This is a genomic window from Pseudomonas sp. Pse1, assembly GCF_024519635.1.
Lineage (GTDB): Bacteria > Pseudomonadota > Gammaproteobacteria > Pseudomonadales > Pseudomonadaceae > Aquipseudomonas.
Genome location: NZ_JALJRO010000025.1, coordinates 1 through 57,671, shown reverse-complemented (window position 1 = coordinate 57,671; position 57,671 = coordinate 1). Strand labels below are relative to the sequence as shown.

General features: G+C 57.5%; 43 protein-coding genes, 1 tRNA gene and 2 pseudogenes (1 of these 46 running past the window's edge). 21 read left to right on the top strand and 25 right to left on the bottom strand.

Annotated features, from left to right (window positions below):
* Both NR126_RS25670 and NR126_RS25665 read right to left on the bottom strand, forming a co-directional pair.
* Positions 1–739: the beginning of a capsular polysaccharide biosynthesis protein gene (locus tag NR126_RS25670; RefSeq protein ID WP_256832226.1), read on the bottom strand. 1,283 nt of this gene lie to the left of the window's left edge; only the first 739 of its 2,022 coding nucleotides appear in the window; its start codon is at positions 737–739; its stop codon lies beyond the left edge, outside the window.
* A 185-nt stretch (positions 740–924) separates the two neighbouring features.
* Positions 925–1,965, bottom strand: coding sequence for a phosphotransferase (locus NR126_RS25665; protein WP_256832225.1), 1,041 nt, complete (start codon positions 1,963–1,965; stop codon positions 925–927).
* Positions 1,966–2,200: 235 nt separating this feature from the next.
* On the opposite strand from NR126_RS25665, the gene NR126_RS25660 reads away from it, so the two are divergent.
* Positions 2,201–3,133: an SIS domain-containing protein gene (locus NR126_RS25660; RefSeq protein ID WP_027619425.1), complete on the top strand. Its 933-nt coding sequence runs from the start codon at positions 2,201–2,203 to the stop codon at positions 3,131–3,133.
* A gap of 86 nt (positions 3,134–3,219) precedes the next feature.
* On the opposite strand, the gene kdsB is transcribed toward NR126_RS25660, so the two are convergent.
* The 3 genes from kdsB to NR126_RS25645 form a co-directional block, all read right to left on the bottom strand.
* Positions 3,220–4,506 carry a 3-deoxy-manno-octulosonate cytidylyltransferase gene (kdsB, locus tag NR126_RS25655; RefSeq protein WP_081786374.1) on the bottom strand — a complete coding sequence of 429 codons (1,287 nt, stop codon included), beginning with the start codon at positions 4,504–4,506 and terminating at the stop codon, positions 3,220–3,222.
* A gap of 31 nt (positions 4,507–4,537) precedes the next feature.
* Positions 4,538–5,380: a 3-deoxy-8-phosphooctulonate synthase gene (gene kdsA / locus NR126_RS25650; RefSeq protein ID WP_027619424.1), complete on the bottom strand. Its 843-nt coding sequence runs from the start codon at positions 5,378–5,380 to the stop codon at positions 4,538–4,540.
* Positions 5,381–5,523: 143 nt separating this feature from the next.
* Positions 5,524–6,327 (bottom strand): S1/P1 nuclease, encoded by an 804-nt coding sequence (locus tag NR126_RS25645; protein WP_027619423.1) that lies wholly within the window; start codon positions 6,325–6,327, stop codon positions 5,524–5,526.
* A 253-nt stretch (positions 6,328–6,580) separates the two neighbouring features.
* Here NR126_RS25645 and NR126_RS25640 point away from each other — a divergent pair, with 253 nt between their 5' ends.
* Positions 6,581–7,990 (top strand): glycosyltransferase family 2 protein, encoded by a 1,410-nt coding sequence (locus NR126_RS25640; RefSeq protein WP_027619422.1) that lies wholly within the window; start codon positions 6,581–6,583, stop codon positions 7,988–7,990.
* A 74-nt stretch (positions 7,991–8,064) separates the two neighbouring features.
* On the opposite strand, the gene NR126_RS25635 is transcribed toward NR126_RS25640, so the two are convergent.
* The 7 genes from NR126_RS25635 to NR126_RS25605 form a co-directional block, all read right to left on the bottom strand.
* Complete coding sequence (locus NR126_RS25635) at positions 8,065–9,597, bottom strand: stealth conserved region 3 domain-containing protein (RefSeq protein ID WP_027619421.1); 1,533 nt, start codon at positions 9,595–9,597, stop codon at positions 8,065–8,067.
* A complete protein-coding gene (locus NR126_RS25630; RefSeq protein WP_027619420.1) occupies positions 9,590–10,591 on the bottom strand; it encodes a capsular biosynthesis protein in 1,002 nt (333 codons plus the stop codon). Before NR126_RS25630 ends, NR126_RS25635 begins: the two co-directional genes overlap by 8 nt.
* Positions 10,592–11,380: 789 nt before the next feature.
* Positions 11,381–15,100, bottom strand: a complete 3,720-nt coding sequence (locus NR126_RS25625) for a CDP-glycerol glycerophosphotransferase family protein (protein WP_256832223.1) — start codon at positions 15,098–15,100, stop codon at positions 11,381–11,383.
* Between the two features lie 70 nt (positions 15,101–15,170).
* Positions 15,171–16,262: a polysaccharide biosynthesis/export family protein gene (locus tag NR126_RS25620; protein ID WP_256832222.1), complete on the bottom strand. Its 1,092-nt coding sequence runs from the start codon at positions 16,260–16,262 to the stop codon at positions 15,171–15,173.
* Positions 16,255–17,361, bottom strand: a complete 1,107-nt coding sequence (locus tag NR126_RS25615) for an ABC transporter permease (protein WP_027619418.1) — start codon at positions 17,359–17,361, stop codon at positions 16,255–16,257. The genes NR126_RS25620 and NR126_RS25615 overlap by 8 nt, the downstream gene beginning before the upstream one ends.
* A 49-nt stretch (positions 17,362–17,410) precedes the next feature.
* A complete protein-coding gene (locus tag NR126_RS25610) occupies positions 17,411–18,064 on the bottom strand; it encodes an ABC transporter ATP-binding protein (protein WP_256832220.1) in 654 nt (217 codons plus the stop codon).
* 12 nt (positions 18,065–18,076) lie between these two features.
* Positions 18,077–18,868, bottom strand: coding sequence for an ABC transporter permease (locus NR126_RS25605; RefSeq protein ID WP_081786371.1), 792 nt, complete (start codon positions 18,866–18,868; stop codon positions 18,077–18,079).
* A gap of 852 nt (positions 18,869–19,720) precedes the next feature.
* On the opposite strand from NR126_RS25605, the gene NR126_RS25600 reads away from it, so the two are divergent.
* Positions 19,721–20,383, top strand: a complete 663-nt coding sequence (locus tag NR126_RS25600) for a ribonuclease T2 (RefSeq protein WP_256832218.1) — start codon at positions 19,721–19,723, stop codon at positions 20,381–20,383.
* A gap of 4 nt (positions 20,384–20,387) precedes the next feature.
* Here NR126_RS25600 and NR126_RS25595 read toward each other — a convergent pair whose 3' ends face one another.
* The gene (locus NR126_RS25595) at positions 20,388–21,020 is read right to left on the bottom strand and encodes an HAD family hydrolase (RefSeq protein ID WP_256832217.1); all 633 of its coding nucleotides are present in this window, start codon (positions 21,018–21,020) and stop codon (positions 20,388–20,390) included.
* A 146-nt stretch (positions 21,021–21,166) separates the two neighbouring features.
* On the opposite strand from NR126_RS25595, the gene NR126_RS25590 reads away from it, so the two are divergent.
* Both NR126_RS25590 and NR126_RS25585 read left to right on the top strand, forming a co-directional pair.
* Positions 21,167–22,744 carry a diguanylate cyclase gene (locus NR126_RS25590; RefSeq protein WP_105755554.1) on the top strand — a complete coding sequence of 526 codons (1,578 nt, stop codon included), beginning with the start codon at positions 21,167–21,169 and terminating at the stop codon, positions 22,742–22,744.
* 117 nt (positions 22,745–22,861) lie between these two features.
* Complete coding sequence (locus NR126_RS25585) at positions 22,862–24,268, top strand: DUF1254 domain-containing protein (protein WP_256832216.1); 1,407 nt, start codon at positions 22,862–22,864, stop codon at positions 24,266–24,268.
* Here the strand turns inward: NR126_RS25585 and NR126_RS25580 are convergent.
* Positions 24,269–24,508: pseudogene (locus NR126_RS25580) on the bottom strand (GNAT family N-acetyltransferase); the annotation flags it as partial.
* A gap of 164 nt (positions 24,509–24,672) precedes the next feature.
* On the opposite strand from NR126_RS25580, the gene NR126_RS25575 reads away from it, so the two are divergent.
* The 5 genes and pseudogenes from NR126_RS25575 to NR126_RS25555 form a co-directional block, all read left to right on the top strand.
* Positions 24,673–25,503 (top strand): arylamine N-acetyltransferase, encoded by an 831-nt coding sequence (locus NR126_RS25575; RefSeq protein WP_027615971.1) that lies wholly within the window; start codon positions 24,673–24,675, stop codon positions 25,501–25,503.
* Positions 25,504–25,826: 323 nt separating this feature from the next.
* On the top strand, positions 25,827–27,353 hold the full coding sequence (locus tag NR126_RS25570) for a nucleobase:cation symporter-2 family protein (RefSeq protein WP_256832215.1): 1,527 nt from the start codon (positions 25,827–25,829) through the stop codon (positions 27,351–27,353).
* Between the two features lie 240 nt (positions 27,354–27,593).
* Positions 27,594–28,793, top strand: coding sequence for an alpha-xenorhabdolysin family binary toxin subunit A (locus NR126_RS25565; protein ID WP_146118241.1), 1,200 nt, complete (start codon positions 27,594–27,596; stop codon positions 28,791–28,793).
* 14 nt (positions 28,794–28,807) lie between these two features.
* A complete protein-coding gene (locus NR126_RS25560; protein ID WP_027615974.1) occupies positions 28,808–29,827 on the top strand; it encodes an alpha-xenorhabdolysin family binary toxin subunit B in 1,020 nt (339 codons plus the stop codon).
* 350 nt (positions 29,828–30,177) lie between these two features.
* Positions 30,178–30,832: pseudogene (locus NR126_RS25555) on the top strand (IS66 family transposase); the annotation flags it as partial.
* A 45-nt stretch (positions 30,833–30,877) separates the two neighbouring features.
* Here NR126_RS25555 and NR126_RS25550 read toward each other — a convergent pair.
* Together NR126_RS25550 and NR126_RS25545 are read right to left on the bottom strand one after the other, a co-directional pair.
* Positions 30,878–32,179 carry an OprD family porin gene (locus NR126_RS25550; RefSeq protein ID WP_081786266.1) on the bottom strand — a complete coding sequence of 434 codons (1,302 nt, stop codon included), beginning with the start codon at positions 32,177–32,179 and terminating at the stop codon, positions 30,878–30,880.
* A 190-nt stretch (positions 32,180–32,369) separates the two neighbouring features.
* A complete protein-coding gene (locus tag NR126_RS25545; protein ID WP_027615978.1) occupies positions 32,370–33,092 on the bottom strand; it encodes a pirin family protein in 723 nt (240 codons plus the stop codon).
* 233 nt (positions 33,093–33,325) lie between these two features.
* On the opposite strand from NR126_RS25545, the gene NR126_RS25540 reads away from it, so the two are divergent.
* Both NR126_RS25540 and NR126_RS25535 read left to right on the top strand, forming a co-directional pair.
* Positions 33,326–34,276 (top strand): GlxA family transcriptional regulator, encoded by a 951-nt coding sequence (locus NR126_RS25540; RefSeq protein ID WP_027615979.1) that lies wholly within the window; start codon positions 33,326–33,328, stop codon positions 34,274–34,276.
* Positions 34,277–34,437: 161 nt separating this feature from the next.
* The gene (locus tag NR126_RS25535; RefSeq protein WP_027615980.1) at positions 34,438–35,919 is read left to right on the top strand and encodes a winged helix-turn-helix domain-containing protein; all 1,482 of its coding nucleotides are present in this window, start codon (positions 34,438–34,440) and stop codon (positions 35,917–35,919) included.
* On the opposite strand, the gene NR126_RS25530 is transcribed toward NR126_RS25535, so the two are convergent.
* On the bottom strand, positions 35,884–38,688 hold the full coding sequence (locus NR126_RS25530) for a winged helix-turn-helix domain-containing protein (protein ID WP_027615981.1): 2,805 nt from the start codon (positions 38,686–38,688) through the stop codon (positions 35,884–35,886). The genes NR126_RS25535 and NR126_RS25530 overlap by 36 nt on opposite strands.
* Before the next feature lie 379 nt (positions 38,689–39,067).
* Here NR126_RS25530 and NR126_RS25525 point away from each other — a divergent pair, with 379 nt between their 5' ends.
* Positions 39,068–39,643 carry a flavodoxin family protein gene (locus NR126_RS25525; RefSeq protein ID WP_027615982.1) on the top strand — a complete coding sequence of 192 codons (576 nt, stop codon included), beginning with the start codon at positions 39,068–39,070 and terminating at the stop codon, positions 39,641–39,643.
* Positions 39,644–39,705: 62 nt separating this feature from the next.
* On the opposite strand, the gene NR126_RS25520 is transcribed toward NR126_RS25525, so the two are convergent.
* Positions 39,706–40,146 (bottom strand): helix-turn-helix domain-containing protein, encoded by a 441-nt coding sequence (locus tag NR126_RS25520; protein ID WP_105755548.1) that lies wholly within the window; start codon positions 40,144–40,146, stop codon positions 39,706–39,708.
* A gap of 249 nt (positions 40,147–40,395) precedes the next feature.
* Between NR126_RS25520 and NR126_RS25515 the strand changes: the two genes are divergently transcribed.
* The 5 genes from NR126_RS25515 to ycaC all read left to right on the top strand — a co-directional run bounded on the left by NR126_RS25515 (position 40,396) and on the right by ycaC (position 45,063).
* Complete coding sequence (locus NR126_RS25515) at positions 40,396–41,331, top strand: LysR family transcriptional regulator (RefSeq protein WP_027615985.1); 936 nt, start codon at positions 40,396–40,398, stop codon at positions 41,329–41,331.
* A 197-nt stretch (positions 41,332–41,528) separates the two neighbouring features.
* Positions 41,529–41,945, top strand: a complete 417-nt coding sequence (locus tag NR126_RS25510; protein ID WP_027615986.1) for a DoxX family protein — start codon at positions 41,529–41,531, stop codon at positions 41,943–41,945.
* Positions 41,938–42,531, top strand: coding sequence for an antibiotic biosynthesis monooxygenase (locus NR126_RS25505; RefSeq protein ID WP_027615987.1), 594 nt, complete (start codon positions 41,938–41,940; stop codon positions 42,529–42,531). Before NR126_RS25510 ends, NR126_RS25505 begins: the two co-directional genes overlap by 8 nt.
* A complete protein-coding gene (locus NR126_RS25500; protein ID WP_027615988.1) occupies positions 42,528–44,366 on the top strand; it encodes an amidohydrolase in 1,839 nt (612 codons plus the stop codon). The genes NR126_RS25505 and NR126_RS25500 overlap by 4 nt, the downstream gene beginning before the upstream one ends.
* A gap of 70 nt (positions 44,367–44,436) precedes the next feature.
* Entirely contained in the window at positions 44,437–45,063 is a 627-nt protein-coding gene (gene ycaC / locus NR126_RS25495) for an isochorismate family cysteine hydrolase YcaC (RefSeq protein WP_027615989.1), read from the top strand.
* Positions 45,064–45,119: 56 nt separating this feature from the next.
* On the opposite strand, the gene NR126_RS25490 is transcribed toward ycaC, so the two are convergent.
* Positions 45,120–46,547 (bottom strand): mechanosensitive ion channel family protein, encoded by a 1,428-nt coding sequence (locus tag NR126_RS25490; RefSeq protein ID WP_027615990.1) that lies wholly within the window; start codon positions 46,545–46,547, stop codon positions 45,120–45,122.
* A gap of 63 nt (positions 46,548–46,610) precedes the next feature.
* Positions 46,611–47,627 (bottom strand): alpha/beta hydrolase, encoded by a 1,017-nt coding sequence (locus NR126_RS25485; RefSeq protein WP_027615991.1) that lies wholly within the window; start codon positions 47,625–47,627, stop codon positions 46,611–46,613.
* A gap of 162 nt (positions 47,628–47,789) precedes the next feature.
* Here NR126_RS25485 and NR126_RS25480 point away from each other — a divergent pair, with 162 nt between their 5' ends.
* Complete coding sequence (locus NR126_RS25480; protein WP_027615992.1) at positions 47,790–48,680, top strand: LysR family transcriptional regulator; 891 nt, start codon at positions 47,790–47,792, stop codon at positions 48,678–48,680.
* 262 nt (positions 48,681–48,942) lie between these two features.
* Here NR126_RS25480 and NR126_RS25475 read toward each other — a convergent pair.
* The 3 genes from NR126_RS25475 to NR126_RS25465 all read right to left on the bottom strand — a co-directional run bounded on the left by NR126_RS25475 (position 48,943) and on the right by NR126_RS25465 (position 50,697).
* Positions 48,943–49,018, bottom strand: a tRNA-Asn gene (locus NR126_RS25475).
* Between the two features lie 75 nt (positions 49,019–49,093).
* Positions 49,094–49,294: a hypothetical protein gene (locus NR126_RS25470; RefSeq protein WP_027615993.1), complete on the bottom strand. Its 201-nt coding sequence runs from the start codon at positions 49,292–49,294 to the stop codon at positions 49,094–49,096.
* Positions 49,295–49,500: 206 nt separating this feature from the next.
* A complete protein-coding gene (locus tag NR126_RS25465) occupies positions 49,501–50,697 on the bottom strand; it encodes an amino acid aminotransferase (RefSeq protein ID WP_027615994.1) in 1,197 nt (398 codons plus the stop codon).
* Positions 50,698–51,023: 326 nt separating this feature from the next.
* Here NR126_RS25465 and uvrB point away from each other — a divergent pair, with 326 nt between their 5' ends.
* Positions 51,024–53,039: an excinuclease ABC subunit UvrB gene (gene uvrB / locus NR126_RS25460; protein WP_027615995.1), complete on the top strand. Its 2,016-nt coding sequence runs from the start codon at positions 51,024–51,026 to the stop codon at positions 53,037–53,039.
* A gap of 47 nt (positions 53,040–53,086) precedes the next feature.
* On the opposite strand, the gene NR126_RS25455 is transcribed toward uvrB, so the two are convergent.
* A complete protein-coding gene (locus NR126_RS25455; RefSeq protein WP_027615996.1) occupies positions 53,087–54,637 on the bottom strand; it encodes an MDR family MFS transporter in 1,551 nt (516 codons plus the stop codon).
* Positions 54,627–55,673, bottom strand: a complete 1,047-nt coding sequence (locus tag NR126_RS25450; RefSeq protein WP_105755551.1) for an HlyD family secretion protein — start codon at positions 55,671–55,673, stop codon at positions 54,627–54,629. Before NR126_RS25450 ends, NR126_RS25455 begins: the two co-directional genes overlap by 11 nt.
* Positions 55,674–55,904: 231 nt before the next feature.
* Between NR126_RS25450 and gltX the strand changes: the two genes are divergently transcribed.
* On the top strand, positions 55,905–57,386 hold the full coding sequence (gene gltX / locus NR126_RS25445; protein ID WP_027615998.1) for a glutamate--tRNA ligase: 1,482 nt from the start codon (positions 55,905–55,907) through the stop codon (positions 57,384–57,386).
* The last annotated feature ends 285 nt before the right edge of the window (positions 57,387–57,671 follow it).

Genomic DNA, 57,671 nt, shown 5'->3' with positions numbered 1-57,671 from the left:
CGAAACCTAGCTGCGACGTCATCACGTACACGGCGCGCATGCGCGGCAGCAGTTCGGCAGGATGGGTGTTTTGCGCCAACACCTGCACACGCGGGTGATCTTTCAGAGCGGCCAGATCGAAATGCCCGCGCTTGCGGCCTGCGACGACATCCGGGTGCACCTTGAGCAGCACGGTACAGTCCGGATAGCTCGCCAGGGCCGCCCCGAGCATCGCCATGAAGTCGGCGGGGCCGGCGCCTTGCAGTGACGCGTCGGCAAACGTCTGGTCGGCAACCAGCACGCAGTCGGCGGGCAGTTCGAGACATTCGATGCGTGCGTCGTTGTACTTGGACACCTTCTGCTGCTGCCACAGTTGCTGCAAGCCGTTGGCCCGTTCGCACTGGGCGCCGCTCAAGGGTCGGGTGATCAACTGCTCAAGGCGTGAAGGTGCACTGGCGTCGTAGTACACACCCAGGTCATCGACGATCAGCGACAGCGGCGGATCATCGGCACCCAGGCCTACCGAGCGCAGGAAACCGTCCTCGAGGGTGAGAATCGGCAACCCGGCTGTTGCTGCCTGGGCCATGGCCTTGATCGCGCTGGGTTTGCGGCCCCAGGCCATCACCCAGTCTGTCTGCTCCAGGTCGCCCACAGTTCCGTTGTGCAGCGCGTAATCGGGCAACAGGGCGGGCAGTGTGGCTATGCGTTGAGCACCCTTGGAGAGGATCAGCAAGCGCGGGCGAGGAGAAGCGTCATCCATAAACGTGAAGCGAAATTCCGTTTGAGTGGGTGGGTGCAAAGCGCCGTTTCGATAAACCGATCACGACCTGAAATAACGCGTGAATGTTAATACAAATTAACAATGTAAGAACGGTCTTTCAGACGAATACGTAGGACGTGTGACAAAAAAGCCCATCGTGCTGTAAGAAACGCGGGGCGATGGGCTCAGAGCAAGCTCAGCAGGTAGTCGTATTTTTGCCTCAGTAGCGGCATCCGCTGTTTTTCCTGGTACTCGGCGATCGTCTCGGGGCGCAGGCAGTGGAACAGGGCGTTGAGTAAAAACATGTAGTGCAGGTTGCGTAGCGCTTCGTCGGCATCAAATATGCGCGGCAACGCAGCCCGATAACTGTTCAGGAAATCGTGCTGGGCGTTGAGAAAAAGCTTCATGTCCTTGCGTCGAAACAGGCTGCCCAGATAGGCGCCGCCATCAAAACCTACACGTCCAACCTTGACTTCGCTCCAGTCGATCAACTGCAACTTACCGTCGTCGACGAACAGGTTTTTGCGCAGGTAATCCATGTGGCTGATGCAGCGGGGGCTGCGGCGCGCCGCCTGGGCGAGACCTGTCAATAGCGGCTCGAAGGCCTTGAAAGCTTCGGCCAGGCCGCTGAAGCGATCATCGGTTGCGCCCAGCTTTTCAAGTTCCGGCAGGCAGCGCGCGAAGTTGAAGCGCGGGCGTAGAAGGAACCAGGGTCTGTAGAAGTCCATGCTCCAGTAAAGCGGTGCTTGATGGAGAGGGCGGCGTTGCAGGTATTGATGGCTGAGGTGCTCCATCTCGGCAATCCCCCGCGCCAGTTGCCTGGCAATGGCGTGCATGCGAGGCGGTTTGCCGCTGACGTAGGAGGTGAAGATCAGGCTTTCCCGCGGTGTTTCAATGACCCCCAGGCACGTCGGATAGTGAAAGTGAGCGCTGCCCGCGAGCATGTCCTGGGCACGATAGAAGCGTGCTTCCTGGCTGCCGATGAGCGCCACTTTGCGAATCGACTTTTCGACCAACTCCAGCGTCTGTCCTGTTAGCGGATTGTTCAGCCGATGGTGGCGCACGTAGTTGACGAATGAGGCGTTAGCCGCAAGATCCTCACTACTGACAGTTATTGGTTGATCGCCGATATCGGGAAGCAGGGCGCGCAGGTGTTGCTCGAGGCTACCCCGCTGCCAGCGGTACTGTGTTCGGCTGGCTTGCAGGGGGGGGAGATCCAGGTTCATGACTTCGACTCAAGCACGTGCCGTATTCCGATTTGTAGCGATTTGGTAATAATATGCTGCGGGATACAGATCACTGATACAACGAAAAGTTTGCCAGAAGCACAGTTGCAGTTACTCTGCGACCCTATTCAACGGCTTGAAATCCGCTCTCGGCGGTAGTGGGACTTTGCTAAATGTTGCAAAGACCTTAAAGTTCGTCGCCCCCACCACGTCGTTTTCAGGGACGAAAGTCATCATGAATCACCTTTCTATTGCCAAAGAAGCGCTCGCTGCGCAGGCGCAAGCCATCGCCGAGTTGGCCAGTCGCCTCGATGGCGAGTTTCAGAGCGCTGTCGAGCTTATCCTCGGATGCAAGGGCAGGGCGGTGGTGTGTGGCATCGGTAAATCAGGTCTGATCGGACAAAAGATGGTTGCGACCTTCGCGTCCACCGGTACACCGAGTTTCTTCCTGCACCCGGCAGAAGCCTTTCACGGCGATCTGGGTATGCTCAAACCGGTCGACGTCCTGATCCTCATCAGTTACAGCGGCGAGACCGAGGAGGTGATCAAGCTGATTCCGAGCTTGAAGTCCTTTGGCAACAAAATTATTGCCATGACGGGAAGTGGTAAATCGACGTTGGCCAAGCATGCGGATATCTGGCTGGATATATCCGTAGAGCGCGAAGTGTGCCCAAACAACCTTGCGCCCACCACCTCGACATTGGCGACAATGGCGATGGGTGATGCCCTGGCGGTGGCCCTGATCGATGCCATGCAATTCAAGCCCATGGACTTTGCCCGTTACCATCCCGGAGGCAGTCTTGGTCGCAAACTGCTGACGCGAGTCAGTGACGTCATGCACACACCGGCGCCAATTGTCACTCCCGCTACCAGCTTTCATGACTGCCTGCTGGTCATGACTCAAAGCCGTATGGGCCTGACGATTGTCGTGGATGAGGGGGCGCTGGTAGGGATTGTCACCGACGGCGACTTGCGTCGCGCGCTACTTGAAGACCAAAGCGTGACGCGTGCCACTGTTGCTCAATTCATGACGGCGGATCCCCATACCATCATGGAAGATTCTCAGCTGTCGGAAGCTGAAACCTACATGCTCGAAAACAAGATTCGCGCCTTGGTCGTCACCAACCGCCAAAATGCAGTCGTGGGAATTGTCGAAATCTTCGACTGATCTTGATGACTGCGTTGGAGTATCGGGCCGCGCCTGGCGTGGCCCGATTCGTTGCTGGCATGGGGGCCACCCTCCCAGCATCACACTTACTGCGCCATCCTCGCCATCACCTGCGCATAACCCGCCGCAGTCCCCAGCACCGCATCCTTGCCCTGGGCAAACAGAATCGCGTCAGCCACCTCGCGGAACGCACCGGTACCGCCGGCCGCCGTCAGCGTGTGGGTCGCAGCGGCCTTCACGTACACCGGCGCATCTGCCACTGCAAACGACAGGGCGCAAGCAGCAAAGGCCGGCAGGTCGATGCAGTCGTCGCCAATGCAAGCGGTTTGCGCCGCACTGACCCCAGCTTCGGCCATCAGTTGGTTGCAGGCTGCCTGCTTATCCTTGACGCCGAACTGGCACAGGGTGATCCCCAGGTCCGCCACGCGCTTGCGCAGCGTCGCCGAATCACGCCCGGACAACACCGCTACCCGCACGCCATTCTCTTCCAGCAGGCGCATGCCCATGCCATCACGCACATGGAAGCGCTTCAGGCATTCGCCGCTGGCGTCGTAGTAAATACCGCCATCGGTCAGCACGCCATCGACATCGGTAATCACCAGGCGCACGTCGTTCAGCGTCGGCTGCGGGGCAGGGGCCTGGCCACTCATGATCGCCCGCACTTGCTCCAGGCATTCCGGCGTGTCGACGCCCGGGCCGGTCGGCTCCACCAGATAGGCACGAATGCAATAGCCGGCGGCCATCAGGCGCAGTTGTTCGAGCTTCTCCGCATGCTCCAGCATCGGCTGCGGCAGACCGCTGTAGTCGGCCAGCACATCGCGACGATAACCGTACACACCGACGTGCTTCAGGTAGTGCGCGACTTCGCCATCCCGTGGGTAGGGAATCGGCGAACGGCTGAAATACAGGGCATTGCCGTTATTGGCCAGCACCACTTTCACGGTGTTGGGGTTGCCGGCTTCGTGAGCTTCGATCGGGTGGCACAGGGTGCCGACCTTGACCTGCTCGTCGGCGAGCATGCCGGCGGCGAGGGCTTCGATGTCCGCCGGGCGTACCAGTGGCTCGTCGCCCTGCAGATTGATGTAGATGTCTGCCTCGACCTGAGCCATGACTTCCGCCAGTCGATCGGTGCCGGACGGATGGTCCGGCGAGGTCATCACATACTGGCCACCAAAGGCCTGCACGGCTTGCGCCACGCGCTCGTCGTCAGTGGCAATCACCACCACCTGCGCATTGCTCACTTGCAGAGCGCGTTCGTAAACGTGCTGCACCATCGGCTTACCGGCGATATCCGCCAGCGGCTTGCCCGGCAGGCGCGTCGAACCGTAGCGGGCCGGAATGACAATCGCGACCCGTTGTTCTGTACTTGCCATGTTCAGAGTCCTTGTTTCAACTAACGTTGCTTCAGGCAATGTTCAGTGGTGCGAAGGATTTGATCAGGTCATCCAGGGCTTTGATCTGCGCCAGGAACGGCTCCAGTTGGTCCAGCGGCAGGGCGCTCGGGCCGTCGCACTTGGCCTGATCCGGGTTTGGGTGAGCTTCCAGGAACAGACCCGCCAGGCCAACACCCATGCCGGCGCGCGCCAGATCGACCACCTGGTCACGACGACCACCGGACGCAGCGCCCGACGGATCGCGTTGTTGCAGGGCGTGAGTTACGTCGAAAATGATCGGCAGGTTGTCGCAGGTTTTCTTCATCACGCCGAAGCCGAGCATGTCCACCACCAGGTTGTCGTAACCCAGGCAGGTGCCGCGATCGCACAGGATCAGCTGGTCGTTACCGGCTTCCTTGAACTTGTGCACGATGTTCTGCATTTGCGACGGGCTGAGGAACTGCGGCTTCTTGATGTTGACCGGCTTGCCGGTCTTGGCCAGGGCAGTCACCAGGTCTGTCTGGCGCGCAAGGAACGCAGGCAACTGCAGCACGTCAGCCACTTCGGCAACGGGGGCGCACTGATAGATCTCGTGCACGTCGGTGATCACCGGCACGCCGAATTCGGCTTTCACCTTTTCGAAAATGCGCAGGCCTTCTTCCATGCCCGGACCACGGTACGAGTGGATCGAGGAGCGGTTAGCCTTGTCGAAACTGGCCTTGAACACATAAGGAATGCCCAGCTTTTCGGTCACGCGCACGTATTCAGCGCAAGCGGTCAGGGCCAGGTCCAGGGACTCGAGTACGTTGATGCCGCCGAAGAGGACGAAGGGGGCGGTGTTGGAGCATTCGATGGTTGGGGTGATTTTGATCATGGCGAAAAATCTGCTTTGAAAGGTGTGAAAAGAGGAGGGTGCGGTTTTTTCGCAACTGCCAATGGGTAGCTGGCGGCGGTTGGTGCACCACCATTAAAGCGAAATGATAATTTCAGCACCGGGTGGTAGTCAGCTTTATTTTATCAGGCGTGGGGTGTCGAGGCCGAAAGTAACTGATTGAGCAGCCTGCCAAGGCGAATACCTGCATGGGCAAGTTGCTGCTTCACAAGAGGGGCTGCGTCTTGCTGGTAATTATCAGGCAAGGTCAGGCTGTCCTTGGATTTAGCCATTGATTTGTCATTGTGATAAATGAAGTTGCGCGCAATGTCATGGCTTTCCATCGCCCATTGTTCGGGCGTTCCCTGCTGCACGTGGGCGTAGGCCGGATCGCTCAAGAGGTCGCGGGCCAACTCCGCTGGGCTTCTTTTCAGCGAGCGCACCAGAATGGTGTCCCAGATCTTGTGCAAGGTCCAGGTGTGGTTGCCCCATTGCGCCTGCATCTGCCCGGTTTGCTTGATCGCATGCAGGGGTTGATGGATATCGCCGACGAAGTGGACAAGGAATTTGAGGGCGCGCAGACGCTCATTGGCAGGAGCGTTGACGTCGGCCAGCGTTGTACTCGAATTTTCGATACCCAAGACTACGCATCGGCCCTTGCGACTGCAGTCGCGATCAGGGTCGTACTGGGTCGCATTGAAAGGAATGCGCACCGCGTGGCTGACCAGTCCGGGTTCGCTGCCGCGTATCTGATCGGCCCAGGAGGCGATATCTGCCAGGCTCTGCGGGCCTTCAAGTGCCAGTAGCTGTTGCACTTCAGCACGAGCGGCGGGATTCAGCTCGGCTTGCGCAATCAGCGCTATCGTCCGATGCCCTTCATCCCCCCAGGCCAGAACGAGGGTGGAAAATGCCGCACCAGCCAAAAAAATGAGCGCCTTTGCCAAATGCATGGGGGCTTCCTATCGCTATTTGAGGAAAATACGACCCTGTTCCACGTAAAGGCCGCCGTCTGGCCTGATAGTCTATCAATATGCGCGATTAAAGTGATATTATCGAAAAGTTTATAAAATTTCTGAAAGGGGGTCGTGAGATGATAGATCGATCTCACTTGCTAATAATCAAACTGGTCAGCGTTTCGCCTTTGTGCGGTTATGTTAATCCGTGAAAAGGTGGCAATAAATTAAATGGATGTGTGGAAAACATATGCAGAATAAGTCGTTGAAGATCGCAGTGTGTGCAATCTGTCGTAATGAAGTTGATTATATTGAAGAGTGGGTGTCTTTCTATAAAGTCGCTGGCTTCGACTCGATCTATATCTACGATAATGTCAGTGATGATGGCAGCTCAGAGTTGTTGAGTTCGCTTGACGCAGCGGGACAGATCAAGCGAGTTCACTGGCCGCGCAAAGAGGGTGTACCACCACAGCGTGATGCCTATGGTGACTTCCTGCATAACTTCGCTCAGAACTATGATTACGTACTGGTCTGCGACCTGGATGAGTTCCTTGTTGTAAGCGACGGTAATATCAAATCGCTGATCTCCGAAGCAGAGGCGAAACATGGCAACGTCGGCGCTATTGGCTTCCCTTGGCTTATGTTTGGTTCGGGTGGAGCAGAGCAGCAGCAGGAAGGTTTGGTGATTGAGCGTTTTACAAATTGTGAATCGAAAGTAGTCCGGACAGTGAAGACGCTGTACTGCAGTCGTAATACCTACAACATGCGAACGCATGTATGTGATTTGATTAACGGGGTGTATCTGGATAATAGGCTTGAGTTGGCCAGGTTTGATGCGAAAATGCCGATTAAGCTCAAGTCAACGAGTGCTGGCAAGGCGGTGATGCATCACTACTATACCAAGTCAAAGTCTGAGTGGATGAGAAGAAGGGCTCAGCCCAAGGCAGATCGCGCCAAAATCGAGTTGAAAAACGTGACTGAGTTCGAGCGTTTCAATTCACTCGACAGCAATGTTTTTTCCGCCAAAGAAAAAGCACCAGAAGTAAGAAGTGTTATGGCCAGTTTGAAGGATGCGCGGTCTCAATTGGAGAGTGCTTGCGCGTCAGCAGAGGTACAACTGGTGGCGGTAAATAATGATTGGTTGTTCGGTATTGTCACGGGCCTGGATTGTGCGGCTCCGCTGGCGGTCCGTCTAGGTGGTGATGAAGGGCAGGAAACGTTTTTCTACACTAAGCCAATTTCCAGCAAGGTGCATGGCTTCACCGTCAAGAGTAAGTGGCGGAAGTATTATAGTGCAGAGTTTACAATGTCGGTCATTGGCTCTCGTAAGACACAAGTATTCCGTCGAGAAGACTTTCCTTCGATTGTGTCGTCGATAAAGTTAATGAATAAGTATATGCCGGTTGCTGAGCAGCACCTGTTCTCAACGTTTCTTAACTCATTGGCGGAGCGACCATCTGCTGAGTTGATGGCGGAAATTAAGGAAGTTGAGTTCAACGTTAATCAGGACTATTTTGAGTTTTGCCTGTCTCTCGACAAGTATCTGAAAGATTTGAATAAGTCGGATTTTGTTGAAAGCTACAGCGCGTTGAATGATTCCTCGAAATCTTTCATCATGGACGCCAAAGGCGCAGTATTTATCAAAAATTTACTTGCCTGAGTGGTCAGCGATGGCGAGCGAGTAAGACGTTCCGTTGAGTCGCTCGCCATTTGCTGCCGTTGTTTAAGATCTATTTAGTCGATTACCTGCATCCGCTCCCATGGAGCACGTTGAGGCAGGCGGGTGTTGAAAAACTGCTGTGTTTTCAACTTATAATCATTGTCTTCTGCGCTGCCATTACCATCGTTGAAGCAGAGTAGTTTGTACTTGAAGATGTCTTTTGATGTCACCGCGTTTACGTTGTTTGGGCGAACGATGAGGCCGGGTGCATCGGCCTTTACCGCTTGTCCAGAGGCGAATGCGAAGTGGTGATAAAGGAATGAGGTCAGATTGATATCTGTTTCGCTGCGACGCTTGGCGTGGCGCGTCCTGGCAAATGCCCAAGGGTATTTGCTTTCGATGCTGTTCAGTACCGATTTTTTCAGGCAATAGGGAACATGGCGATGCAGGTTCCGGGGTTGGTAGTGAGGAAAATCTCGAGCCAACAATTCGCGTGAATTTTGCGCTGCAATCAAGTAATCAGGTGCTTCTGGCTGAGCATTGTCGCTAACCATGCCGTACGGTTCAAAATAAGCCATGGATCGACCTGTTTCATCAAAGAAGTCGGAAGGCAGGCAGGGTTGACTTAAGATAAAGTCGTCGTTCAGATAAATGAAGTGCTCGCTGAGTTCTTCGATGCGATGCAGGCATGCTTCGATAGCGTGTGAATTGAACGTTGGAAGGGCATCTTTATCAGGGAAAATACTATCGTGATCGACCCAGTTGATTCGCTCATCATCATCTAACCAGTTTGGCCGGCTGCAATTAGAAACAATGTGAATTTTGCCTAGCCAAGGCGCGTATTTGTTCAGCGAACGCAGGGAGTAGCGAAGTTCGTCGTTACTTGTGTAGCGATCCGGGTCAAAGTCTTCGTCCGGGAAGCTCTCCACCCAAAGTTTTTGCCAAGCCTCATCGGCATGGTTGACCCATGTATACACTGCGTCAATACGGCTGTTCGCCACGCTCGCACTGGGACGATTAAAGATTATATCGAAGTCACTGATGGGGAAGCGACGAACCCAGGCTCTATTAGACCTCACGGTGGCTTCACCTGTGGGTGCCAGGTCATACAGATAAAAGTGTAGAACGTACAGTTCGTTCAGCGGGTTGCATAGTTCAATAACAAAGTCTGGACGCGAGTTTAATGCTCGGCAGATGGCCTTGGTGTCAAACTTTTCTCCCGCTGGACTGGTTACGCTAACACCTCCACCCAATGTGTAGATCGTAACGTTAGTGGGGGTTGTCTCACGCAGGCCAGCGATAAAGCCAATCAAGCCATTGAGATAGCCGCTCCAGATTACCAGGCTATTGGGGTCTTGGCCGTCTTCGGCGCCGATGCCTGCATTCAGATTCTTCCGAATATAGTTAACCAGTCCCATGCGGTTAATTTCAAGTAGATCAACTGTGGGCGCGGAGCTGACCGAGGATACTGCAGTGCTGGCGGTTTTATCCAAAGCAACTGATGGGGCATCTTTGAATACGCGCTTACGAAACATGTCATAGAAAAACATATTAGGGTCGGAGATGAACTTCTTGAACTTCTTGAATTTGACGGATTTTCTATTCATTTAGGAGAAACCTCAGGCGTCGCTTGAAGGTGTCGTATCGGTCTACATGGCCAGGTTTGTTTTCAAACAATGCAGAGTAATCATGAAAGTTATTGTTACTTTCCCTGCATAGGTTCAGAAAATCTTCCAATAATGTAGATGATTCGGACACGGCGCTTTCGCGTGGTTGATGCAGCTTGGAAAAGCGAGCGTAATTATCTGTCCTTGCAAGATAATATTTGCTTGCTTTGGGCTTAGCGTGGTGAAGGTGGTAGACGAAGTCTTTGTCCAATAGTGCTTGCAAGCACAGTCTTCCCAGTGCGCGTCTGAATCCTGTAGTAAACAACGGTGATCTAGCTGTGCTGTTGTCGAGGATTTTGGCGCAGGGTGTCAAGCAGTGATAGTGGTTGGCAAGACGCATCATGAAGTCGAAATCTTCGTAACCATGCCCGGTATAAAGCTCATCGAAGCAACCGACTGCCAAATAATCGGTTGAGCGCATGACAGTGATCGATGAAGGGCTGGCGAGGTGTAGAAACTCTTTGCGCGAGAAGCCAAAGAAACTGATGGCGAGTTCCTTCGGACTGGTTTTACCTCCAGCCAGGTTTTTACTGCCTCGTGGTGTCAGATATAAGCAGGGTAAAAAATAAAATGGTCGAGAGCCCTCAAATACTTTCTGCTGGTATTTGAAGAACATCTGAATATCCGGCCAAATGTCTACATCAAGCAGCAGCAAGTAATCGGTGCTGACACGATCGAATGCTTTGTTTCTGAGGAGGGAGGTGTTTACTTCTCCGTTGTAGAATTTGTCGCTCACCAACGTGGCGCAGGCATATCGCCTAACTACTGTTTTGAGAATCGAGTCCGCCAGAGTGCCTCGGTCATTATGGCCGAAAATAAGCTTGAGTCCTGTATGCTCGGCTGCTTTGCATAGCCGCTGAGCCTTGCGGATAAGGTCATAAGGACGTTGAGACAGGTCCATCGGTATGATGGCCGTCAAGTCACTTTTGAGCATTTTTTTATCCGTAGTAGTGCTTGAGTGGATTTTGCCTGGTTCGACGGGTGCGAGACGCTGCGCAAAAAAGGATCGAAGTGGGTTGAGTGATTCAAATGGCATAAGGGTGGTCGAATGATATTGCCATCTGCTCGGGGGAAGGCGCGGCTCTAGCAATTTAAATTGAGAACTTTACAGTTGGTATCGGAGTGTCAATCGGCGCGATATTTTTGCCGAAAAAACTGAATTTCATGAACTGTATGGCTTGTCTCATGCATCGACGCTACTTCCATGTTCGAATGGGCTTAAGATTAATCGGAGTCGAGGTCCTTCGTCAAGGTTGTCTGTCCAATTGAGCGAATATTGAGGGTTAGATACTTGTTTCTATGGCATGAGGTATGTGAGCGGAATTTAGAGGATATAAAAAACTTCTCTTTAAAGTGAGTTCAAGTCTCCAGGTGTTGATAGGGGTGCAAGTAAGACGCTGGACTCTCAGTATAAGAAGGGAGGTCGTTGATCTTTTCATGGATGGCCACGGATGACCGTGATTTTTGGCGGGCGTTGGCTTGTATCGACGGGCGAGGCCGGCGGTGTCTGCCAGGGTCAGTCGAGCAGCAGGCTGGATTCAGAGTGTCGCGAAAATGTCATGCGGGCTTGTTAGCTTGGCATAAAACGAGGAGGGAAATATGACTGTCCTACTTTTTGCGGTTGTTCTGGTATTGACCCTTTCACTGTTCGGCTGGTCCCGTCACCTCTGTGAGGAACAAGAAATTTAGCGCACCAGTGGCTCAGCACTGGTGCGCCATTTCTTTAAGCGTTCATGTAGCTATCTATCTCTGAACGAAGTTTTTTGCTGTGTGGCGTAGGGCCGGAAAAATTCTCAAATCGCGTTACATCATCTCTTGATGCTTCAAATTGGCCGAGTGCGAGACGGGCTTTAGCCAGCTGAATCCATGCATCACGGTTGGGGCGTAGGTCCCTGCGGCTAAGGAAGTGTTCCCATGCGACAACGGCTTTTTCCCATTGATGAGATTTGGAAAGCAGCAGAGCATGCTCCTGCAGCAGTGTACGTTGATCTGTGGCATTTTCGGCATTGATCAAAGACTCTTCTGCTGAAGACAGTTTTCCGATTTTGCGTTGTGACCTTGCCAGTTTGAGCCAGTCGTCTGCAGTCAGTGGCGCAAGTGTGTGAGCTCGAACAATCAGCGCTTCTGCTTGCTTCCAATGTCCGGCGCTGAAGGCTATCAAGCCTGCTACAAGGCATAGGTTGGCAGGTATATCACCTACCTTGAACTTGCTGACGATTCTCCATGCTTCGTCAAGCTCATTCATGTGATGGTGAGCTTCAGCGAAGCGTACAAGTGTCCGGATGCTGCTGTCCTGCTCTGCGATTGACTCCCATAGCTGAAGCGCTGCGCTCCAATTGGACAGTTGAGAGGCAATTTCGGCGCGCTGGATGACACATGGGAGCGAGGCGCGATCAGCGAATAACTCAACTGCTTCATTCAATTGCGCAGGGCTGCCTTTGAGTCGGCAGTACTGCATGATCAATGCCGCATGACTATCCGAGAATAGCTGGGTGTTGAGTTGATTGAAGTTCAGAAGGTCGTGTTCGGCAAGAGCATCGATGTCATTGCGTGACAGAGCAATTGCCAGCTTTTCAGTCTGGTACTCGGGTACGGTAATTGGATGGCTCAGCTTGCTGATCCATTCATGGGCAGAGTCCAGATCCTCCAATTCCCTGAGCGCGCGGGCGATGTTGTAGGCGACGCTGTCGGGGGCTGCGCCGTGACGGGCCAAATCGGTCCAGGCTTGTATCAACAGCTTCCAGTTGCGAGTGTGAGAGGCGTCGGCGGCGCACTCCGTGAGTACCTTGACCAGATGCTCTTGAGAAATAGTGCTGGTGTTGAGTTGTTCAATTGCAGTGTAGGTGCGCTGGCAGTTACTGATTTCGCCGTACACAAAGGTGCGCTCGATGCGTTGCAAGTAGGTGTTTTTTGGCTTGCAGTCGCGCGCAATATAGCGCCCCAGTTCGTCTATTAGTTCGTCCAGTTGTTCGCAGACTGGGCCGAAACCATGCTTCGTATAATCAAAATAACCTGGGCGATAAGTATGACCGCCGTTGAGAATTTCGAACGCATCGAATTGGAAGTACAAAATGCTGCGCTTCATGTACGCAAAGTCAAATGCGACAGATGAGTAGTCAGTAAGCATCAGCGTAGCGTTGGCAAATACGTCTTGAATTGACCGTTCTGAAGGCGTAACAACCGTGATATGAGGCGGCAGATTGAACTCGCCGATGTACTCGACCAAGTTGGCATGTGGGTAGAAAACTACTTTATAGTCCAGTTCCGTGACGGCCTTCCGAAGAAGCTCAGAGTTCAGAACTGCTGACCAGCTTTTCGCGAATTGGCTGTTCTTAAAGTCTTCGTTGTATTCTCGCTGGTTGGCGACGCCCGTTAGTTTGCCCACCAGGCTGTTGCGCCACGTGGGCATGATCAGAATGGTTTTCTGATCTGGCAGGGGCAGTGCGCCCAGACGGTCGTGGCGAGGGAGGCCAGTTAGAGCGACTTCTTTGTCGGAGAATTTGTACGGGCCATTATCACTGATTGATAGTGACTCTGGTTTGGTTGTCGTCACGAAGCAATCGATTTGCTTGCTATTAAGCCAGTGCGACAGGTCGTGAGAAATTACACCGTGCTGCAAAAAGGTGAATTTATACTTGAGTAGGTCGCCGTAGCGTTTCTTGTCCAAATCGGCATAAATATATTCGTCAGCGTGTGACGAAATAAAATGCTCAGCATTTAGCATAGCAAGCTTGTGCTCGGTAGAGCCAAATGCCAAGAGATTGAAGCCCTCGTTTTTCAACCTGGCCCAGTCTTTTGAGTATTCGCCAAGCACAAAAAATATCTGATGCTTGTTAATATTTTTGACAAAACGATAAAGATGCTCTGCGTTGTCGTCGGCTTGTGTGTCGCGGTCCATGAAGACCCAGCAGTTGCCATATTTCCGGCGCGTATCAGTTTGCTGGAAAAGCTGGCGAAGTTTTACCGCTTCACTGTCCAACTGTGTCTCATCTATTGTGACGGGCTTAAAGCTTCTGTGAATGTTGACGGTGGCAACGCCATTCCGATACTGCTTGTTGCGTAGGGTGATTCTTGTTTCCCTGCCGCAGGTTTTCATTGTCAACTGTTTGGTGTCGCCCACGCGCAGCCAGACAATTCGTTCATAGATAAACGGCTTGCCAAAAAAGCTATGGGTACGGGTCTTGGCGTAGGTGGGAAGGGTCAGTTTACCGTCCCACTTGAATTCTTCTTCTGTCTCGGGTTTTTCCGAAAAGTATCGAATTTTTACCAGGTCTTTAATGGTGTCTAAATCATCAATATAGGCGATATTGAAGTTAGGCGAATAGTTTTTGAATAGCGCGAGCATTCCTCGCTTTTGGAAGAACCATGTGCCACCCAATTCGAACGACATTATTGTATCGATCGAAATATGGGTAAAGATTTCGTGGATCAGGCTTTGATAGAGCTTGAGCTGTGGTTCGCTGAGGCTGTAAATATCGGCATCTTTTCGCAAGATACGGCTAAGGTGCCAGATGAGGTCGTAAAGTACGACGCGCTGAATATATTCTTTTACGTGACCGTGGCGTTCGATACACTTTTTGATCAGTCCGAGGGAGCCCAGGCGTAGCTGGTGGTCGTAGCGCCCCGGGTGTTTCCAGCCGGTATCCAGCGTCGATGTGCCGTCATCACGTTTGCGATAGTAGTACTTTGCAGTCTGCAGATAGGCCATATAGCCTTCGTCAACGCCCAGCAAGTAGGAGTTGATGAAGTCGCTGTCTTCAAAGCCAGGTTTGATGTCGTGATTGAAACGAAGGCCTTGTGCTAGTACTCGATTGCGTTTGAATAGTACGGCATTCACGTTCAGGCAGATGTGTTTGCCAGGAGTGGCAATTGGCACCACTACGTTCCCTTTTGCGAAGCGGAATCGCAGGGGATGAGTGTCGCTGAATTTTTCTGTGTCATCGAAGTAAAAGACGAAGCTTGCACAAAGAGCCTTCAGTTCCTGATGATCAGCATTGATGCGGATTTGTTCGTCGCAGACGTCGAAATAATTGTCTGAAACGAAGTCGTCCATATCGATGAACGTTACCCATTCGTTACGCGCGTATGCCAAGCCGTTATTGCGTGCGGCCCCTTGACCGGCGTTACTTTGATAAATGTAGCGTATGTTGGCCGGATATTTCTCCATCCACTCCGCGACTTTTCGCGCAGTGCCGTCGACCGAGCCGTCGTCCACAATGATGACATCGATGTTCTTTTCAAACGAAAGCGTTTGATTGACGAGGCTGTTGAAGTAATCGTCAATGTAGCGCTCGACGTTATAGGCGGCGGTAACGATTGAGTAGCTGGAAAAGCCGACTCGCGGAGGCAGGACCGTGCTGGTCACGGGTTGAGGCGTAACTGCGGTGACTGGCTCGGTCTTGCGTTGTGAGAAAAATTTCTTCAAGGGGGGCAGCGTAATCATTGGTCCTTTCCATGGCGAGGCCATTTGTATATAACCCTAAGTCCTGACTTGGATCTAAAACGGGTTCAAACTAGTTTGTGATGCCCGTTGCTCGGCCCAAAACCATAGTCTGTACGATTGGAGAAATAACTTTTTGCCATTCGTAGATAGCGGCGTTAGTTACGTAAATGGTGTCATCCGGTTTGATCATGATTTGGCGTGCGTAGAAGACTGCTGCCGGATCGCGCATGTTAAGTCTTAAAACGGTCGGTTTGCTGCCGGCGCCTTCATCCATGCGGAACACAAACACACCTTCCGGATTTGCATTGGCTTCTCTTAGTCCGCCTACAACGCCCAGCGCATCAAGCAAGCTGGTGTTTTGTGCCGGAAGGTCCTTGAGGCCTGGCTCGTTCACAGCCCCCATCGCCACAAACCGCTGCCGCGCACGATCCAGTACCACTTCGGAGTTCGGGCGCAGCACCATGTTGTTGCCCGCCAAAACGTCCTCATAGTTGAACTGTTGAACCTGGCTGCCAGTGCGCACGGTGACGTTAACCAGATGGGGTTCCATCACCGGGCCGCCAGCCTGATTGACTGCGTCCAGCAAGGTGAGGGGACCTTGCAGGGTGCTGAAGCGCCCCGGGGTTTTTACTGCACCTGCGACCAGTACGGAGCCGGACAGGTCGCCGACCAGTTCGACATGGGTCTGTACGTCGGTCGTGACGCCTTTGAGCTGCTTGCGGATCATGTTCTCAACTTCGTTGAGGGTCATGCCTGCGACGAACTGGCGACCGACATAGGGCAGGGAGATCATGCCTTGGTCGTCGATACGCGTCTTGAGCTGGGTGCCGCCCGTGGACAATGGGGCGAAGAGCGCTGAGCCTTCTGGAGCGTTGTCGGTGATCAACACGTTCAGGATGTCACCGGCCATCAATCGCGCGGACGGCGCGATTGGCTTGGCGATGCTCGCTTGCGCCGCGCGCGGCGCGCCGCGCATGTACGGTGCAATGGTGTTGGCGTTGATTTCTACCAGGTTGTAAGACTCATTTTTGCTCTCGATCTCGCCCTTGTACGGACCAGCGCCTGACAAAGTTCCACCGCAACCGGCCAGGCCCAGAATGGCCAGAGTCAATGCTGTAGCTTTCAGGTTGAACGTGTGGGAAGCAACAAGGGATTTAATCACGATGATCCTCGATCGAAGCCAGGATGAAGCGGGTGATGCCGTAGAGCATCAAAAGACCAAGCAAGATGGTTGCCAGGTTGTACAAGCGCTCTGGGTATATAGCCAACTGAGGTGTGTTCGGGCTGACTACGGTGACCAGGGTGCGGATTTTTTTGCTGGCTTCGACGCGGGCATTGTCGAGGGCTGCTACTGCTGTTTTGTAGCTGGCTTCTGCAATGCCGGCATCCAGCGTCAATTGCTGGAAGCGCGAGGCGACAACGTTCAATTGAGAGCCGTCGGGCGATGAAACCAACAGGCGTTTTTCCTTGGCCAGTTGTTGGGTGATCGCGTTGACTTTCTGCTTCTGCTGTTTAACTTGCGGCGAGTCAGGACGCAGCTTGAATTGCATCTCGGTCAGAACGGCCTGTTCCTTGGTGTACTGGCCTTCCAGGTCGGCAATGATGGTGGCGCGGTTTTGTGCCGTGTTGCCGCCGTCCAGGACCTTGTTATCGTTCTGGAAGTCGAGCAGCTCGGTTTTGCGCTCGGCATAGTTGGTGCGAGCAGTGAGCAATTCGCCTTTGGCAAAGTTCATTTGCTCGCGCGCGATGCTATGGCTGACTTCGTTGACGAAATGCTCGCTGGCCTCAAGGATGGTGCGCAGCATTTTTTCCGAGAGTTCAGGGGTGAACGCCTGGACTTCCACGCGCAGCAAGCCGGTTGTTTCGTCGTAATGGGCAGACACCAGGCGCTGATAGTACTTGAGCAAGTCTTCGCGCTCAGCGTCTTTGTCCAGCCAGTAAAAAATATCGCTGCGTTGGGCGGCGTATTGTTCGATCCAATGCAGGCGTTCTTCCAGCAACAACATCATGTCCATGGAGACAATGTATTCGCGAAGGTAAAGCGTCTCTTCGCGGGATGCGGGGTTGGTGCCGGTCAACAAGGTCGCCAGGCCGGGTACGGCGGCGGCCTGAGTGCCACCGTCCTGACGAACCACCACTTGCGCGGAGCTGACGTAGCGGTCAATCGCGAACACGCCGTAGTAAATGGCCGCCAGGGCCAGTGGCAGGATTACCATGCCAATTGCCAGGCGCCAGCCCTTGAGTTTACCCGTACTGCTCATATGTGATGCATCCTTGAAGTCGAACGGTGTTGCAATCTAAGAGGGGGATTCAGGTGTTATAAGCCTTGATGCCTTCGGCGACGTCTTCGTAAATCTGGATGCCGCCATCGCGAACCAGCAGGACAATGTCACAGATCTTTTCGACTTCCGGCATGGCGTGGGTGACCAGTACGACTTTCGATTGCTGCAGTTTTTCCTGGAACACTTCTGCGCACTTGCGCTTGAACTGAGCGTCGCCGACCGACATCACTTCGTCGATGAGGTAATAGTCAAAATCGAACGCCATGCTCAAGCCAAAGGCGACGCGAGAGCGCATACCCGATGAATAGGTTTTTATCGGCTCGTCGATCCAGTCGCCAATTTCGGCGAACTCCTGTACGTAACGGACCTTCTCGCGCATAGCTTCGCCTTCGGCACCATAGACTCGGCAGACGAATTTGATGTTGTCGCGACCGGTCATGCTGCCCTGGAAGCCCCCGGACAAGCCTACCGGCCATGAAATGCTCTGGTCAGTGACAATGGTGCCCGAGTCAGGGATGTCCGCTCCGCCCAGAAGACGCATGAGGGTGGATTTGCCCGCGCCATTGCGCCCGATCAGGCCAATGTTCTTGTCTGGCGGAATTGACAGCGACAAGTTACGGAACACGTACCGACGGCCTTTGGGCGTCAGGTAGGATTTGGTGACGTTCTTAATCTCGAACACGTTTGCCAGTTCTCATCCGTTTTTCGTGGAAACCAGGTGCAACCGACGGGCGCGGTAGCTACCGAGGGCAACGAATAGCAAAATGACGGTAAATGCGACTACGTACTCCACGGACACGCCGTCGACCGGTGTGTAGTGCGGCAAAACCTCGGCGCGAATCAACTCGACCAGATGCAGGAAGGGGTTGAGCAGGAGCAGCGGCATCATTGCCGTTGGCAAATAAGTAGCAGGTACCAGGATGCCGGAAATGAAGTACAGCGGAAAAAAGGCCATGCGAATGACCACTTTGAGGCTGGGCAGGGCGTGGGTGATTAACGCCAACAGCATGCCAAGCCCAAATGAAAACAGCAGTCCGAGCGCCAGCGTGGCAACCCATTGGAGGGGGCTGTGTACGGACATGTCGAAGCCGTACCAGGCAAAACCGAAGACCAGGATTGCGTAGACCGTAGCGCTGATGCAGGTTTCCACCAGCACGCGAGCTATATAGGTGTCGAGTGGCTTGATCTGCTTGTAGGCAAATAGCGAGCGATTTTCCCGCAGGCTGTCCATCAGTCGAAGTGCTGTATTGCGATAAAGCAGAAATGGAGCCATCCCTACCAGTACGAACACGGGGTATTCCACACCGGAGATGGTGCGTCCGCGGATAAGTGAAAACAGGATGGTGAAGATCAGCAGGTGACAGACCGGTTCGATCAGGGTCCAGACTGCCCCCATACGTCGCTCGCCAAAACGTGCACGCGCTTCGCGCAGGACCAGTGCAAAGATGACCGACTTTTGAATTTGGAAGGGGGAGCGAGGTTTCACTATTTTTTACCGCACAGCAAAGCGGCGTGCTTGGACGCCGGTGAATTCGTTTCAGGAATGGCCCGCATCCGCGCGGTAACTTGGGGATTCGGGCGGCTTCCGTGCTCAAGGGGCGGGAGATTAATCGTTGGGTGGTATTAGCGTCAAGTGAGAATCCTTCCCTATTTCCTACGTCCGGCCGGGTAATGGCCTACACATTATTCCCCGTATAAGAGTCAGATCGATCCTATATAGGTCGATATCATCTGGAATAAATGACAGATTTCCACTTTGATATGGTGGATGTCATTAAGCCACTATTGTCGTAGGCTCCTTCGCCATCAGGAAAGTTGCAAAGTTGAGACTTGTTTTTTTAATTTGATCGTCGGCAGAGTGTTTATTAACCGGATTTCGAGCAGTATTGATGCCATCCATCGGTATAAAATTGTGCTTTTATGCTGTAACCCCCGTGGTAGACGCATTGCCCTACAGAGTGAGATTGCATCAGGGGTAGTGACTGCGCTGGCTCCGAACATTTGAAAGACTGCGTCGCCAGACAGGGCTTCGGTAACGTGAGTTGATCTTAGAGTCAGTTTTTGACGCGGCCAGTGGATCGGCAGTCGTAACGGCACCCGCTGTCGATGACGGAGTGTTTATCCAACTCTCCTAATGTTGGAAAATCTGGAAGACTTTTGCGTTAAATAGGACGTATGTTCCAATATGCTTTCCGTGCGCACGCTCTATCTGTAGAGAGCCCGGGACGAGTCTTTGCAACAGTTCAGGAGTGGTAAGGGTTCCGTTGCTGCTTTATTGGTTGCAACTTGTTCATCAGTCACAATGTCGCCCAAGATGACCCGCCTCCAGGTAAGAAAATTGAAAAAAGTCCCCATCCTCATCCTGTTCTGCGCACTCGCCGCTGCCAGCCTATACCTCAACAAATCCCCCGATAACATCACCAAACAGCAACCCCAACCCACCGCCGGCCAATTCGACTACTACCTCCTGGCCCTCTCCTGGTCCCCCACCTTCTGCCTCACTCGCCCGGAAAACGCCCAATGCTCAGGCAAAGGCTACGGGTTTGTGCTGCACGGTCTGTGGCCGCAGTACGCCAAAGGCGGCTGGCCGCAGTCGTGTGATGGGCAGGCGAAGTTGTCGCAGGCTGAGCGGGCGCGGGGGATGGAGGTGTTTGTGACGCCGGCGTTGCTCAAGCATGAGTGGGCCAAGCATGGGACGTGCAGTGGGTTGGATGCGATGGGGTACTTGGCGGCGGCGGACAGGGCGTTGGCGGCGGTGAAGATTCCTGAGCAACTGCAGCCTTTGAGCAAGAACGTGTACTACTCGGCACAGGACATCGCGCAGATGTTTCGTCGCAGCAATCCGGGGATTCCCGGTGATGGCCTGGCGGTGATTTGCCGTGGGCCGGAGTTGTCGGAGGTGCGGGTGTGCATGGGTAAGGATCTGTCGTTTCAGGCGTGCGGCAAGGGTGTGAAAAACCAATGCCGCTCCGGGGATATTCGGGTGCCGCCGGTGCGCTGATGGGTCAATACGTCTGCGGCGGGGCGACGGGGAGGCCGAGGGCGATCAGGTCGGTGCGCAGTTGGTGTGCTGTGGTGAATTGCAGGGCGTTGAAGCCTTGTCGTCGAGCGCCTGTGATGTTGGGGGCGTGATCATCGATGAATACGGCGTGGTGACCTTCGAACTGGTAGCGCGACTTCAGTAGTTGAAAAATTTCCGGCGCCGGCTTGATGATGCCTTCTTGGCCCGAGACCAGGATGCCTTCGAATTTCTGCAAGAAGGCGAAGCGTTCGAGGGCGATGGGGAAGGTTTCGGCGGACCAATTGGTCAGGGCCAGCAGGCGAACGCCGTTGTCGTGAAGCTCCTCAAGGATCAGTACGGTTTCTTCGAGGGCGCCGCCGAGCATTTCTTCCCAGCGTTCGCGGTAGGCGCGTATCAATGTCTCTTGGTGCGGATGGCGGGCGATGGCTTCGTCTGTTGCTTCCTGCCAGGGGCGGCCGGCGTCCTGCTGTTCGTTCCAGTCGGTGCTGCAGACCTCGGACAGAAAAGTCTCCATGTCCTGTTCGTTGTCAAATAGCTTGTGGTACAGGTTTCGCGGGTTCCAGCGAATCAGTACGTTGCCGAGGTCGAAAACCACGGTGTCGATAGTAGGGTTCATGATGTTCCTCCTTGAAATGCGTGCTGAGCTTGCAGCCTAGCAGAGTGCCGGGAGGTGGTTTGCCCCCGGTGAGGGCTCTAGGCTAAGCTTCGCGCGCCAAGGAGTTCTGGCGCCTGCTCACGCGTAACCGTTCAAGGATGATGTTGTTGCCAGCCCCCATTCACGACCCTTATTACACCCTCGGTGGCCCATTGAAGCGCTTGCCTCTGCGTAAGGCAGCGGTGGCGTTCATTGCTGCGGTGTGTCTGTGTCTCTGCGGGTTGCTCTATCTGCAGCTCAAGCAATCCCGTGATCATGACCTGGCGCTGGCGCAAGTCAGTTCGGCCAATCTGACCCGAGCCATGGCGCAGCAGGCGCAGGATACATTCAGGGCGGCCGACCTGGTGGTCAGCAGTCTGGTCGACTGGATTCAGGACGAGGGATACGAGGCGGCGCGCAATCCGCGTCTGCAGCAGACGTTCGCGCGTCGGGCACAGGCGCTCGAGCAGTTGCATGGGTTGTTTCTGGTCGATCGCGAAGGGCGTTGGGTGGTGAGTTCCTTTGGCGACTTGACCCGGCCAGTGACCTTCGATGATCGTGAGTACTTCAAATTCCATCAGCGCAATGCTTCCCGGGAAGTGCATATCGGCCCGGCCATTCGCAGCCGGCAGAACGGCGAGTGGATCATTCCGCTGTCGCGCCGGATCAATGGTCCCCAGGGGGAATTCCAGGGGGTGTTGATGGCCGGCATTCGCCTGGCTTACTTCGACCGCTTCTTCAAAAGCTTCAGCATCGATGACCAAGCGCTGATGTTTCTGGCATTGGCGGACGGTACGTTGCTGGCGCGACGTCCCAGTGATCAGCAGATGATCGGAAAGTCGCTGGCGCAGGGTCCGATTTTTCGCACTTATCTGCCTCAGGCGCGCTCAGGCAGCGCGATGATTCGTACGCCGTCGGACGGCAGCGTTCGCTTGTATGGCTACCAGCAGTTACAGGCTTACCCTTTGGTCGTGGCCGCGGCCATTCCCGAAGAGGTGATGTTGCGTGGCTGGTGGGCCAACGCGGTGCAGTCCAGTGTCATCGTCGCGCTGGTGGTGTTGGGCATCAGTCTGTTCGGCTGGGTGTTCGTGTTGCAGGTGCGTAACAGCGAGCGTATAGAAGCGGATCTGCGTGCGGCCCAGGAGCGCCTGGAAGTCATTGCCACCCATGACAGCCTGACCGGGCTGGGTAATCGTCGGCTGTTCCAGCGTGTGCTGGAGACGGAATTTGCCCGTAGCCAGCGTCAGCAACGTCGCTTGAGCCTGATTCTGCTGGATATCGATTACTTCAAGCCGTTCAACGATACCTATGGGCATTTGGCTGGCGATCAGTGCCTGGTGCAGGTCGCCCACTTGGTGAAGAGTTGCTGTCAACGCAAGACTGACCTGGTGGTGCGTTACGGCGGGGAAGAATTCGCCGTGTTGTTGGCGGACGCTGACATCGATGCCGCCTACACGCTTGCCGAACAGATTCGTCAGCGCATCAGGGCCGCCGCCATTCCCCATCGTGCGGCGCCCTCGGGACAGTTGACGGCCAGCCTGGGCTGTTATGCGTTTGTGCCAACTCTCGAGGACCGTGTTGAGTTGTTGATCGAGCGGGCGGATGCGGCCTTGTATCAAGCCAAGCACTTGGGCAGGAATCGCACGCAGGTCATGTCCGAGGGCGGCACGTTAAAAGACGACGCCGGGGTTAAAGTCCAGGGGTAAGGTTGGATATCTGGCCGGCTGTCTTGCGTGCTGGCTGAGATCACCAACTCGACTAAAGTTCAACTGCTTGCGCAGTAACTGGTCAACTCCTCTCTTACATTTCGGACGATCAAGCAAATGTTGATACCTAAAGCATTTAAAGCCTCAGCGTTGATGGTTGCGGCTGTATCGTTGTCGCCGCTGACCAGTTACGCCGATTCGCCTCTGACTGCGCAGGAAGCTCATGCCATTGGTGTCGATGCCTATGTTTACTTTTATCCACTGTTGACCATGGATGTCACGCGCAAACAATTCACTAACATCGAACCTGGCAAAGAGTTTGGCAAAGGGCCGATGAATATGTTCGTCAGTGTTCCGGAGTATCCGCCGGCCAACTTCAGGGGGGTGGTGCGTTCCAACTTTGACACGTTGTATTCGATTGCCTGGCTTGACTTGAGCAAAGAGCCGCTGGTGGTGTCCGCCCCGCAAACCAATGGACGTTTTTACCTGTTGCCGATGCTCGACATGTGGACGGATGTCTTCGCTTCACCTGGCTGGCGCACCACGGGAACGGATGCCGGGCAGTTCCTGGTGACGCCGCCTGGCTGGCAGGGCAGTGTGCCCGCCGGCACTACCCAGTTGCCGGCGCCGACCCCTTATGTGTGGGTGATCGGCCGGACCAAGACCGACGGTGCGGCGGATTATCCGACGGTGCACAAGATTCAGGCGGGATATACCGTAACTCCGCTGTCGCAGCTGGGTAAGCCGCCGACCCCGGTCAGCATCAAGGTCGACCCCGCTGTCGACATGAAAACTCCGCCTAAAATCCAGGTCGATTCAATGTCGGCGGCTAATTACTTTGCCTATGCGGCTGAGTTGCTCAAGCTGCATCCGCCCCACAGCACTGATCAGCCGATCATCGCGCAGATGAAACGCATCGGCATCGAGCCCGGCAAATCGTTCAAGCTCGAAGCACTCGACCCGGCGATACAGCAGGCGTTGCAGACCGCGCCCGCCGAAGCCCGGGCCTTGATGACGTGGAAGGTGCAGACCCTGGCGCGGGTGGTCAATGGCTGGTCGATGAACACCGATACCATGGGGGTCTATGGCAACTACTACCTCAAGCGCGCAATGGTCGCGCAACTAGGACTGGGGGCTAACCTGCCGGAAGATGCGATCTATCCGCTTAACCTCGGTGATGACAAAGGCCAGCCACTGGATGGCGCCAATCAATATGTGCTGCATTTCGACAAGGATTCGGTGCCGCCGGTCAATGCGTTCTGGTCGATCACCCTGTACGACGCGGAAGGCTTTCAGGTAGGCAATGAGCTCAACCGGTTTGCGGTCAGCAGCTGGATGCCGTTCAAGACCAATGCCGATGGTTCGCTGGATCTGTACTTCCAGCACCAGAATCCGGGCAAGGAGCGCGAGGCCAATTGGCTGCCGGCACCCGCCGGGGCGTTCAACCTGACCATGCGCCTGTATGGACCCAAGCCCGAAGCCTTGAATGGCAAATGGAATCCGCCGGCGGTGAGGCGCAGTTAATCAGGGGGCAGGGCCGCATTGCACCGATTGCAGCTTGTGTTGTAGCCGCTCGCGCACCTGCGGCCACTCTTCATCGATGATGCTGAATCGCACCGAGTTGCGTTTGCGGCCGTCAGGCATGATCCGTTCGTTGCGCACGATGCCTTCCTGTTGCGCGCCGAGCCGGAGAATCGCCGTACGGGACTTGAGGTTGATTTCGTCAGTGGTGAACTGCACACGAACGCAGCCGAGCTGTTCGAAGGGTGTCCATGATCGGTCAAGTGCTCGTCGTTGGCAGTTGGACGCATTACAGGCAGCGGGCGATGGACTTGGCAAGTGTTGCCGCGAGGCAATGGGAGAAATCTATTATCGGCCAGGGACGGCGATGCTCTATAACCTTGTGAATCATGCACAAGGAATCGCTCATGTTCGCCTCGCCCCTCAACGACCTCGATCTTTACCTGCAACGCCTGGGCTATAACGGTGCACCCGCGCCCACTCTTGAGACATTGCAGCAACTGCAACTGCGCCATACCAGCACGTTCGTCTTCGAAAATCTGTCGCCATTGGCCGGTGTGCCGGTGCGGTTGGACTTGGAATCCATTCAGCAAAAACTCCTGCATGAAGGGCGAGGTGGTTACTGCTATGAGCTCAACTATCTCTATATGACCCTGCTGCAACATCTGGGCTTCGAGGTGCGCGGCATTACCGGGCGGGTGGTGATGAACGCCCCCGAAGGCGCCTGGGTCGCGCGCACCCATCGCTTGACCCTGCTCACCCTGGATGGGGTGCGCTACATCACCGATGTCGGCTTTGGCGGCATGGTGCCCACTGCACCGTTGCGGCTCGACACCGAGGCGGTGCAGGCCACGCCCCATGAGCCTTACCGTATTACCCGCGAGGGTGACAGCTACACCTTGCACGCCCTGGTGGGTGATGCCTGGTGGGCCATGTATGTGTTCGACCTGCAGCGCCAGGGCGATATCGACTACGAGATCGGCAACTGGTACGTCTCGACCCACCCCGAGTCCCCGTTCCTGCAGCGCCTGATGGTGGCGCGGACCGAGGGGCAGACGCGGCGCACCTTGAACAATGGCAGCTTCGCCGTACATCGCGTGGGGGCGCCGAGTGAGCGGCGGGAGATCACCGATCCTGGCGAGTTGGTCAGGATTTTGCATTGTGAGTTCGGCCTGCAGGTGCCCGAGCTTCCGGCTCTGGAGACGAGGTTGACGGAATTACTTGCCGCCACCCTGTAGGAGCGAGCCTGCTCGCGAAAAACGTCAACGATGACGCGAGCATCCTGAATGCACGCGGCGTCCTCAGGTTTTTCGCGAGCAGGCTCGCTCCTACAGGGATATCGACATCCGGAAGGGTGTGTTTCGGGACAAAAACTGATCAATCGATCAGCTTTTTTTCGACGGGCGGTCATGGCCGCAAGTCCCGTCCCAGAGGGCTCTGCAGGGGTGAATATGAACGAGTGTCCATTATGTGACTGGCAAGTTGTATACAACTCTATGGACATTTGTCTTGTGTGTTGAATACAGTGTGCGCATAACAAAAACCCAGGGAACCCCCCACGATGAAAACGCCCTCTGTTTCACACCAACGGCCCGAGGATGAAAACCTCGGGATCGGCGCGAATATGGCTTACGGCCTGCAGCACGTCCTGACCATGTATGGCGGTATCGTTGCGGTACCACTGATCATCGGCCAGGCGGCCGGGCTTTCTCCGGCGGACATTGGTCTGCTGATCGCGGCATCGTTGTTTGCAGGGGGGCTGGCAACACTGCTGCAAACCCTGGGTTTACCGTTTTTTGGCTGTCAGCTGCCGCTGGTGCAGGGCGTTTCGTTCTCCGGTGTGGCAACCATGGTGGCGATTGTCAGCAGCGGCGGTGAGGGCGGCTTCCAGTCGATCCTCGGCGCGGTGATTGCAGCCTCGTTAATTGGCTTGTTGATCACTCCGGTGTTCTCGCGGATCACCAAGTTCTTTCCACCGCTGGTGACCGGTATCGTCATCACCACCATTGGCCTGACGCTGATGCCGGTGGCGGCACGCTGGGCCATGGGTGGCAACAGTCATGCCGAAGACTTCGGCAGCATGGCCAACATCGGCCTGGCCGCCGTGACCCTGGTACTGGTGCTGCTGCTGAGCAAAATCGGCAGTGCGACAATCTCCCGGCTCTCGATCCTCCTGGCCATGGTCATTGGCACGCTGATCGCCGTGTTCCTCGGCATGGCAGACTTCTCCAACGTCAGTGAGGGGCCGATGTTCGGCTTCCCGACGCCGTTCCACTTCGGCATGCCGACCTTTCACTTCGCCGCCATCCTGTCGATGTGCATCGTGGTCATGGTGACCCTGGTCGAGACCTCCGCGGACATCCTCGCGGTCGGTGAGATCATCGACACCAAGGTCGACTCCAAGCGCCTGGGCAATGGTCTGCGCGCCGACATGCTGTCGAGCATGATCGCGCCGATCTTTGGCTCCTTCACCCAGAGCGCCTTCGCCCAGAACGTTGGCCTGGTAGCGGTGACGGGGATCAAGAGTCGTTACGTCGTGGCGACAGGGGGGCTGTTCCTGGTGATTCTCGGCCTGCTGCCCTTCATGGGGCGAGTGATTGCTGCAGTGCCGACCTCGGTACTGGGTGGTGCTGGCATCGTGCTGTTCGGCACTGTGGCGGCAAGTGGTATTCGTACCTTGTCGAAAGTCGACTACCGCAATAACGTCAACCTGATCATCGTCGCCACCTCGATCGGCTTCGGCATGATCCCGATCGCCGCGCCGAGCTTCTACGATCACTTCCCAAGCTGGTTCGCGACTATCTTCCACTCGGGCATCAGCTCGTCGGCGATCATGGCCATCGTGCTTAACCTGACCTTCAACCACCTGACCGCCGGCAACTCGGACCAGCAGTCAGTATTTGCCGCCGGCACCGAACGCACCTTGCGCTTCCAGGACCTGGCGGCGCTGCGTGAGGGTGATTACTTCAGCGATGGCAAGTTGCATGACTGCGACGGCAAAGAAGTGCCAGTGGTGGTGGAGGATGATCATGGCCATGGCGCGCCGGAGCATCGACCGGTGCAGATAAAGAGTAGCGAGCACGTCTGATCGCAGTTACTGGCGAAGCAAAGGGGCCGACCTGTTGAGTAAACAGGTCGGCCTTTTTTGTTGTAGCTGGATTGATATGTTGTGGGTTTGTACGACGTACATTAAGTGTTGGGTGCTTCCTACGGTATAAGCTGAATAGTGCGACGTTGCGGTTTTCTAGGATGGGTTACTATCGTTGCTCGAATTTTAATAATCGAAAGGTTGTTGATGTGTTTTTTTGAGTTACTGGGTTGTTAATTAATGGAAGTCAAAGTCATGGAAGATGTGGGCGGTTTTAATGGGGCTAATCACTCCTATGCGGGTGAACAAGCGCTAAAGGTGAGTGGAGGCGTTGAAGGGCGACGGTTGATCGTGACGTCGGATCAGCTTTTGCAAATAAAACTTTATGTGCAGAAGGGTAAGTCTCTTTCGACGGAACGTGAGGGGATCGAAGTTGAACTGGGTGGGGTTATTGATCACCCGGATTTTCATTGGAAGGAGGTTCAGGAGCTGCACACAAAGATCAAGGCCCATGCTGGAAAGTGGCTGCCTATTGAAAGCAAGTTGCTTATGGTTGGAGGTGGTTTAGGGGCGTTTGCAAAAACCCAGGGCACATTTGCCGCAGACCTTGTGCAGCAAATCGAAGCCATGCCGATCAGTGAGCGGGTCAAGAACTACGGTCCTATCGCAGTGGATGAAACGCCCTTCATACCGTTTGACCAGCTTGATCGGGCTGTGTATGAAGAACTCGGAGGGATGTTTCAGGACCTGAAGGAGAGTGTCAATCTGAGTCGCGCGCCTACGGTCGAATTGAAAGAAGCCATCGAGCTTTTTCACCGGGAACTGAGCGAACAGTTAGTGCCGTCGGTCAAGCTGAAAATAAACAAGCTTAATACCATCGACTTTGCGGTGGACCTGATCCGCTTTCGCGAATCACTTGCAGAGATCGAGCGTGATATTGCTCAAGCCGAAAAAGAAGTCAGAACGCTGGCGATCCCCAGTTTGCTGAAGGGTTTGAATCCCGTTGCTGTTCTGCTGGACTTTATCCTGGTCGGACCGGAGGAGGCGCTCATTGGGCGGGGCGGGGTCGAGGCGATTGAGAAGTTGCGAACCTTCGAGAAAAAGCGGCGCAGTCTTATCGCGATGATTGATGGCCAGGAAAAGTTACCCGGTTTAATACTGTCTCACAGTAACTCGTTGGACAATATTTACGGTTTCATGCGAGCGGCATCCGCAGCCGCTGAAGCCTTGGTGATGGTATGGGATTCGGTATTGGCAGAAATAGAAAAGTCTGCGAGCGAGCTTTCGCTGATCAAGGAGGGCGTGAGCTTGATACGTTTCAAGCAAAGTTTTATCCGCGGCATTGAGCCGTGGGAGAGCGTCAAAGAGCTGGCCGAGTCTCTGTTGCACTCTCTAAACAAGGCCATCGAAGACTTCAATAAACAGCAGTTCGCAAGTTAACCGAGGGAAGGTGTATGAACGAGATAGACAGGATGTCCACTCAAGAGCAGCGCCAGCCGGATTATGCGCTGATGAAGCAAAGCAAATACTCAATCAACATGGCCGTTTCGGAGATTTCCCTGGGGTTTGCCGAGTATCTGCAGGCCAGGCTTGGGCGCCTCAACGCAGCGCTCAATGGCGCGCATTCAAGTATTTTGCAATCGACGGTCGCCATGATGCCGCTGTTGAGAAATGCCAATTTTTTAAGCTTGAACGCTGAACTCGATCGGCTGGAGAGCGCTCAGGAATTGGATGAGCAGGCGCGGCAGCGGGCCAAGGAAGAGTTGAGAGAGGACTACATCAGCAGTGTCAATGCCGACATGCGGCGTGTCCGGACTTTTTGGCTTGGCATGACTACGGCGATCAATCAAGTCGACGACATTGAGGTATTGCCCACGGACGAGGCGGGCAGCGCGGGCTCGATCAACCTGGAAAAAGGCATTCGATTGGCTCTGCAGGATCTGGACGCGCGACTGCTCGAATTGGATGAGCAGCGCAAGGACATTGACGAGTGCATCAGGGTGATCGATGACAAGAACCTGTTCGATTACCTGTTGCCCTGGATCGCGAGTGATGAAGAGTTGGATGGGCTTGATTTAAGCGCTCCGCAAGTTGAAATGGTGAAACGTGGGGTACGCCTGTTCAGGAAATTGGTCGAGCATGCGTCGCAATACATCCGCTACGTCGACATGGTGAAGCTCAGGAATGACCTGCGGGTCAAGCGCCAGCACTACCAGGATCAAAAAGACCAGTTGACCCGGTTGTTGACGGACTCGATCAAGCAGGCGCAAGCCTTGAGTCGGGTCACTCGGTTTGATGCGGTACGGCTCGATTACGTGCGGGAGGCCCACTTGCTGGCTAGGCAAATCGGTGGTTTTGTCACCGCGTTTGATCTGCCGCCGCACACCCCTCTTGAGAGTTTGAGTGCGATTACAGCGCAAGGCGTCGCCTTGCACAAAACCCTTGAGCCTATCGCTTCGGCGTGGCGTATCTAGTCATCCTGCCCGCCGGGCTTTCTCTCATCGGCCACAAAAAAGCCCCTGATCTTTCGATTCAGGGGCTTTTTGATTTTGCTGTCTGGACGACCTGGACTCGAATAGAAAAATATGTACCTGTTTTACAATGAGATTATTCTGATTTATAAAATTTATATCCCTACGAATATCCTAATCAAGCCCGTATTTTATGCGAGCTCTTTCGATACCCCATGAGCACGGCAGCAGCCAAATGCCGAAGGTCGGTACGCAGGCCATTGTGTGCTGGATCAGGAAAGCACATCCGAGTGACTGTATATGGTCCTCCTGGTTGCAAGCCCCCTTCGCTTTGGCGCCCGTGCCGACTGCACACGTATATTCGGCCTCTCGCTCCGGGTTTAAAGAAACCCCACCGTTCCTATGTTTGGGCCTACGCCACCAGCCAATTCTGCGAAACAGTGGCTGTCGTTTACGACTTCAGCTGCAGCCGCGCCGGTGAACATACTCGCAACTTCCTTCAACACTGGAAGGGCAATCTCGTCTGTGATGATTTTGGTGGTTACAAGTCCAGTTTCGAACTCGGTGTGACCGAAATCGGCTGCATGGCCCATGCGCGGCGCAAGTTCTTCGAACTACACGCCACCAACAAGAGCATGCTCGCCGAGCAAGCCCTGCGCTATATCCAACTGCTGTACGAAATCGAGAGCGAAATCCGTGACCTGGAGCCGGATTTACGCTGCCGAATACGGCAAGAAAATCCGTGCTGGTGATGAAAACGCTACACGCCTGGATGATCTCCCAGCGCACTGTCGTGCCTGAAAGCTCGGCTATTAGCAGAGCGCTGGATTACAGCTTGAAACGCTGGGCAGCGCTGTCGCGCTACCTCGATGACGAGGCCGTACCCATTAATAATTGGTGCGAGAACCAGATCCGTACGCGTATCTGAAGGATGTTCTCACGCGTCTGCGGATGCAGCAGGCGAGTAAAATCGACCAGTTACTGCCGCACAAGTGGCAACCGGTTTAGTTACGCAAGGCGTGATGGCTGGACGCATACTCAAAGTGGAAGGGATCACATCAGATTGAAGTTGTACTCAACAACAAAGTAAATGCGGTCGATGTCCGGCCCGCCTTGTGCTTCATTCGCCCGATGAGAGACGTGGGTGAAATGCAGTAAAAGATCTTTCGCCGGCCCGGACTGGACGGTGTAGCTCAGATCAATATCGCGCTCCCAGTGCTTTGCGCCTTTGCCTTGCTGAGGGACAAAGTCCTGTTCGCTCGGATCAAAAGGGAAGTAGGCCCCTCCTAGCGGCGCATGAGTGCCGTCGATATCACGTCCAGTCACATACCGTGACATGAACTTGAGTCCAGGAAAGCCCATGGATGTGAAATCCAGGTCGTAGCGGGCTTGGTAGGAGCTCTCATTGGCGCCATTGAAATCGGCGAACTTGATGGAGTTGGCCAGGTATATGGAGTCGCCCCCTACGAAATCGAAAGGTGTGTCACCATGAATTTTTTGGGCGGCCAGGGTGAAGGCTTGGCTGCCAATGTTGTGTTTGGCAGAAAGGCTATAAGCTGTTGTGCTGATGGCTCCTGCGACAGAGTGCCCGTAGTCAACCGTACGGTAGATGTTGAAATCTACAAACGTATCCCAGCGACGGACGTACACGTTGGCGTAATACTGCCTCCAAGTGTCTGTTAGTTGGGAGGCATAGAGCCTGGCGCCTAGGTTTTTGTTGGACGTGAAGTCAGCCCCAACGAAGCTGATTGAGCCCACATCGGTGTTTACACCATACCCAGCAAAATCCCCTTTGGAAGAGGAGGAGTCTTGGTTTTTGAATGCTGTGAATTTGCCACCGACCAAGTGTATGCCGGCAAGCTCGTCACTTTGTAAGAGCCACCCCGTTGCGTATTCAGGTTGCAGGCGTTTGTCGGAGGTGTCGAAGACTGGGCTTTCTACTTCCATCTCGCCGAACTTAATAAGGGTCTGTGAGAGACGAGCCTTGATCACGCCGCCGCCGTCGCTGAAGTTTCGAGCGGACTCTCCATCACTGTTGACGGGTAAAAGCCCGGTTCCTGAGTGCCCCTTACCGCCTTCAAGTTTTTGCCCGACAAAAGCATGCACATCCACACCAAAACCAAATGTTCCGGGCGTGAAGCCTGACTCAAACGTCGTGATGAAGCCCTGCGCCCATTCGTGCTGGTAATTCTTTGCAGCGTTCTGGGAGCGGTTATCGTTATTCAAGAAGAAGTTTCGGCTGAGAACGTTGAGCGTTGCGTCCTCTAGAAAGTCCGAGGTTTCAGGCGCTGTCGAGCCTGCTGCCATAACCTTTCCTACACACAACAGGCAGAAGCAAAGCATCGGGCTCTTCATGGTGTACCTCCAAACGTTGGTACCGAGAGTTGCTTATACGGCGGTAACGCGCCTGTATGTTTGTGCCTTTTTTTGCTAACGCACGATATCAAGCGTTCACTCGGTTTTCGCCGCCGCCCTGTTTGTCCATGGGTTTTCTCAGACCCATTGGTGATGCCCGGAGGCGTTGAGGCCCCCAGGCTATTCACGGTCACGGCATTTCCGGTAATTCTTGAGGCCGCAGGTCGAACACCAGCACTTCGGCATCGACACCCTTGGTCAGGGTCAGCGCCTGTTCATCCCTGACCCGCACGCCGTCGCCTTCCTGCAACAACAGTCCGTTGAGTTCGACGCTGCCACGGGCCACATGCACATAGGCGTAGCGGTTGGCGTCCAGCGCCAAAGTAGCGGTTTCCTTGCCGTCGATCAGGCCGGCATACACCCGGGTATCCTGACGCACCCGCAGCGAACCGTTGGCCCCATCGGGGGAGATGATCAGTTGCAGGCGACCGCGTTTCTTCTGCGTGCTGAAATGCTCTTGCTGATAACGCGGTTTGGCGCCGCTGATGTCCGGCACGATCCAGATTTGCAGGAAGTGCACCGGCCGGGTCGCCGAGTGATTGTATTCACTGTGGGCCACGCCGCTGCCGGCGCTCATCAATTGCACATCGCCGGGGCGGATCACCGAACCGGTGCCCAGGGTGTCCTTGTGTTCCAGGGCACCTTCGAGCACATAGGAGAAAATCTCCATGTCGCGGTGCGGGTGTTGGCCAAAGCCTTTGCCGGCTGCCACACGGTCATCGTTGATCACCAGCAGGTCGGAAAAACCCTGCTCCTTGGGATTGCGGTAGTTGGCGAAGGAGAAGGTGTGGAACGACTTCAGCCAGCCATGGTTGGCCATGCCGCGATCAGAAGCTTTGCGAAGGGTCAGCATGATGAGTTCTCCTCTGGGGGACGTTGATTCGTCCGAGTGAGAAGAAGGTTAATGTTTATCTGTTTGTGCAATAAGTAGATGAAAATTGAAATACTGTCTCATGCAGGTTGACAGTGATGGGTGGGCGACGCTCGTTCCAGAGCTGGGCCATAATGTTCAGCATGAGCAAAACCAGACACAAAAAGCATTGTCTGGTGGATCGATCCCTTTTTGAAATCTGTGATGTGTAACCCATGAAAACTGTGGCAATGGTGCTGTTTCCCGACTTTCTCCTGCTCGATATGGCCGGGCCCATGGAGGTGTTTTCCATCGCCAATCGCTACCTCAAGCCCGAGAACCATTACGTCCTGTCGACCATCGGCACGGTGCCGGGTGCGCTGCGGGCGTCCAATGGCGTAAGCGTGCAGGCCGACCTGCATATCGATCAGGCCTGTGACGGTTACGACCTGTTGCTGGTGCCCGGTGGCCCCGGGGCCTACAACGAAAAACATCCGCCTTTGCTCGATTGGCTCAACCACAACGTCGGTCGGTCCAGGGTGTATGGCTCGATTTGCACCGGTGCCTTTGTGCTCGGGCATGCCGGTCTGCTCGACGGTTTTCGGGTCACCACTCACTGGCATTATACCGAACGGCTGATCAAGGGCTTTCCGAAGGCCACGGTGGAGACCGATCAGATTTACGTGCAGGACCGCAACCTCATCACCTCCGGTGGGGTCACGGCCGGCATCGACCTCGCGCTCGCGGTGGTGGCCGAGGACCATGGCAAAAAAGTCGCCCAGGATGTGGCCAAGGTATTGCTGGTAGTGATGAAGCGCCAGGGCGGACAGGCACAGTTCAGTCCGTTGATGGCGACCGTCGCCCCCCATGAGACACCGGTGACCCGGGTGCAGAACTACATGCTCGAACACCTCGACGAAGCGTTCAGCATCGAGCGCCTGGCGGGCCAGGCAAACATGAGCCCGCGTCATTTCGCCCGGGTGTTCGCCCGTGAGGTGAACATGACGCCGATGGAGTTCCTGCAAAGTGCGCGCATCGATCGCGCGCGGAACCTGCTGGAAACCAGCGACTTGCCGCTCAAGACCGTAGCCTTCAAAAGCGGCTTCGGCAGTGTCCGGTACATGCGGTTTCTGTTCGGCGAAAAGCTTGGGCTGACGCCGGCCCAGTACCGCGAGCAGTTCAGCTAGTGCCGGCATGTCCGTATTGCGCACCGTGATGGCCGTGACGCTCCTCCTGTGGCAGTTGTTCCATCACTGGGGACTGCCAAGATACCGGTGAACGTATTTTGAGGAGTTGCGCAAACCCTGCGTGTCATTGAGCCATAGCGGGTTTGTCCACGTGAACGCGCATGAACAGCTTCAGAGAGTTGAACACCGAGACCGCGTTGCACTTCGGCCCCTACGCCTTTCATTTGCGGCAACGGTTGATTCTGGACGGTGCCCGGCCGCTGCGCATGGGCGGCCGGGCGCTGGATATTCTGCAGGTACTGATTGAGCGCGCGGGCACCGTGGTCAGCAAGGACGAGCTGATTGCGCGCGTCTGGCCGACCTCGGTGGTCGAAGACATCAACTTGCGCGTGCACATCGCCGCGCTGCGTCGCGCACTGGGCGACGGAGTGCAGGGGCAGCGTTACATCGTCAACGTTCCGCAGCGCGGCTACCGGTTCGTTGCAACGGTGGCGCACGCATCGGCGAGCCCGGAGATTTCGCTCGACAGCGCGCAAAGGATCCAGCACAACCTGCCGACACGGTTGACAACAGTGACCGGTCGAGACCCGATGGTGGGTAGCCTGGTGCGGCGTTTGCCCGTTTGCCGGCTCATGACCCTGGTCGGTCCTGGCGGCATCGGTAAAACCACCGTGGCCCTGCGTGTGGCTGAGCTGCTCTTGCAGCATTATCGGGACGGCGTCTGGCTGGTGGATCTGGCGGCAATCGATGACCCTGCGCAGGTGGAAGATCACTTGAGTCGCGTCCTGCAGCTGGAGGTCGGGACTTCGCTGGAGGTCCTGTCGAACTGGCATGCGTTATTGGTGCTGGATAACTGCGAACACCTGCACGAGCGTTGCCGTACGTTGGTCGAAGCATTGATGCAATCGGCGCCGCGACTGTCGGTGCTCGCGACCAGTCGTGAACCGCTGCGGGTGCCGGGGGAAACCGTCCAGTCGCTGCCGCCACTGACAGTGCCGCCCGAGTCGGCGCTGTTCAGGGTGGATGAGGCGATGGGGTACTCGGCGGTGCAACTGTTCGTCAGCCGAGCCCGCGCCCGCCAGCAGGGGTTCACGCTGCGTGAGCAGGACCTGCCGGTGGTACGCGATATCTGCCACCGCCTCGATGGCTTGCCGTTGGCCATTGAACTGGCGGCCGCGCAAGTCGATGCACTGGCGCTGGTCGGTGTGCAAGCCCAGCTGGATAACTGTTTTCAGTTGTTGTCCCAGGGCCGTCGCACGGCGGTGCCGCGCCATAAAACCCTCAAGGCGGCACTGGACTCGAGCTACCACCAACTCAGCCCCCTGGAGCAAAACGTGCTGCAGCGTCTGGCGGTGTTCAAAAAGGCCTTTACCCTGGAGGCGGCCACCGGCGTCCACGGGGGGACGATGCTGCCGGCTCGTCTGGCGGAGGGGCTGCAGAGCCTGGTGCGCAAATCCCTGCTGTCAGAGGAGCAGGGCGGTGGTGCAACCCACTATCGTCTCCTCAACACCACGCGCAGCTATGCCTTGGAGAAGCTTGAAGGCAGCGGTGAGCTGCGCGCCGTCGAGATGAGCTACGCGCGCTACATCAGCCAGGTCCGCCGCGGCTCAGGCGAGCGCATGGGTTTGCAACTCGTCGAGTAGCCGGCAGGCCTTTGTCAGGTCCGGGGTGGCATGTCCTTCGGTGAACCGGTTGCAGATCGGCGCCAACAAAGTGTGGGCCTGGCGATGCCGGCCCTGACGCTGCCAGAGCTGCGCCAGCGAGGTAGCACTGCGCAACTCCCAAGCCAGGGCCCCTTGGTGTTTCGCCACATTCAATGCGCGGATCAGCAGGCTCTCGGCTGTCGCACGATTGAGCAGATCATCCTCGACGAGCAGCGCACCCGCCCTGGCCCGCAGGATTTCCGCGGTGTTCCAGCCCGCGATACCGGTTTCGGCCCGCAGCACCAGCTCGTCATCGACGAAACGGTTGTCCAGGGTGATCAGGATGTCCTTGATCAACTCCAGGCCTGGCTTGAACGGCAGGTGGGCTTCGCCATGGTCGAACACTTGCGCGTAATGCCGGGCCCAGGTGTAGAACAGTTGCACCGAGTGTTTTTGCGCCTGCTCCAGCAACAGGCGCAAGAGTTCACGCGCCGTGCGGCTGTCGCCGTTGTAGTGTGCAATCAGGCAACCGGCCAGGGCCAGGGTGTAGCAGATGGACGTGCCGTGGTTGATCTGCAACGCAATGTCCAGTGCTTGCCGGGCGGTGCGCCAGGCCTGGTCCGGTTGCCCCTGCAGCCAGAGGATGCGCGCCAGAATGGTCAGTGACGCGACGCTCTGATCGTACTGCACGCCAAACCCGTGGGTGAAGCGGTTAAGGTGCCCGCTCTGGGTCATGCGCTGCAGCACCTGCTCGGCGTTCATTCGCGCCTGTGTCTGGTCGCCGGCGAAGTGCAGCGCGAGCACCCGCAAGCGCTGGGTGCTGAGGGACAGGGTGGCATCACCGTGCAAACCCAGGCGATCGAATTGCTGACTCTGCTCCAGCGCCATCTGGTAATTGGCACAACAGAGGTTGACCGCCATGTGTCCGGAGACCGCCCGCAGCTGGCCGGCGATGTCGTTGCACTGCCTGGCCAGGGTCCGGGCGCTGACGAACGCCTCGATGGTTTCCGGCGTGCCGCCCTGTGTGTGATAGCAGGAACTGCCCAGCGCCAGTTTGAGGGCGATCTGCACCTTAGGGCAGGGTTCGGAAGCGGCCTCCAGCAAGGACAGCGCCTTGCGCACATACAGGCCATGCTCCTTGAGCAGCGACAGTTCCTGCCACAACGGTGTGGACGTCGCGGTCAGGCGGATCGCCATGACCTGCGGGCCCTGGCGGGTCAATCCCCAATCGAGGGCCGAGCGAATGTCTTCCAGGCTGCGGGCATAACGCTCGAGCCACATGCCCGTCGAGATCTGCTCCCAATCGTCCCGGGCCTGTTCCATCAAGGCCAGGCAGCGTTCGGCGTGGCGTTCGCGGGTGCTCGGCAGGTCTGAGGCCAGGCCGAGTTTGTCCAGGGCATAGCTGCGTGTGGTGTCGAGCAGGCGGTAGAACACTTCCTCGTCGCCGACTTCGACGTTCAGCAGCGACTTGGCCACCAGTTGCGTGATCGAACCGAACACCTCGCGCGAGTCGATGTGCTCGCCGCCAATCACCGCCGCCGCCGACTCCAGGGTGAAACTGCCCCTGAATATACCCAGGCGACGCAAGCAGGTTCGCTCGCAGGCACTGAGCAGTTCGTAGCTCCAGTCCAGCGTGGCGCGCAGGGTCTGGTGGCGGCCCAGCGTGGTCGGACAACCCTGGGTGAGCAGGCGGAAACTGCCTTGAAGTTGCCTGAGCAAACCGTTCAAGCCGAGGCTGAAGACCTGTGCCGCCGCCAACTCGATGGCCAGCGGAATACCGTCCAGGCGCTGGCAGATTTCGATGGCCAGCGGCAGTTCGTCATCGGTCAATTCAAAACTGTCGTGGCTGGCCATGGCCCGCTCGACAAACAATTGCAGGGCCGAAAACGTCAGGGCCTGTGCGCGGTCGAGTACGGCGATGGGCGGAGGGCAGTCCAGTGAGTCCAGGCGCTGGACGAATTCCCCTTCGGCCCGCAGGCTTTCGCGGCTGGTGGCCAGAACATGCACCTGGGGCGCGGCGCGCAGGAGGCTTTCGCTGAGCAGGGTGATGGCGTCGATCAGGTGCTCGCAATTGTCGATCACCAGCAACATCTGTCGGTCCCGCAGGAACGTCGCAATGCCACGAATGGGGTCGTCATCGTACAGGGACAGTTCGAGCAGGCTGGCCAGGTGTGGGGCGATCATCGACGGTTTGTTGATCGGTGCCAGGTCCAGCAGAAGAATGCCGTCGCGGTAGCGCCCGATCAGTTGTTCGGCGACCCGCAGGGCCACGGTGGTCTTGCCGATTCCGCCGGGGCCGACCAGGGTAATGAAGCGCTGGCGCGGCAGTTGGGTCACCAGGTTATCGACCAGGGATTGGCGGCCGATCATGCGGGTGCGGCGCAACGGCAGGTTGTGGCCACCAGGCGTTGAGGCGGGATGCGTCGCCGGTTGCTCAAGTTGCTCCAGCGAATAGGGCGCGACGAAACTGTAGCCGCGCTGGGCTACGGTGACGATGTAGCGCTGCCCGGCCTGACCATCTCCCAGCGCCTTGCGCAAGGCCGCCAGGTGCACCCGCAGATTGATCTCCTCTACGACACTGTTGGGCCAGACCCTGGCGATCAGCGTTTGCTTGCTCACCACATTGCCGGCGTGTTCGAGCAGGATCAACAGAATGTCCATGGCGCGCCGACCCAGGCGCACGGGCTGATCGGCCTCCATGACCAGACGTTGGTCGGGATAGATCCGATAGGGGCCGAAATGGATCGCCTGGGCGGGGGTTAGGGTCAACGGCTCACTCCTGCTTGCAACCTTCTGGGACGCGGTTTCCGAGCATATTCGTCGGGATTGTGCCCTGACGCAATCCACAGGCGAGCGCTCCGACGGTGGCCATCGTCCCCCCTGTTCACCGGTCATGCGCATCCGCTGCGTGATTACGGGCTGCGGCGGGGGATAAAGGTGTCGCCATGGCTTTTGGCGCGCCGGGAATAATTAACAACATTTAACTCGTGCTGCGTCCGGTCTACGCCCAAAACTCTGTCTCTTCAACTTCCACCGGTCAGTGTGGGGGCGAGCCTGCTCGCGACTGCGGCGGCCCATCCAGCAGAATGGATGACTGACGCAACGCTTTGGCCGGCAAGCCGATCTCTCTCCCAAAAAGGACAATGGAATGAGCAACGTGGTGGTGGTCTATCACAGTGGCTACGGACACACCCGAGTCATCGCCGAGGCGGTGGCCCAGGGGGTGGCGCGTCAACAGGGAAGCACCTGCCTGTTGATTTCCGTCGAGGACGTGGCTCAACAGTGGGACCGTTTGCACCACGCCGACGCGATCATCTTCGGCGCGCCGACCTACATGGGCAGCGCTTCGGCGCACTTCAAGGCTTTCATGGAGTCCACCGCGACGTTCTATCTGGCCCAGCCCTGGCGCGACAAGCTCGCCGCAGGCTTCACCAATTCCGGCTGCCTGTGCGGCGACAAGCTCAACACCTTGCTGCAGATGGCGGTATTCGCCGCCCAGCACTCGATGATCTGGGTCGGGCTCGATGTACTGCCGGCGCGTTCCAGCAGCGGTCTGTTCGACGGGCAGTTGAATCGCCTGGGCAGTTCGCTCGGAGCCATGGCGCAATCGAATGTCGAGCAATCCCCCGAAGACGCACCGCCGCTCGAAGACCGCTGCACTGCCGCGTGCCTGGGCGAACGGGTGGCGCGACTGGCCGAGCGCATGGGCGCTGCACCGGTCTGATCGGACGTCGCATCAATGCGTTTGAGATTCGAGGCGTCCCGTCAAGTGGGGGGGGCGGACGCTTACTGCGCGTGAAACGGCGGCGTGGGGAGGGCGTGATGGGGCAGGGCGCGAATCGTGCGGCAGCGCCAGGCAAACGGATTGATGCCTTCGCTGCGGGTGAAGATATTGCAGAAATGTGCCTGGTCGCAGAACCCGCATTCGAGGCTGATCTGCGTCAGGCTGCGGTCGGTGTTCTGGATCAACTGCTTGGCCCGGGCGATGCGTTGCTGACGGATCCAGTCCTGTGGCGAGAGACCGGTATTGCATTTGAATGCGCGGGAAAAATGGCTGCGTGACAAGGCGCAGGCCCGGGCCAGGTCACTGACTTCGATGGTTTCGCTCAGGCGCTCGAGGATCAGTTGCTTGGCCAGGCTTTCACGCCACGGTGTCAAACCCCCGGTGGGTTTCTTCGGTGTTTCGGTGACGGCCAGATACGCGGTGCTCTGTTGAGAATGGGCCATAACTAATGTCCATGTCGGTGAGCTTCATTCTTGGACGCGGGGCTCTGGCAGGCGAGTTAAACGTTGTTAATTGTGCCGGTGTGCATACAGACCGACTCAGCACATGGCTGCAATTTCCACGGGCGGGAGGTGTGCACAATCGAGGCACCTGGCGGCGCTGGACATGGCCGCTTTTCCGATCTACAAACGTGCGGCCAGCGTGCCGTTGATCGAGTAAAGTCCGACGCGCTAAAAAAGGGAGCCGTGCCAATGAACCGTAACGATCTGCGCCGCGTCGACATGAACCTGCTGGTGATTTTCGAGGCCTTGATGTTCGAGAAGAATCTGACCCGGGTCGCCGAAAAACTGTTCATGGGGCAACCGGCGGTCAGCGCGGCGCTCGGTCGTTTGCGCGACCTGTTCGACGATCCGCTGCTGTTGCGCAACGGTCGCGGCATGGAGCCGACGGCGCGGGCGCTGGCGATTCTCAAGGAGCTGCAGCCGGCGATGGACGTTATCTCAGGCGCGGTCAGCCGGGCCAAGGAGTTCGATCCGACGACCAGTTGCGACGTGTTTCGTATCGGTTTGTCGGACGATGCCGAGTTCGGCCTGTTCCCGCCATTGCTGCGGCAATTGCAGGAGGAGGCGCCCGGGATCATCGTGGTGGTGCGTCGTGCCAATTACCTGTTGATGCCGAGTCTGCTGGCCTCCGGTGAAATTTCGGTAGGGGTGAGCTACACCATGGATTTGCCGGCGAATGCCAAATGCAAGAAGCTGCGCGACATCCCCTGCAAGGTGCTGCGCGGGGACAAACGGGCGGGACCGCTAACCCTCGATGAGTACTGCGAACGACCGCATGCCATGGTGTCGTTTTCCGGCGACCTGAGCGGTAACATCGACCTGGACCTGGCGAAGATCGGCCGCAGTCGCCGGGTGGTGCTTGGCGTGCCGCAGTTCAGCGGGTTGCGCGCGCTGCTCGCCGGCACCGAGATGGTCGCCACGGTGCCCGATTATGCAGCGTGTGCGCTGGTCGAGGGGTGTGCGTTGCGGGCTGAGGATCCACCGTTCCCGATTACGGCGGCGCAGTTGTCGATGGCCTGGAGCGGCGTGCACGACAACGACCCCGCCGAGCGCTGGTTGCGCTCGCGGATCGCCGAGTTCATGTCGAGGCCTTTGCCTCTGGCTGGCAAATCGTCGCTCCCATGACGAATCGGGCCCCTGTGGGACGGCTTGCCCGCTCCCACAGGTTGATCGTTCCAGATCCAACATCCCAACGACTCCAGATCAGTGCTCGCTGCTGAAAGAGAGCACGTACATCCAATTTTCCCCAGCCCCATTCCCGCATTATCGAATGACGTTGCGGCGCATTGACGTCGGTGTTTTTTCATTCGGGCAGGTAACCCATGAACGTTTCGCGACAGGATGAACGGGCCCAGGCCTTCGGACTGCTGTTTTTGCGTGTCAGCGCCAGTCTGTTCCTGTTGTGGGTTCACGGTTTGCCCAAGCTTTTGAATTACAGATTTCAGTTGCAAGTGATCGAAGACCCTTTCCACCTGGGCGCTCACATCACCCTGATGCTGGCGATCTTTGCCGAGGTGCTGTGCCCGCTGCTGATTATCGCAGGGGTGTTGGTGCGTCTGGCGTGCCTGCCGATCCTGTGTGTCCTGTTGATCGCGTTGCGGGTGGTGCATCCGCAGTGGAGCGTTGAAGAGGGGCAGTTCGGCTGGCTGTTGTTGCTGCTGTTCAGCAGCGTTCTTATCGCCGGGCCGGGACGGCTCGCGCTCAATGTCCGATTCACCGGAGCCTTACGTTATGCCTGAATCCAACCGTTTCGAGGAAGTCGTGACCCTGGTCATCAAGCATCGGGTCAAGTCCGGTTTCGAGGGGCCTTACGAAGCCTGGTTACGCAACATCGTCAGCATCGCCGGGCAGCAGGAAGGGCACCTGGGGGTGGATGTGATTCGTGGCAGAAACGCCGGCCTCGACCTGTACACCTGCGTGCTGCGCTTTTGCAGTACCGACGCGATGCAGCGCTGGCTTGATTCGCCCCAGCGCCTGCAACTGGTGAACGAAGCCACGCCGATGCTCGCCGATGGCGATCAGACCGAGGTCAACCCGGTCAATGAATTCTGGTTCGCTCCCGGCGCCGACACCGCTGCTCCACCGCCACCGCGCTGGAAGCAGGCCGTCGTCACGCTGCTGGTGATTCTGCCGCACACCCTGCTGGTACCGCTGCTCTGGGGCCCGCTGCTGGGCCTCAATGCCTTCCTGTCCAATTACGTGGTCGCCACGTTCCTGATCACGCTGACCATCGTAGTGTCGGTGGTCTACCTGTTCATGCCCATGGCGACACGCCTGTTCGCCCCCTGGTTGTCCTCTTCCCATCAACCCAAGGAAACGCGATGAACGCCGATCTGATTCTGTTCAATGGTCAATTTCATACGGTTGACCGTGAAAAACCACATGCTAGCGCCGTGGCCATCAGCGACGGTCGCTTCGTCGTGGTGGGCACCGATGCCCAGGCCATGGCCCTGCGCAGTTCCGCCACCCAGGTCATCGACCTCAAGGGCCGCTGCGTCATTCCCGGCCTCAACGACTCCCACCTGCACCTGATCCGCGGGGGGCTGAACTACAACCTCGAACTGCGCTGGGAAGGCGTGCCGTCGCTGGCCGACGCGCTGCGCATGCTCAAGGAGCAGGCCGATCGTACGCCGACGCCGCAATGGGTCCGCGTGGTCGGTGGCTGGAACGAATTCCAGTTCGCCGAAAAACGCATGCCGACCCTCGAAGAAATCAACCAGGCAGCGCCGGACACCCCGGTGTTCATCCTGCACCTGTATGACCGCGCGCTGCTCAACCGCGCTGCGTTGCGCGTTGCTGGCTACACCCGCGATACGCCTAACCCGCCGGGCGGCGAGATCGTGCGCGATGCCAATGGCAACCCGACCGGCATGCTGGTGGCGCGTCCGAACGCGATGATCCTGTACTCGACCCTGGCCAAAGGGCCGAAGCTGCCGCTGGAGTATCAGGTCAACTCGACCCGCCAGTTCATGCGCGAGCTCAATCGCCTCGGCCTGACCAGCGCCATCGATGCCGGTGGCGGTTTCCAGAACTACCCGGACGACTATCAGGTGATCGAACAACTGGCCAAGGACGACCAGTTGACCGTGCGCATTGCCTACAACCTGTTCACCCAGAAGCCGAAAGAAGAGCTGACCGATTTCCAGAACTGGACCGGCAGCGTCAAGTTGCATCAGGGCGATGACTTCCTGCGTCACAACGGTGCCGGGGAAATGCTGGTGTTCTCGGCGGCGGATTTCGAGGATTTCCTTGAGCCGCGCCCGGACCTGCCGCAAGGCATGGAAGACGAACTGGAGCCGGTGGTGCGCCACCTCGTCGAACAGCGCTGGCCGTTCCGTTTGCACGCCACCTACAACGAATCCATCAGCCGCATGCTCGACGTGTTTGAGAAGGTCAATCGCGACATTCCGTTCAACGGCTTACCGTGGTTTTTCGACCACGCCGAAACCATCACCCCGCAGAACATCGAGCGGGTGAGGGCGCTTGGTGGCGGCATCGCGATTCAGGATCGCATGGCATTCCAGGGTGAATACTTCGTCGACCGCTACGGCAAACAAGCCGCCGAAGCCACGCCACCGATCAAACGCATGCTCGCCGAAGGCGTGCCGGTTGGCGCGGGCACCGATGCCACGCGGGTGTCCAGCTATAACCCGTGGACTTCGCTGTACTGGATGGTCAGCGGTCGCACCGTTGGTGGTCTGGCGCTGTACGAAGAAGGCTTGCCACGCACCACCGCGCTGGAACTGTTCACCCACGGTAGCGCCTGGTTCTCGTCCGAGCAGGGCAAGAAGGGCCAGATCAAGGTCGGGCAACTGGCGGATCTGGCAGCGTTGAGCGCGGACTTCTTCCACGTCGAGGAAGAAGCGATCAAGTGGATCGAGTCGGTGCTGACCCTGGTCGGCGGCAAGATCGTGTACGCCGCCGGCGACTTCGAAGACCTCGGCCCACGTTCGCTGCCTGTACTGCCGGACTGGTCGCCAGTGGTGAAAGTCCCTGGCCACTGGCGCCCGAATTCGCCATTGCAGGCTCAGGTGCATCAGTGCAGCGGCCCGTGCGCAGTGCATACCCACAGCCATGAAAAAGCGCGGATGTCGAATGCGCCGGTCAGCGATTTCGCCGGTTTCTGGGGCGCATTCGGTTGCTCCTGCTTCGCTTTCTGATCCTTTTGAAAAAAGCGCCGCTCTGCGTGAGCGTCGTTCCCCGCAACAACCATCCATCGAGGAGTTTCACATGAGCAACGTTCCTTACAAACGCCTGAACAAAGACGACGCCGTGGTACTGCTGGTCGACCACCAGACCGGCCTGATCTCGCTGGTGCAGGATTTCTCGCCGAACGAGTTCAAGAACAGCGTGCTGGCACTGGGCGACATCGCCAAGTTCTTCAATCTGCCAACCATCCTCACCACCAGCTTCGACAGCGGCCCGAACGGCCCGATCGTGCCTGAGCTGAAAGAGCAATTCCCGGATGCGCCGTTCATTGCCCGTCCTGGCCAGATCAACGCCTGGGACAACGAAGACTTCGTCAAGGCCATCAAGGCTACCGGCCGCAAGCAACTGATCATCGCCGGTGTGGTGACTGACGTGTGCGTGGCGTTCCCGACCCTGTCGGCCATCGCTGAAGGTTTTGAAGTGTTTGTGGTGACTGACGCTTCCGGCACTTTCAACACCACCGTGCAGCAGGCTGCCTGGGCGCGTATGTCGGCGGCGGGTGCGCACCTGTTGAACTGGTTTGCTGTGGCTTGTGAGCTGCAGGGTGACTGGCGTAATGACATGGAAGGGTTGGCGAATCTGCTGTCGCAGCGTCTGCCGAACTATCGCAACCTGATCAACAGCTACACCAAGTTCACTGCCCAGTAATTGGCTGAAAAAATGCCCGCTGAAGAGCGGGCATTTTTTTGTCTGTTGGAAAGGGCTCAGCGCTTTTGCAACCACCCCAGAAAACCACCCTTGCGAACCGGCGCAGGCTTGGCCATCAACGCCAGCCGACTGTTCTGCTGCCGTACCGCCTGCAACTTGTTCAACGCCCGACCCACTTCACTGCGCTGCTCCATGCACTGGCGAGTCAGGTTCTTGTCGAGACGATAAATGATCGAAGACGTCAGCGCCGTGAACGTCGCCTGCGAAGGCGTATCGGCCAGAATGCTCTGTTCCCCCATGACCTCACTCGGTCCCATGCGTCCAGCCTCGGTGAAGCCATTGCCGTCCGGCACGCTGGCGCTGACCACGCCGGTGGCGATCACGAACAGGCTGTCCGGGACTTCCTCCAGATTGAGTACCACCTGCCCGGCGTTGTACTGCTGCGCGACCATTGATTCGGCGAGGCGATCGCGTTCCTCATGGCTCAGCGAGCGGAAGATTTTCACTTCATCGAGCAAGGCGCGGGCGCGGGTCGACGGTTCGATCACGCCGTCCGGGTGCCGCGAAATGCCGGCGGCTTCGAGGTGGCGGTGGGCGAGGTCGAACAGTTGATTGCGCACGTCACTTTTCTTGCCCAGTTCGGCGATGAAACCACTGGCCACGTATTCCGACATTTCTTCGCCGGCCTCTTTCAGCACCGCTTTCGGCGCAGGCGACAGCAACAGACTGCTGCTGCCTTGCAGCGTGCGGTCGAGGGCGTCGAGTACCCGGCGTGGACGGATGTGGTTCGGCACCTTGATGCTGATCGACACGCCGTGCAAGTTGTTCGGGCGGCTGAGGTTGACGATCTTGGCCTTGGCCGCCACCGAGTTCGGTACCACGGCCAGGGTGCCGGTGCTGGTCAGCAGGTGCGTGGCGCGCCAGTTGATGTCGAGCACCTTGCCTTCGACGCCGTCGATGACCACCAGATCATCCACCTGATACGGCTTGGTGGTGTTCAGCACGATGCCCGAAAACACGTCGGCCAAGGTGCTTTGCAGCGCGAGACCGATGACAATCGCCACCACCCCGGAAGTCGCGAGCAGACCTTTGACCGGCAGATCCAGCACATAACCGGCCGCCGCGACGATGGCCGCGAGAAACACCAGCGCACCGATCACGTCCTGCAACAGACGGCCGCTGTGGCCGATGCGGCGCATCAGGATCAGGCCGATCACTTCAGTCAGCACTCGCGCGGCGTACAGCCACCAGAGAATCCCCAGTGCCGTCGCCCCGAGTTGCGCCACCGGATCATCGGCAAACAACGGCGCCTGCAACGGGCTGACGCCGGCGTTGATGGCCAGTGCGTTGAAAGCCAGGAACAGCACCAGCCGCACACCGACCCGTTGTGCGCGATGTTTGAACGGCGCGAGATGCCAGAGCAGGGCGTCGAGCACCAGCAGCAGGGCGCTCCAGGACAGCAGGTGGGCAGAAAAAAGGCTCATGGGGTGAACTCCGGCGGGCACAAAAGAAAACGCCACACCCGAAGGTGTGGCGAGGGGTTGCACTCAGTTCAGGTGGGTCTTGAGTTCTACCGCAGCCTGACGCACAGCGGCCTTCACTTCAGGTATTCCGCTCAGCGGGTTGAGCAGGCCGAAGTCATGAATCATCCCGTTGTAGCGCACCGAGGTCACCGGTACGCCGGCCGCGTCGAGGTGTCGGGCGTAGCCTTCGCCTTCGTCACGCAGCACGTCGAACTCGGCGGTTTGCACCAGCGCGGCGGGCAGACCCTTGAGCTGTTCGGCGCTGGCGTTGAGCGGCGAGGCATGGATCTGCGCACGCTCGGCCGGGTTGGTGGTGTAGTTGTCCCAGAACCACTGCATCATGCCTTTGGTCAGGAAGTGGCCCTCGGCAAATTGCTGGTACGAGCCGTTATCGAACCCGGCGTTGGTCACCGGCCACATCAGCAACTGGAAGCGCAGAGTCGGGGTTTTCTGTTCCTTGGCCATCAGCGCCACGACTGCCGCCATGTTGCCGCCGACGCTGTTGCCGGCCACCGCCAGACGCTTGCCGTCGACACCGATGTCCTTGCCGTGCTCGGCCACCCATTTGGTTGCCGCGTAAGCCTGATTGATCGCGGTCGGGTACTGCGCTTCCGGCGACGGCGTGTAATCGACGTACACCGCGACCGCGCCAGAACCCACCACCAAATCACGAATAAGCCGTTGGTGCGTCGGGAAGTCGCCCAGCACCCAGCCGCCACCGTGGAAGAACATGAACACCGGCAGCTCGCCCTTGACCTTGACCGGACGCACCACTTTCAGGTTGATCGTCTGGCCATCGACCTTGATCGCCTTGTCGCTGACTTCAACGCCGGACAGGTCAACCTTCACCGAAGCCTGGGCGCCGGTCAGCACCGCGCGGGCGTCTTTCGGGCTCAGTTGCTCGAGCGGTTTGCCACCGCCGGCGGCAAGGGCGTCGAGGAAGGCCTGAGTGTTGTGTTCGACGCCAGTCCCTTCGGCGGCGAAGGCGTTGCCGATGGACAGGGCGAGGAGGGAAGCGGCGAGGGTTTTCTTGATGTTCATGTGCAATTCCTTTTTAAGTCGTTTGAGTTTTTGTATGCCTTGGGATCGGGCTGCTGTGGCGCTGGGCTTCAGGCCTCAGCAACACCGTGAGCACAGATTAATGAGGTGCCTGAAAGTGAAAAAGCGGCTATAAAGCGTTTAGCTGTCAACCAGAGAGTGACAATGAACCCGTTCGAAGACATGCGTATTTTTTGCCAGGTGATGGACTCCGGCAGCTTCACGGCGGCGGCCGATCAGTTGGGCCTGTCCAAGCAGTTCGTCAGCCGCCGGCTGATGCAACTGGAGGAGCGCCTCGGTGTGCGCCTGCTCAACCGCTCGACCCGGCGGCTGGACGTCACGCCGCTGGGACAGAGCTACTACGAATCGGCGCTACGTCTACTGAGTGAAGTTGAACACGTGGAGCAGGGCATCGCTGGGCAGACCGCCGAGCCTCGCGGCACCATTCGCTTGAGCGCGCCGCTGTCGTTCGCGGTGGCGCACTTGGGTTGCCTGCTGCCGGTGTTTTTGCAGCGCTATCGCGACGTCACGGTGGAAGTGGACTTGAGTGATCGTCCGGTGGACTTGCTCAATGAGGGCTACGACCTGGCATTGCGCATCGGTGTGCTGGAAGACTCGACGCTGATCGCCCGACGCCTCGCCTCCATCCAGCGGGTGTACTGCGCCAGCCCGGCCTACCTGGTCGAGCGCGGTATGCCGGTCATCCCTGACGACTTGGCCAGACATGACTGCCTGCCCTACGGCCACGGTCGTCAGGTGCAATGGCGTTTCGAGGGGCAGGGCAAACCATTGACCGTGAACGTCACTGGAAGGATGCGGGTCAACAACGGTGAATTGCTCAAGGACGCGGCCATCGCCGGCATGGGCATTACTTATTTGCCGACCTTCATTGTCGGTTCGGCCTTGAAGGACGGGCGACTGGTGCCGGTGCTGGACAACTTCCGCCCTGAGCCGTTGACGTTATCGGCGGTCTATCCGCAACATCGTCAGGGCTCGCGACCGGTACAAGCGCTGATTGAATTCTTGCGTGAACGGCTGGATCGGACCGAGGACTAACTTTAAATGAGGCGCAGTCCTTGAGCGGACGCAATAGGCGCGGTCTGGGGCTTGGCCGAACGGCAAGCGGCGTCGGAGCGTGGAACAGTAATGAGCGACATAAGGGTGCTCCCTTTTATCGAACTGATCTTTATCCCAAACGCCGTCCTTGAAATGGCTGGTACTTCCCGGAATCCGACGGAACGCCGAAACGAAAAAACCCGCCAGAAGGCGGGTTTTTCGGGTGTTTCAGAGATTTTGGGAGCTTCTCTGGAACCTTGTATGGCTCCACGACCTGGACTCGAACCAGGGACCCAGTGATTAACAGTCACTTGCTCTACCAACTGAGCTATCGCGGAATGCGCCGTATCTTACTGATTAAAAAGAACAAGTCAACAAAAAAATGATTCTTTGTCGAATTCGCCCGACGGTCGTCATCCGCCGAAGGTCAGGGTGCCGAGCAGGAGTTTGGCGTACAGCGAAGTGGCGGCCAGTTGCACCAGCCACAACGCCAGGCCGCCGAGGAATACGCCCGTGGCGACTTGCATCACCAGGCTCTTCGCATGCTTGGCTTGAGGTCGTGGAAAGAAGTCTTCGGTGTCGTCGCGATCGGCGCGCAAATTATCGTTTTTCATGGGGGCTCCACAGGATCTGTAGGTGCGAGCTTGCTCGCGAAGGCGGTGTGTCAGTCATCAACAATGTTGAACAAAATGGGCAAGCCCGCTCCCACATCTGGATATGTATATGCAGTCTAGAGTGCCCGGCCAGCAGGTCGAGCACTCTCTGAGACAAATAAAAAGGGGAAGCCGGCTGGCTTCCCCTTTTTTATCGCGCTTGTGGCTTAGATGACCTGGACGATGGCCTGGGTCACGACGCCGATGTTGTTCTGGTTCAGCGCGGCCACACAGATGCGGCCGGTGTCCAGGGCGTAGATGCCGAACTCGTTGCGCAGGCGGGTGACTTGCTCAACGGTCAGGCCGGAGTAGGAGAACATGCCGCACTGGCGGCCGACGAAGCTGAAGTCGTGATCCGGTGCGTGCTGGGCCAGCAGGTCGACCATCTGGGTGCGCATGCCACGAATGCGCAGGCGCATCTCGGCCAGTTCCTGCTCCCACTGGGCGCGCAGTTCCGGGCTGTTGAGCACGGCAGCAACGACGGCGGCGCCGTGGGTTGGCGGGTTGGAGTAGTTGGTGCGGATCACGCGCTTGACTTGCGACAGCACGCGCGCGCTTTCTTCTTTCGATTCGCTGACGATCGACAGGGCGCCGACGCGCTCGCCGTACAGTGAGAACGATTTGGAGAACGAGCTGGAGACGAAGAAATTCAGCCCCGACTCGGCGAACAGACGCACAGCAGCGGCGTCTTCGTCGATGCCATCACCGAAACCCTGGTAGGCCATGTCGAGGAACGGCACATGGTTTTTCGCCTTGACCACTTCCAGGACGTTTTTCCAGTCCGCCGGGCTCAGGTCGACGCCGGTCGGGTTGTGGCAGCAGGCGTGCAGGACCACGATCGAGTTGTCCGGCAGCGCGTTCAGGTCTTCCAGCAGGCCGGCGCGGTTGACGTCGTGGGTCGCGGCGTCGTAGTAGCGATAGTTCTGCACCGGGAAACCAGCGGTCTCGAACAGCGCGCGGTGGTTTTCCCAGCTCGGGTCGCTGATCGCCACGACGGCGTTCGGCAGCAGCTGCTTGAGGAAGTCAGCACCAATTTTCAGTGCGCCAGTGCCGCCGACGGACTGGGTGGTGACCACGCGGCCAGCAGCCAGCAGTGGCGATTCGGCGCCGAACAGCAGTTTTTGCACGGCCTGGTCGTAGGCGGCAATGCCGTCGATCGGCAAGTAGCCGCGCGAAGCGTGTTGAGCGGCGCGAATCGTCTCGGCTTCGACCACGGCGCGCAGGAGTGGAATTCGCCCCTCCTCGTTGCAGTACACACCGACCCCCAGGTTGACTTTATTGGTACGGGTGTCAGCGTTGAATGCTTCGTTGAGGCCCAGGATTGGATCGCGTGGTGCCATTTCGACAGCGGAGAACAGGCTCATTATTGCGGCGGCTCTGAATGGAATGTGGAGGGACCTGTGGCGCTCCAGCCGAATGCACTAGAGCGGTGCACAAACGGGGAGATAGTATAGAGGCCATCACCGGGCAGGGCGACAGGCGTTTGCGCTTTTTGCCGAAGAATCTTCCTTTATTTTTTGACCGTTAGTCTTATTGTCATGTCCCACCATTACAGGGGGCGTAGGACGTTTATCTTGAAACTGCGAGGATTCGCCTCCACATCAGCGGTTATCATGATTTTTCCCCGCGACATCCGCGTTGAGCGCTGTGCGAAATCGCGAAGCCACGCTGCGTACACCAGAGGTAGGTTATGTCCGAATTTCAGCTAGTCACCCGTTTCGCGCCCGCCGGCGATCAACCGGAAGCTATTCGTCTGATGGTCGAGGGCATCGAGGCCGGATTGGCGCACCAGACGCTGCTCGGCGTGACCGGTTCGGGCAAGACCTTCAGTATTGCCAACGTCATTTCCCAGGTGCAGCGTCCGACCCTGGTGCTGGCGCCGAACAAGACCCTGGCGGCGCAGTTGTATGGTGAGTTCAAGTCGTTTTTCCCGAACAACGCGGTGGAGTACTTCGTTTCCTACTACGACTACTACCAGCCCGAAGCCTATGTGCCGTCGTCCGATACCTTTATCGAGAAAGACGCCTCGATCAACGATCACATCGAGCAGATGCGCCTCTCGGCGACCAAGGCGCTGCTGGAGCGCAAGGACGCAATCATTGTCACCACGGTGTCTTGCATTTACGGTCTGGGCAGTCCCGAAACCTACCTGAAAATGGTCCTGCACATCGATCGCGGCGACAAGCTTGATCAGCGCGCCCTGGTGCGGCGCCTGGCGGACCTGCAATACACCCGTAACGACATGGATTTCGCTCGTGCGACATTCCGCGTGCGCGGTGATGTGATTGATGTGTACCCGGCGGAATCCGACCTTGAGGCGATTCGCATTGAGCTGTTCGACGATGAGGTGGAAAGCCTGTCGGCGTTCGATCCGCTGACGGGTGAAGTGATTCGCAAGCTGCCGCGTTTCACCTTCTACCCCAAGAGCCACTATGTGACGCCGCGGGAAACCCTGCTGGATGCCATCGAGGGGATCAAGGTCGAGTTGCAGGAACGACTGGATTATCTGCGCTCCAACAACAAGTTGGTGGAAGCCCAACGCCTGGAGCAGCGCACGCGGTTTGACCTGGAGATGATTCTCGAACTGGGTTACTGCAACGGCATCGAAAACTACTCGCGCTACCTCTCGGGGCGCGGTTCGGGCGAGGCGCCGCCGACCCTGTTCGACTACCTGCCGGCCGATGCCTTGCTGGTGATCGACGAATCCCACGTCAGCGTGCCGCAAGTGGGCGCCATGTATAAGGGCGACCGTTCGCGCAAGGAAACGCTGGTCGAGTACGGCTTCCGCTTGCCGTCGGCGCTGGATAACCGGCCAATGCGCTTTGACGAATTTGAAAGCATCAGCCCGCAGACAATTTTTGTCTCGGCGACGCCGGGTAATTACGAGGCGGAACACGCCGGGCGTGTGGTCGAGCAACTGGTGCGGCCGACAGGCCTGGTGGATCCACAGATCGAGATCCGTCCGGCGCTGACCCAGGTCGATGACCTGCTGTCGGAGATCAACAAGCGTGTGGCCCAGGAAGAGCGGGTGCTGGTGACCACCCTGACCAAGCGCATGTCCGAGGACCTCACGGACTACCTGGCCGATCACGGCGTGCGCGTGCGTTACCTGCACTCGGACATTGATACCGTGGAGCGGGTCGAGATCATCCGCGACTTGCGTCTCGGTACCTTTGATGTGCTGGTGGGGATCAACCTGCTGCGTGAGGGCCTGGATATGCCAGAGGTGTCGCTGGTGGCGATCCTCGACGCTGACAAGGAAGGTTTCCTGCGCTCCGAGCGCTCGCTGATCCAGACCATCGGCCGGGCCGCACGTAACCTCAATGGTCGGGCGATTTTGTATGCCGACCGGATCACCGGCTCCATGGAGCGGGCGATCGGCGAGACCGAGCGCCGTCGTGAAAAGCAGATCGCCTTCAACCTGGCCAATGGCATCACCCCCAAGGGTGTGTTCAAGGACGTTGCCGACATCATGGAAGGCGCCACCGTCCCCGGCTCGCGCAGCAAGAAGCGCAAGGGCATGGCCAAGGCTGCCGAAGAAAGCGCCCAGTACGAAGCCCAGTTGCGCTCGCCGAGTGAGATCAACAAGCGCATTCGTCAACTGGAAGAGAAGATGTACCAGTTGGCCCGCGATCTCGAGTTCGAAGCCGCAGCCCAGACCCGCGACGAGATTGCCAAGATGCGCGAGCGGTTGTTGGCGGTTTGATCCTCTGTGCCTGGTAGGGGCCTCATCGCGGGCACTACAGATTTCTGCTAGTGGGCCTCACCCGCCTTGAGCCCTGCTGGCAGCGCCTTGGTCAGCAAGATCGCCAACATGCTCACCCCCAACGCAATCCCGACAAAGTGGAACGCATCGTTGTAGGCCATGATTGACGCCTGCTGATGGGCGATTTCACTGAGTTTGCCCAGTGCCGCCGTCTCGCTGCCGAAACGCTCGGTCAGGTCGGCCAGGCGTTCGGCGACTTGCGGGTTGGTCGGCACGATGGCCTCGCGCAAGTAATCGAAGTAGGTCTTGGTCCGCGCATCCAGCAAGGTGGCGAGGAGGGCGATGCCGATGGCGCCGCCGAGGTTGCGCAGGATGTTGAACAGGCTCGACGCCGAGCCAGCATCCTGCGGCAGGATGTAGGCAGTGGCGATCAGCGAGATGGTGACCATGATCAACGGCTGCCCGAGGGCGCGGATGATCTGGATCTGGTTGAACTGCGGGCCGGCGAAGTCCGGGTTGAGCACTCCCGAGGAAAAACTCGCCAGGCCGAACAGCCCGAAACCCAGGGTGCATAGCCACTTGGGCGAAATGTACTTCATCAACTTCGGCACCAGCGGAATCAGGAACAGCTGCGGCACGCCCATCCACATGATCACTTCGCCGATCTGCAGGGCGTTGTAGTTCTGGATCTGCGCCAGGTACAGCGGCAACAGGTAGATCGAGCCATACAGACCGACGCCCATGCCCAGGCTGGAGATGCTCGACAGACCGAAGTTGCGGTTGCGCAGAATGCCCAGGTTGATCAGTGGATTGGGTTTGGACACCTGCACGATGACAAAGGTGATCAGACTCAGCAGGGCGATGCTGCCCAGTGCAACGATCAGGTTCGATTCCAGCCAGTCCTTGCGATGGCCTTCCTCGAGAAACACCTGCAGGCAGCCGAGGCCGACACCGAGAGTCAGAATGCCGGCGTAGTCGGTGCTTTTCAGCAGCTCCCAGTGCGCCTCTTTCTTCTCCAGGCCGTACATCAGCCCGGCAATCATCAGCAGGCCGGGTGGCACGTTGATGTAGAAGATGTACTCCCAGCCCCAGTTTTCCGTGAGCCAGCCGCCCAGGGTCGGGCCAATGGACGGGGCAAAGGTGGCGGTCATGGCGAACATGGCCATGCCCTTGGCGCGATGGTGTTCAGGCAGCTTGATCAGTGTCAGGGTGAACGCCAGCGGGATCAGCGCACCACCGGTGAAACCCTGCAGCGCCCGGAACACGATCATGCTTTCCAGGCTCCAGGCCATGGAGCAAAGCAGCGAGGCGAACAGAAAACCCACCGAGACCCAGACCGCCAGGCGCCGCGCCGAAAGCAGCTGCACCAGCCAGGCGGTCAGCGGGATCATGATGATCTCCGCCACCAGGTAGGACGTGGAAATCCACGAGCCTTCCTCCAACGTGGCGGACAGTGCGCCCTGGATGTCCTTGAGCGAAGAGTTGGTGATCTGGATGTCGAGAACCGCCATAAAGGCGCCGAGCATCACGCTCATGACCGCAATCCAGTCCCGCCGGGTCGGTTCGCCGACCGGGCGGATCAGTTGATCACCGGCCATCGACCGGGTCTTTGACGTTCACTTTAACGGTCACCGACATGCCCGGGCGGATCTTGCCCGCCAGCGGATTGTCGGCGGCAAAGGTCAGCTTCACCGGAATTCGTTGTACGACCTTGGTGAAGTTGCCGGTGGCATTGTCCGGCGGCAGCAGGCTGAACTGCGCACCGGAGGCAGCGAACAGGCTGTCGACCCGGGCTTGGATCGGTGTGTCGCCGTAGGCGTCGAAAATCAACTCGGCTTTCTGTCCGGGCTGCATGTGGCCGATCTGGGTTTCCTTGAAGTTGGCCTGAACCCAGATTTCCTGGTCTGGGACAATCGACAACAAGTAGGCGCCGGCCTGCACCACCTGACCATTGCGTGCGGCGCGCTGGCCGATCAGGCCGCTGATCGGCGCATGGATTTCGCTGCGGGTCAGATTCAGTTCAGCCTGGGCCAGATCGGCCCGGGCATTGGCGATCTGCGCGTCGAGGCGCTTGATTTCGGCGTTGAGCGCATTGATCTGTTGACGCTGGGCCTGGGCATCGGCCTGGGCCTTGGTCACCTGGGACTGGGCGATATGATTCTCGGCGGAGAGGGTGGTGACCCGTTCCTCGGACACGTAACCGGGTTTGCGCAGGGTTTCGGCGCGGGACAGGTCCACTTGCGAACGCCCCAGGCTGGCCCGGCTGGATTCTACCTGCGCCTCGCTGGAGGCAATCAGGCTGGCCTGCTGGGTCAGTTTGCTGCTGGCTTGCAGACGCTCGGCCTGGCGAGTGGCGAGGGCGGCCTGGGCGCGGTCGACGGCCAGACGGAAATCGTCGCCTTCAAGGCGGATCAGCAACTGGCCTTTCTCTACGTGCTGGTTGTCCTGCACCAGCACTTCGTCGATGCGTGCGCTGAGTTGGCTGGAAACCCGGGTGATTTCGCCCTGGACATAGGCGTTGTCGGTGCTTTCATAAAAGCGCCCCTTGAAAAACCACTCGGCAAAAAAGCCGCCGGCGATGAGCAGGACAACAAACAGGAAGATGAACAGGCGACGCTTGAGTTGGGCAGGCATGGGCAGACTGTAATCAGGAAAGTGTAAGGAAATTTAACAGCTGGAGAATTTGTCACATAGCCGACAAGCGGTAAATGCCACCTAGGGATAATCGGCCACTGAGTGGCGTTAACGCCATTTGTGGCCTCTATCTTGGCTTATATGCCCTGCTCACTGGAGCGGGGCGGCAGTCGCCTGTTACCATTCGCCCTTTGTTTCAACTTCGCTTTTCATCTTCTTTCGAGACACGCCATGACCACCGTCCGCACTCGCATCGCGCCATCGCCTACTGGCGATCCCCATGTCGGCACCGCTTACATCGCTTTGTTCAATTACTGCTTTGCCAAGCAACATGGCGGCGAGTTCATCCTGCGTATTGAAGACACTGACCAACTGCGTTCGACCCGCGAATCTGAACAGCAGATTTTCGACGCCTTGCGTTGGCTGGGTATCGATTGGGCCGAAGGTCCGGACGTCGGTGGTCCACACGGCCCGTATCGCCAGAGCGAGCGTGGCGAGATCTACCAGAAGTACTGCCAGCAGTTGGTGGACATGGGGCACGCGTTCCCGTGCTTCTGCACCGCTGAAGAGTTGGACCAGATGCGTGCCGAGCAGATGGCCCGTGGCGAGACCCCGCGTTACGACGGTCGCGCGCTGCTGCTGTCCAAGGAAGAAGTGGCCCGTCGCCTGGCCGCTGGCGAGCCGCACGTGATCCGCATGAAGGTGCCGACCGAAGGCGTCTGCGTGGTCCCGGACATGCTGCGTGGCGACGTCGAGATCCCGTGGGATCGCATGGACATGCAAGTGTTGATGAAGACCGACGGCCTGCCGACCTACTTCCTGGCCAACGTGGTCGACGACCACCTGATGGGCATCACCCACGTCCTGCGCGGTGAAGAGTGGCTGCCATCGGCGCCCAAGCTGATCCTGCTGTACGAATACTTCGGCTGGGAGCAGCCGGAGCTGTGCTACATGCCGCTGTTGCGCAACCCGGACAAGAGCAAGCTGTCCAAGCGCAAGAACCCGACTTCGGTGACCTTCTACGAGCGCATGGGCTTCATGCCCGAAGCGATGCTCAACTACCTGGGGCGCATGGGTTGGTCGATGCCGGACGAGCGCGAGAAGTTCTCGTTGCAGGAAATGGTCGACAACTTTGACCTCAAGCGCGTGTCCCTTGGCGGACCGATCTTCGACATCGAGAAGCTGTCGTGGCTCAACGGCCAGTGGCTGCGCGACCTGCCGGTGGAAGAGTTCGCCAGCCGCCTGCAGACCTGGGCGCTGAACCCCGAATACATGATGAAGATCGCGCCGCACGTGCAAGGCCGTGTCGAAACCTTCAGCCAGGTCGCACCGCTGGCCGGGTTCTTCTTTGCCGGTGGGGTTAACCCGGACGCGAAGTTGTTCGAATCGAAGAAGCTTTCGGGCGATCAGGTTCGCCAGTTGATGCAATTGATCCTGTGGAAGCTCGAGAGCCTGCGTCAGTGGGAGAAGGACAGCATCACCGCGACTATCCAGGCGGTGGTCGAGTCCCTCGAGCTGAAGCTGCGCGACGCCATGCCGTTGATGTTTGCCGCAATCACTGGCCAGGCCAGCTCGGTGTCGGTGCTCGATGCCATGGAAATCCTTGGCCCGGACCTGACCCGTTTCCGTCTGCGCCAGGCCATTGACCTGCTGGGCGGCGTGTCGAAGAAAGAAAACAAAGAGTGGGAAAAGCTGCTGGGCGCCATCGCCTGACACGCTGCGTGACGGACTGATGGCCAATGCGCACGCCGGTGAGGGGTGCGGTTTGGTCGTCAGACTCCCGGATTTACGGGGGGAGGGCGGTAAGTGATTGTTATGCCGACAAAATTTTTTAAAAAATTTGAAAAATAAGTTTGACAGACTTCCGATACGCCCTTAAGATTCGCCCCGTCCTCAGCGATGAAGCCAACAGCTACAACGGCAACATCAACGATGAGGGGCTATAGCTCAGCTGGGAGAGCGCCTGCATGGCATGCAGGAGGTCAGCGGTTCGATCCC

Excerpts from the sequence above, each read along its gene's own strand:
- NR126_RS25665 (WP_256832225.1), bottom strand. The coding sequence starts at position 1,965 with ATGAACCTGGATCTCCCCCCCCTGCAAGCCAGCCGAACACAGTACCGC.
- NR126_RS25660 (WP_027619425.1), top strand. The coding sequence starts at position 2,201 with ATGAATCACCTTTCTATTGCCAAAGAAGCGCTCGCTGCGCAGGCGCAA.
- kdsB (WP_081786374.1), bottom strand. The coding sequence starts at position 4,506 with ATGGCAAGTACAGAACAACGGGTCGCGATTGTCATTCCGGCCCGCTAC.
- kdsA (WP_027619424.1), bottom strand. The coding sequence starts at position 5,380 with ATGATCAAAATCACCCCAACCATCGAATGCTCCAACACCGCCCCCTTC.
- NR126_RS25645 (WP_027619423.1), bottom strand. The coding sequence starts at position 6,327 with ATGCATTTGGCAAAGGCGCTCATTTTTTTGGCTGGTGCGGCATTTTCC.
- NR126_RS25640 (WP_027619422.1), top strand. The coding sequence starts at position 6,581 with ATGCAGAATAAGTCGTTGAAGATCGCAGTGTGTGCAATCTGTCGTAAT.
- NR126_RS25635 (WP_027619421.1), bottom strand. The coding sequence starts at position 9,597 with ATGAATAGAAAATCCGTCAAATTCAAGAAGTTCAAGAAGTTCATCTCC.
- NR126_RS25630 (WP_027619420.1), bottom strand. The coding sequence starts at position 10,591 with ATGCTCAAAAGTGACTTGACGGCCATCATACCGATGGACCTGTCTCAA.
- NR126_RS25625 (WP_256832223.1), bottom strand. The coding sequence starts at position 15,100 with ATGATTACGCTGCCCCCCTTGAAGAAATTTTTCTCACAACGCAAGACC.
- NR126_RS25615 (WP_027619418.1), bottom strand. The coding sequence starts at position 17,361 with ATGAGCAGTACGGGTAAACTCAAGGGCTGGCGCCTGGCAATTGGCATG.
- NR126_RS25595 (WP_256832217.1), bottom strand. The coding sequence starts at position 21,020 with ATGAACCCTACTATCGACACCGTGGTTTTCGACCTCGGCAACGTACTG.
- NR126_RS25585 (WP_256832216.1), top strand. The coding sequence starts at position 22,862 with ATGTTGATACCTAAAGCATTTAAAGCCTCAGCGTTGATGGTTGCGGCT.
- NR126_RS25575 (WP_027615971.1), top strand. The coding sequence starts at position 24,673 with ATGTTCGCCTCGCCCCTCAACGACCTCGATCTTTACCTGCAACGCCTG.
- NR126_RS25570 (WP_256832215.1), top strand. The coding sequence starts at position 25,827 with ATGAAAACGCCCTCTGTTTCACACCAACGGCCCGAGGATGAAAACCTC.
- NR126_RS25565 (WP_146118241.1), top strand. The coding sequence starts at position 27,594 with ATGGAAGTCAAAGTCATGGAAGATGTGGGCGGTTTTAATGGGGCTAAT.
- NR126_RS25560 (WP_027615974.1), top strand. The coding sequence starts at position 28,808 with ATGAACGAGATAGACAGGATGTCCACTCAAGAGCAGCGCCAGCCGGAT.
- NR126_RS25550 (WP_081786266.1), bottom strand. The coding sequence starts at position 32,179 with ATGAAGAGCCCGATGCTTTGCTTCTGCCTGTTGTGTGTAGGAAAGGTT.
- NR126_RS25545 (WP_027615978.1), bottom strand. The coding sequence starts at position 33,092 with ATGCTGACCCTTCGCAAAGCTTCTGATCGCGGCATGGCCAACCATGGC.
- NR126_RS25540 (WP_027615979.1), top strand. The coding sequence starts at position 33,326 with ATGAAAACTGTGGCAATGGTGCTGTTTCCCGACTTTCTCCTGCTCGAT.
- NR126_RS25535 (WP_027615980.1), top strand. The coding sequence starts at position 34,438 with ATGAACAGCTTCAGAGAGTTGAACACCGAGACCGCGTTGCACTTCGGC.
- NR126_RS25525 (WP_027615982.1), top strand. The coding sequence starts at position 39,068 with ATGAGCAACGTGGTGGTGGTCTATCACAGTGGCTACGGACACACCCGA.
- NR126_RS25520 (WP_105755548.1), bottom strand. The coding sequence starts at position 40,146 with ATGGCCCATTCTCAACAGAGCACCGCGTATCTGGCCGTCACCGAAACA.
- NR126_RS25515 (WP_027615985.1), top strand. The coding sequence starts at position 40,396 with ATGAACCGTAACGATCTGCGCCGCGTCGACATGAACCTGCTGGTGATT.
- NR126_RS25510 (WP_027615986.1), top strand. The coding sequence starts at position 41,529 with ATGAACGTTTCGCGACAGGATGAACGGGCCCAGGCCTTCGGACTGCTG.
- NR126_RS25505 (WP_027615987.1), top strand. The coding sequence starts at position 41,938 with ATGCCTGAATCCAACCGTTTCGAGGAAGTCGTGACCCTGGTCATCAAG.
- NR126_RS25500 (WP_027615988.1), top strand. The coding sequence starts at position 42,528 with ATGAACGCCGATCTGATTCTGTTCAATGGTCAATTTCATACGGTTGAC.
- ycaC (WP_027615989.1), top strand. The coding sequence starts at position 44,437 with ATGAGCAACGTTCCTTACAAACGCCTGAACAAAGACGACGCCGTGGTA.
- NR126_RS25490 (WP_027615990.1), bottom strand. The coding sequence starts at position 46,547 with ATGAGCCTTTTTTCTGCCCACCTGCTGTCCTGGAGCGCCCTGCTGCTG.
- NR126_RS25485 (WP_027615991.1), bottom strand. The coding sequence starts at position 47,627 with ATGAACATCAAGAAAACCCTCGCCGCTTCCCTCCTCGCCCTGTCCATC.
- NR126_RS25480 (WP_027615992.1), top strand. The coding sequence starts at position 47,790 with ATGAACCCGTTCGAAGACATGCGTATTTTTTGCCAGGTGATGGACTCC.
- NR126_RS25470 (WP_027615993.1), bottom strand. The coding sequence starts at position 49,294 with ATGAAAAACGATAATTTGCGCGCCGATCGCGACGACACCGAAGACTTC.
- NR126_RS25465 (WP_027615994.1), bottom strand. The coding sequence starts at position 50,697 with ATGAGCCTGTTCTCCGCTGTCGAAATGGCACCACGCGATCCAATCCTG.
- uvrB (WP_027615995.1), top strand. The coding sequence starts at position 51,024 with ATGTCCGAATTTCAGCTAGTCACCCGTTTCGCGCCCGCCGGCGATCAA.
- NR126_RS25455 (WP_027615996.1), bottom strand. The coding sequence starts at position 54,637 with ATGGCCGGTGATCAACTGATCCGCCCGGTCGGCGAACCGACCCGGCGG.
- NR126_RS25450 (WP_105755551.1), bottom strand. The coding sequence starts at position 55,673 with ATGCCTGCCCAACTCAAGCGTCGCCTGTTCATCTTCCTGTTTGTTGTC.
- gltX (WP_027615998.1), top strand. The coding sequence starts at position 55,905 with ATGACCACCGTCCGCACTCGCATCGCGCCATCGCCTACTGGCGATCCC.